Below are 57,671 nucleotides of genomic sequence, written 5' to 3'. Positions count from 1 at the left end.
GGAGAATCACATTGATTCTCTGATGATTGAAAGAACGCTGGACTTGTGGTTCGGCGCAGCGGCGTAGAGACTGCAGCATATGGATGTCTAAGGGCAAAAAATAAAATTTGATGTCAAGGAAAAACCCTTGACACCCGGTGCCTGATATGGTAAAGTAATACGGTGTTAAGGAATCAGCCTTGACATTTGACTGGATTTTCATCTCAAAAAGAGGGGAAGGAATGATAGATAAGATTACAGAAGCTAGTCTTTTATATGATTTTTACGGACAGCTTCTTACAAAGCGCAAACAGGATGTAATGCGCCTTTATCATGAAGAAAATTTCTCATTAGCAGAGATTGCAGAGGAGTTTGGCATATCGAGAGCTGCCGTTTACGACTCCTTGAAGACAGCGGAGAAATCCCTCAGAGAGTACGAGGATAAGCTGGGACTGGTTAGCAAATTTATGAGATCCAGCGAGGCAATCGTCCGTATTGACCAGATGATTTGTGACTTGACAGTGAAGTATCGGAAGCAGACGGATTTGGTTGAAAAATTAGAAGAGATTAAGTCTGTTATTAACAGTTTGGAGGATGCTTAAGAAATGGCATTTGAGAGTTTATCGGATAAATTACAGAATGCGTTTAAGAAGCTGAAGGGCAAGGGAGTCCTGACAGAAGCTGATATAAACGATGCAATGCGGGAAGTGAAGCTGGCGCTGCTGGAGGCAGATGTCAACTTCAAGGTTGTAAAAGGCTTCGTAAACGATGTAAAAGAAAAGTGTCTGGGCACCGAAGTGCTGGAAAGTCTTACGCCGGCGCAGCAGATTATTAAGATAGTCAATCAGGAACTTGTGGAACTGATGGGAGGAACCGGCAGCAAGCTGACCTATTCGCCATCGGGTTTTACTACCATCATGATGGTTGGTCTGCAAGGTACGGGTAAAACTACCACCTGCGGAAAACTGGCAAACTATCTGAAACAGCATGGTAAGAAACCGATGATGTGTGCATGTGACATTTACAGACCGGCCGCAATCGACCAGCTGGAGGTTGTAGGAAAATCAGTGAATACGCCGGTATTCACCATGCGTGACAGTAAGGAACCTGCAAAGATTGCGCTGGCAGCAAAGAAAGAGGCCGAAAAAAAAGGTTTCGATGTCCTCATTGTCGATACCGCAGGTCGTCTGCAGATTGACCAGGCGCTGATGGATGAGCTTGTGGACATCAAAGGCGAAGTGAAACCTCATGAGATTTTACTGGTAGTAGATGCGCTGACCGGTCAGGATGCAGTTAACGTAGCTGAAGGTTTTAACGAAAAGCTGGGTGTAGATGGAATTGTCATGACCAAGATGGATGGCGATTCTCGCGGTGGTGCAGCCCTTTCTGCAAAGAAAGTAACCGGCAAGCCGATTAAGTTCATGGGCGTGGGCGAAAAATTCGACGCGCTGGAGCCGTTCCATCCGGAACGATTGGCGAGCCGAATTCTGGGTATGGGTGATATGCTTTCACTGATTGAGAAAGCAGAGCAGGCTTTTGACCAGGAAAAGGCTGAGAAACTGGAAGAGCGACTGAAGAAAAATCAGTTTACCTTAGAGGATTTTCTGGATCAGATGGGGCAGGTTAAAAATATGGGCGGCATTGGCAAAATCTTGGAGATGATGCCGGGTGTAAGTGCAGCTCAGATGAAAGGCGTGGACCTTGAAGAAAGTGAGAAGGAATTCCGTCAGATGGAAGCCATCATACAGTCTATGACGATTGAGGAAAGGCAGAACCCAAATATTTTAAACGCCAGCAGGAGAAAGAGAATTGCAGCAGGCTGTGGACAGCCGGTTAGCAAGATTAACAACCTGATTAAGCGTTACGAAGAAATGAAGAAGATGGTAAAGCAGCTTTCAAATCCGAAAGCCATGAAGAAAAACAAGTTATTTAGAGGTTTATTTTAAACTCTGACATAAAAGCAAAAGAATTATCATAAAAGGAGGAACAGAAAATGGTAAAAATCAGATTAAAGAGAATGGGTGCACACAAGAAACCTTTCTATAGAGTGGTTGTTGCTGACTCTCGCAGAGCTAGAGACGGTAAATTTATCGAAGAAATCGGTTACTACAATCCTCTGACAGAGCCACCTACAATCAAAATCGATGATGAAAAAGCAAAGACTTGGTTATCCAACGGTGCGCAGCCTACAGATGTTGTAAAAGGCCTGTTTAAGAAGTCTGGCATCATTGAATAAGAAAGCGGTGAGACGACGTGACTAAATTAGTTGAATCAATTGCAAAATCGCTGGTTGAACATCCGGATTCTGTTGTAGTGACAGAAACAAAGGACGATCAGGGCAGTGTTTTGCAGCTTCAGGTTGCAGCTGATGATATGGGGAAAATTATTGGCAAACAGGGAAGAATTGCCAAGGCGCTCCGCACTGTTGTCAAGGCTGCCGCCACAAAGCAGAACAAGAAAGTAGTAGTAGAAATCGTTTCAGAAGACGAATAATATTGCTGACAAAATCGGGCACATGGATTTACCTGTCAGGTATTTTCATGTGCCTGAAATAGTATTAGGAGAAAAATGGAAAAAATTAAAATCGGACGTGTCGTTAATGCGGTAGCGCTTCGCGGAGAAGTTAAAGTCTATAATTACTCCGGTTACAAAGAGCGCTACGAGGAATTGACACGAATTATCGTCGATGATAAAGAATATGAAATTGAAAAAGTCAGGTATCAGCAGCATATGGTGATTTTGAAGCTTTCTGGTATAAACGACAGAAATGCAGCCGAGTCGCTGAAGACAAAGGACGTTTATATCACAGAAGATGACTTGTTAGAGCTGCCGGAGAATACCTTTTATATAAGAGATTTGATAGGCCTTGCAGTAGAGGATGTGGACAGCGGAAAGCAGCTGGGAAAGCTGAAGGACGTTCTGCAGCCTTCTAGTCAGGATGTCTACGTGGTGGAGCTTGCCGGCGGCGGTCAGATTATGATTCCAGCGGTCAGCGAGTTCATCAAGGAAGTGAATCTGAAAGAGGGCGTTATTTCTGTACATCTGATAGAGGGGATGATTCCGTAATGAAAATCAATGTATTGACGCTGTTTCCTGAAATGTTTTCTGCTGTAACGGGAAGCATACTTGGAAGAGCCTGCGAAAAGGGTATTTTAGAATTTCGGTTCATCAATATCCGTGATTTCAGTCAGGATAAGCATAAGAAAGCAGATGATTATACCTTCGGCGGAGGTCCAGGGCTTCTGATGCTGGCAGACCCCATCTTTGGCGCATTAGAACATATCGACGCAGATAAAGATAGAGACAAAAAGAAGCTGCTCTACATGTCGCCTCGCGGCAAGGTGCTGGATCAGACAAAAATTGAAGAACTTGCAGCTGAAAAAGAAATTACCATCCTTTGCGGTCATTACGAGGGAGTTGACCAGCGGGTGCTGGATTACTGGCAGATGGAGGAGGTTTCTATCGGTGATTATGTATTGACTGGTGGGGAACTGGCAGCTATGGTGCTGATGGATTCTGTCGCCAGACTGGTACCGGGTGTTTTACCACGGGAAGGATCCGCAACAGAAGAATCTATTTACAGCGGGCTTTTAGAGTATCCCCAGTATACCAAACCGAGAGACTATCGAGGCATGGAGGTGCCGGAAATTTTACTCAGCGGCAATCACAAATTAATCGATTTGTGGAGATTTGAAGAGGCGCTCCGGCTGACAAAGGAAGTTCGTCCCGATTTATTTGAAAAATTTGTGAGAAACCGTGAAGATTTGACAAAAGATGAACGAAAGGTATTGGAAAAAATACTGAAATGATGTAAAATATTTTTATGAAAAAGATTAGAAAAAGTCCAATTGTATTATTTATGCTGGCGCTGATTTTGCTGTATGTGATTATCTACATTGTACCATCAGTAACAGGGGCGCTGGTGTCTTCTTATATCGTTGAATACGGCGAGCTTAAGGTCGCCGATGAGGTGACCGGATATCTGGTTCGCAACGAACAGGTTTATACCGCAGGGACAACAGGTACCGCCAATCGGTATATTGATAACGGCACCTTGGTGCGCAAAGGCACTACAGTGATGGAAATAACCGGAGGGGCGGATGGTGAAATTGATGATAAGTTTTCGCAGATTGTGGACAGGCTGGGAGACGATGCAATTCTCACCAGTGATTATGCGGCTACAAAGGGCGGCGTTATCAGCTATTACGCCGATGGCTACGAAAGACGTATTCGCCCGAACAATATGAAAAACGGCGGATATAGCTACTACAGCAAGTTGAGTCAGGACAGCGTGCAGAACTTGCAAAGAGATACAGTTGTAAGAGGAGAGCCGGTTTTTAAAGTTGTTGATAGAACTAAGTGGTATATCGTGACTTTCGTACCTAAAGACCATGGGGCACGTTACAAAACCGGACAAGATGTCATAGTCGAATTTGAAGATGGAACTGTAGACGCAGAGGTGCACAGCGTAACAGCAGATGTAGATGGCGAACATACCAGAGTTATATTGGCATGCAGCAATTACTACGAAAAATACATGCAGATGCGTGCATGTCCGGTGACACTGGTTACTTATGAGGAGAGAGGGCTTCTTGTCGAAAACAGCAGCATCACCAAGGAAAATGGACAGCTGGGAGTTTTTGTTAAAAAGAAGACCAGCGGCTCTGACTTTGTGCCAATAAAAGTGTATGCGACTGACGGTGTTCGCTCACTGGTAGCTGACAGATTCTTTGACGACGCAGAAACAGGCAAACGGTACGATACTGTAGAAATCTACGATGAAGTGCTGAAAGAGCCAAAAAATTAAAAAACTTAAACAAAGGCAGGTGCTTAAAATATGTCGATCAAGTCAAATATCGAGTATATTCAGGAGCTGAAGACAGCTGCGGCCGAAAAATCCGGCAGAAGTGGAAGTGATGTGCTGCTGGTGGCAGTTACCAAGCTGCATGGAGCAGACGAAATCAATGAGGCTATCGATGCAGGTATTACAGATATCGGTGAGAATAAAGTTCAGGAAATCATGGACAAATATGAAAAAGTAAAACCTGTTCGCTGGCATTTGATTGGACATTTACAGACAAATAAAGTAAAATATATTATTGATAAGGTGTCCATGATTCATTCCGTGGATTCACTAAAGCTTGCCAGAGAAATTGACAAGCGGGCAGCGCAGCACAATTTGACTATGGATATTCTAGTACAGGTCAACTCTGCCGAAGAAGAATCCAAATTTGGCATCACTACCGAAGAAACGGATCAGTTGATTCTAGACATTGCTAATCAGTGCCCGAATATCAGAATTAGGGGCCTGATGTGTATTGCCCCTTATGAAGAGGATCCAAATGATGCAAGGGCATACTTTTCAGAAGTAAAGCAAATTTATGATAAGTACGCAGGTAGCCAGGAAGGGAGAATTGACTTCCAGTATTTGTCTATGGGCATGACCAATGACTTTGAAGTAGCCATAGAAGAGGGTTCGAATTTAATCAGAGTCGGGACTGCCATTTTCGGGTATCGTGACTATCGAAGTGAAGAAAAATAATAAAACAAATATAATTTAGGAGGAAAACAATATGGGTTTTGCAGATTCAATCAAGAAGGTAATCGGAATCGAAGAATTAGATGACGATGAAATGATTACAGAAGAAGAAGTTAATGCAGCGAAAGAAAAGCTTGCAAAGGAGCCAAGACGTTCCTTTGTAAGTGAGACAACAGTGCTGCCAGAGAAGAAGTCGAGCGTTTCTCAATCCAAACCAAGCGAAAAGCGCTTCTCTGTAACAGGTACCAGCGCATTTAAACTGGTTCTCATCGAACCAAAAGCTTTTGAAGAATGTCCGAAACTTGTGGACAGCCTGAAAGGCAGAAGACCTATTATTATCAATTTAGAGAAATTAGAGACAGAAGTTGCAAGAAAGATTTTCGATTTTATGAGTGGTGCAACTTATGCCCTTAACGGAAATGTGCAGAAAGTAGCAAACAATATTTTTATCTTTGCTCCAGAAAACGTAGGTATTTCCGCCGCTTCTGATGATAGAACCGCCTTTGAGTTTGGTGCGGAAGAAAAGAGTCCCTGGAGGTAAATAAATTTGGCTATTGTTTTAATAAGAGCAATTTACTGGTTTGCACAGATTTTAACTATGGCTCTTGTCGTAAGAGCACTGCTGAGTTGGTTTGCAACAAATCCTTATTCAGCCGTAGGAAGGATTTATCAGTTTTTAACTAAGCTGACGGAGCCTATTGTAAATCCTTGCAGACAGCTTCTTTATAAGCTGAATATCAACACAGGCATGCTGGATTTTTCTGTGCTTCTAGCGTTCTTTCTCATCGAGATTGTAGCAAATCTTCTAGTGAAACTGGTATTAATCGTTCTTTAAGAAAAATCGGGAGGTAGAGATATGATTACTCCACAGGAAATCGAAACAAAAGAATTTTCTAAATCAATGAGAGGATATAATGCAGAGGAAGTCGATGAATTTCTGGATATGATTATCCTTGACTTGCAGCAGCTGATGGACGAAAACGCACGGCAGCAGAAGACCATCAAGAGCTTAGAAGCAGATTTAAGTCAGTATAAACGTTCAGAGACATCTGTCCTGAATACTTTGGAGTCTGCTAAAAAACTGATGAACGATATCTCTGAGAGCGCAGAAAAGAGAGCAGAGATTATCATCAGAAATGCGCAGCTGGATGCTGAGACCATTCAGAGAGAAGCACGAGACTCTGTGTCCAAGCTGACTGAAGAGGGTGAGAAACTTAAATACAGACTAAGTACATTCAGAGAACGCTACAGAAAGCTTCTTGAAGATCAGCTTAGCCAGATTGAAGGCTCCAGCGAAGAACTTTTTGCGGAGCTTGAAAGAGAGTTTATGCCTGCTTCAATGGAGGAGACAATTGCCCCGAAAGCACCGGCAAGACCAGCGCAGTCACCAATGCAGAGTAATCCGGAACCAGCAATGACACCTTTGCAGAAAACACAGGTGCGTTCCAAGATGGATTCCAGAGATACCATGGTAATCGGCGGTGAGAAATCTTTAGAAGAGATGCTGATGGAAGACCTGCAGAGCAGGCGAAATGAAGAAACGACCCAGGTAAACAGTGACATGTTTAAAACCAGAGTCATCAAATAAGTAAGAATTAGGAGGCGGGGCACATGTGTTGCCCCGTAATTTGTCATGAGATATTATATATTAGCCTGCTTGCTTGTTATAGCAGATCAGCTTTGCAAGCTGCTGGTACGTACCCGAATGTATCTGGGAGAGTCTGTCAGTGTTGTTGGGGATTTTTTTAGATTGACGTATATTCAGAACCGAGGTGCTGCTTTTAGCATGTTCAGCGGTCAAAAAGTGATTTTAATCTTGATTCCGCTATTGGTAGTAATCGCAGCCATTGTGATTCTTCATAGAAAAAAAGGAGAACATTTCAGTTTATACCTTGCGTGGAGCATGATTCTGGCAGGAGGCATCGGCAATTTGATTGACCGCATAGCTTTGGGCTATGTGACGGATATGCTGGATTTCTCTATTTTCCCGCCGGTGTTCAATATCGCGGATATTGGTGTGACAGTGGGGTGCGGCGTATTGGTATTATATGTGCTGGCTGGAGACAAATTAAAGAGCAGGAAGTCGTGAGAAAGAAGATGGAAGAAAAAATCCAATACGAGTTTGATATAGAAGAAAAGCTGCAGGGCAGTCGAGTTGATTCTGCGTGTGCGCAGGTACTTTCGGGAATGTCGAGGAGTTTTATTCAGAAGCTTTTTGAGAAAGGCAATATCTCGGTAAACGGAGAAATCTGCATTTCAAAAAAATATAAAGTAAAGTTTGGCGATAGAATTAAAATTGCTATACCGGAGCCGACAAAACTGGACATTTGCGCTGAGGATATTCCTCTGGACATAGTTTATGAAGATGAAGATGTTCTAGTTGTCAATAAGCCAAAGGGCATGGTAGTTCATCCGGCTGTAGGCAATTATACGGGAACTTTGGTTAACGGAATTATGTTTCACTGTGGGGACAGGCTATCATCAATTAATGGGGTTGTAAGACCGGGTATCGTGCACAGGATAGATAAGGACACCAGCGGACTTTTGATGATTGCCAAAAATGATGCTGCTCACGAGTCCCTGTCAAAGCAGTTAGCAGACCATACTATCACCAGAGCCTATCAGGCACTGGTGTATCATAACATAAAAGAAGATGAGGGGACAGTGGAGGCTCCTATCGGCAGAGACCCGGCAAATCGTCTCAGACAGGCGGTGACCGATTTGGACCACGGAAAGAGGGCAATTACGCACTACAAGGTACTGGAACGTTTTGGAAATTTCACGCTAATTGAGGCCAGACTAGAAACGGGACGAACTCATCAGATAAGGGTTCATATGGCGCATATTAAGCATCCCTTGGCAGGGGATATGGTATACGGACCGAGGAAAAGTGCAGTCAAGCTTCCACCTGATTGCAGTGGACAGGTGCTTCATGCTAAGGTGTTAGGATTTGTGCATCCCAGGACGGGAGAGTATATGGAGTTTGAAAGTTCTCTTCCCAGGTACTTTGAAGAGTTACTCGCCAAATTGAGAAAGGAATAGAAAATGGCAAAAATTTCAATGAAGCCCGGAACTATGCTAAATCCAGTACCGGCGGTATTAGTAACTTGCGGTGACAGTCTTGCGACAAACATTATAACCATCGCATGGACAGGGATTATTAATTCGGATCCGCCAATGACTTATGTGTCAGTGCGGAAGTCCAGATATTCCCACCATTTGATTTCTGAATCTGGCGAATTTGTCATAAACTTAACGACAGAGGAACTTGCGAAGACGACAGACTTTTGCGGTGTCAAATCGGGGCGCGATGTGAACAAGGCTTTAGAGATGGAAATTTCTTTGACAGCGGCGGACCATGTGTCTTGTCCGATGATAGAGCAGTCGCCTGTGAATCTGGAATGTAAAGTGGTGGAGGTAAAGGAATATCCGACTCACGATATGTTCATTGCAGAGATTGTAGGTGTTCATGCAGAGGAAGCGCTTTTTGATGAAAAGGGAAAGCTGTGTCTGGAGCGGGCAGGACTTCTGTGCTATAGTCACGGTGAATACTTTGGTCTGAAAAAGGAGCCTTTGGGTAAGTTTGGCTATTCAATTATGAAAGCGAAGACCCGAAAGCGGATTAACAGAGAAAGAATGGAGACTAAAAAGAAGGCCGGATACAGGTATGGGAAAAAGAGGAAGAAAGGCTGAGTGCCTTGCGGCAGTCAGCCTTGTAAGCTTGCGCCCAGCCAGATGTGCCTTTCGTTCGTGTTTGAAATCAAACTGCGATATTTTGCGGTAAGAGTGGAACTTGTACGTCAGCTAATCTAAAGTTTTTGGTTACATTTGATGTATTTAACACAATCTTCACACACATATCCGCCTTTAAATGTTGTGTTGTGATAGATGTTTCCGCAGAGGGAACAGTATTTTTGTATCATGCTAACGCCTCCTTCTAAAGCACGAGGCAAAGTGCAGCTTACAAAGCTACTGTAGACGATTTTTTTCAAAAAAACAAGGGGGATGTCGGATTTTGACACTTTTTTGTAGGATTTTGATACTTTTTTGTAAAGGAGCGTAAATCATGTACGAAAATTTTGCATTTCCAGAGAGAGATAAGGCGGTGACAGGATATCATTTTTCCTGTGAGAATCCGTCTCATGTGCTTTGCCTGATTCACGGAATCGGAGAGCATGCAGGTCGTTATAAGAGAATGGCACGGATTTTAGCAGAAAAGGGGATAGCTATCGTGTCTATGGATTTACGAGGTCATGGTATTTCAAGTGGTGTGCGTGGTGATACTGCGCCGAGAAGAGAAGTACTTGCCGATGTGGATGCGTTGATTATGCGGGCGAAGACACTTTATCCAGGACTTCCTATCACGCTTTATGGACACAGTATGGGAGGAAATATCGGTCTTGACTATATGATGCGCGGAAGCAAAAATTACATTCCCGCGAAATATATTATTTCTGCGCCGTGGATTAAGCTGGTGATGTCTGTGCCCGGACCACTGCTTCCGTTGATTCGTACTGCCGCAAAGATAGCGCCGAAAGCGACTATCAGTCAGAATATCGATGAGAAGGATCTTGGGAATCCAGACTATGTAAAACCTTTTAAGAAGGATCCGTTGGTACATTCCAGAATTTCTCTGCGTTGTGCTGTGGACGGTTTTGATATTGGTACTGCCATTTATAAGGGGAGTCACCCAGATAATGGAGGAGCAGCGGATAAACCTTTTCTTTTGATGCACGGTGACGCAGATAAAATCTGCGACGTGGAGGGAAGCAGAAGGCTTGCTGCGAGACTTTCTCAGCGAGAAAACTTTACTTATGTGGAGTGGACGGGGTATTGTCACGAAATTCACAACGGAGGAAAAGAGGATACAGGAGAGGCAGTAATAGAAAAGATAGGACAGTTTATTGTAGAATAGGGGTAAAGACATGAATGAAGAAAACACAAAGGTATTGATGGATGAATTGCTTGCAGCTCATGACGGCGATCCGAAGAAAGTGCTGCAGGAGTATGATATTTTGATGATGCGTTATGATTCTGCGATTAGAGAGGTTAGGACAAAGCTGCAGATTCTAAACGATGAGCTTTCGCTGGCACAGCAGAGCCCGATTTCATCCATTACTGCAAGACGAAAAAAGACATTCAGTATTTTAGAAAAGCTGCAGAGACAGGGATTTCCGGTATCGCTGCAATCCATTGAAGAAAACTTAAATGATGTTGCAGGAATCAGAGTGATTTGCTCCTTTCTCGACGATATCTATAATGTGGCGGACATGCTGAAGGCGCAGGATGATTTAAAGGTCATTCAGATTAAGGACTATATCAAGAATCCAAAGCCAAACGGCTACCGAAGCTACCATATGATTGTGGAAGTGCCTGTTTTTTTCTCCAACGAAAAAAGACCTATGCGGGTTGAAATACAGATTCGGACAGTAGCGATGGACTTTTGGGCTACCTTGGAACACAGGATTAAGTACAAGCAGGATATTCCGAATCAAGATGAAATTATTGAGGAACTGAAACAGTGTGCGGATACGATTTCCCAAACTGATGAGAGAATGCTCAGTATTCGTGAGAAAGCCAGAGTATAAATTTTGTTTCCGAAAAGTAAAGGAGTATAGCATGATTGGAATTGGCATTGATACCGGCGGTACCTGTACCGATGCAGTAGTTTTGAATACCGACGGAAATCAGGTATTGTCTTTCAGCAAGACGCTGACGACGAAAGGAGATTTAAAAGAGGGCATTTTGAAAGCGCTGAGAGGTCTGGATGAAAATCTCGTTAAACAGGCGGAGTATCTGTCTCTATCTACGACTCTTGCAACAAATGCCTGTGTCGAAGGCAAGGGCGGTCGTGCTAAACTGGTGCTGATCGGTGTAAAACCACAGATGATTGCGAGGATGCAGGGAACCTATGGGCTTCCGCCGGTTTCAGAAATTTGCTTTTTAGAAGGAGATGCTGCCACTGTTGATAAAGGAACGCCTCTTCCGGACTGGGAGACTTTTCGAGAGACTGTCAAAGAAACCTTTCGTGAGTTTGACAGTGTCGCAATTGTGCAGATGAACGCCAAATACAATGACGGCCAGTTTGAAAAGGAGGCAGAAGCGATTATTGGTGAAGTGCTTTCTGTTCCTTGTGTGCGTGGATACAATCTTTATCAGGAACTGAACGTACAGAAGCGAGCAGCGACAGCACTGCTCAATGCCAGATTGATTCCTGTTATGGAGAATTTCTTTGACTCCATTGACCAATCTCTGGCGGAGCTGGGGCTGTCACTGCCGATTCAGGTCGTCAAAAGTGACGGCAATATTATGAGCAGAGACTATGCTATGGGAAGGCCGGTAGAAACTTTGCTCTGCGGTCCTGCTGCCAGCATTATCGGGGCTATGGAGCTTTCTGACAAAAAAGATGCCTTGATTGTGGACATGGGCGGGACTACCAGTGATGTTGCCCTTTTAAAAAATCGAGTGCCAGTGACAAGTGATGCAGGTATTTCTATCGGACCTTGGAAGACTATGGTTAAAGGGGTCACCATTGATACCTTTGCGTTGGGTGGCGATAGTGCGGTGGAATACGAAGACAACAGCCTTTATCTGGAAAAGCGACGTATTGTACCTCTTTCCATGGCAGCAGCTCAGTTTCCAAGGATTCGGGAAAAGCTGACGGAGCTTAATGCTGGTTTTGCTACCTACAGCTATCCTGCCAATCAGTTTTTTATGCTGGTAAATCGGCCTAAGAATATGGCAAGGTATACCGCTAACGAACAGAAGCTGATTGAAGCGCTGGCAGTACAGCCTTTGATGTTCAGTGAAGCAGCAGAAGCAGTAGGGGTGAGTCCGTATGTGTTTAGAAGCAAGCGTCTTGAGGATGAAGGCGTAATCATCAGGTGCGGTGTAACACCGACTGACGTTATGCATATTTGCGGCGATTATGATGCTTACGATGTGGAAGCGGCAAAACAGGGTGTGATATATCTCTGCAATGCAACGAAAAAAGATTTTGATACAGTTTGCAGGGAAATTTATGACTTGGCGAAAGCAAGACTTTACAGCAGCCTTACCGGTATTTTTATGAAATATGAGACAGACGGCAAGCTTTCTTATGAAGATGAGGCGGCTGTTGAAAAGTTGGCGGCCTATATCTTTAAACAGAGACAGAGTGGTGCAAAGTTCATGCGACCGGATTTTAAATCTCAGATAGACTTTATTGGAATTGGTGCACCGACTAGAATTTTCTTACCGGAGGTAGCAGCGCTCTTTGGTGCTTCGGCGGATGTGCCGGAATATGCTAAAGTTGCTAATGCTATCGGCGCAGCAGTTGGCAGTGTAGTCGCCGAATATACTGTGTACATTCAGCCGGCACTGGGCGTTTATCGAGTCACTGGCGGCAGTAAAACGATGACCTTTGAAGAATACGACGAAGCACTTTCAGCGGCGAAGAAAGTTGCTGAGGAGCGGGCAGGCGAAAAGGCGCTGGAGCAAGGTGCTGCAAAAGTGACGCGGGTTGAGACAGAAGTTTCAGAGGATTACTATCAGCTGACTGGAGAATCGCGAAAACTGTTTCTTGAAACCCTGGTGACGGCAAAAGCTGTGACCAAATAATTGTTGTTTGTTTGAAAAAAAGCCCCTTTTCCGAAGGAAAAGGGGCTTTCTATTGTGATATTTGAGGCAGCTTGCGCCCCCTTTTGCTTAAAAAGAGACGGATTTTTATTTTGGTTCAGGCAGCTTCGGGTTGACCCAGAGGGTGCGGTTGTTAGTAAAGATTACCATGCCCGGTTTGGCGCCGGAAGGCTTTTTTACATATTTAACTTGTACATAATCTACAGGAACATTTTCTGAGGTGCGTCCCTTACTGTGATAGGCTGCGATAGCAGCTGCTTCAAAGAGCGCTTCCTCAGAAAGTGCAGCGCCGCCTGTCTGAACGATAACATGAGAGCCGGGGATATCTTTGGTATGCAGCCATAAGTCCGTCTTAGAAGCAGTCTTTAGTGTTAAAATATCGTTTTCTTTGTTGTTGCGTCCCACCAAAACCTGAGATCCATCGCAAAGGGTATAGCGGTGGGGCTGAGGTTTGTATTTTTTCTCTTTAAAAGCGCTTTTACGTTTTTTGATATAGCCTGTTTCGGAAAGCTCTCCGCGGAGTGCTTCTATTTCTTCTATACTATCTGTATTGTTCAGGTAAGTCAGAACTGATTCCAGATACTGGATGTCTGCATCAGTTTCGCAAAGCTGCACCTGTTTTTCTTTAATGGCTGTCTTGGACTTTCCATAACGTTTAAAATACTGCTGTGCATTTTTTGACGGGCTATGCCGAGGGTCAAGGGGAATTTTCACTGTGCTTCCGTCATAGTAGTTCATGACCTCCACTGCAGCATCGCCCGGTTTTGCAAGGTGCATATTTGCGGTGAGAAGCTCTCCGTAAAGCCTCAGATTTTCAGAGTTTTCCGCCTTCAAAAGATCTTCGGAAAGACGCTGCTTTTTTAAGTAGAGTTTATCGAGAAGACTGGAGACAGATTTTACTAGATCGTGAGATTTTTGCCTTGCCCGGTTAGATGACTGCTTGTGATCAAAATAATAGCTGAGACATTGGCTCAGGGTCTCAAAATCAATGCGCTGCGTACTTTCTTCGTACTGAGAAAGTGAAGCGATGTGAAATTCCTGCGGCACTCCTTTTTCATCAGCGTAAATATGGGGTATAAAAGTGCCACTTGCAATAGAAGAACGCTGAGCGGAAAGCCAGCTGACGCGGTCGTCATTGATAGAAAGTTCGCTAGCTACAGCAGGGGAGATACCGCCAACTTTTGAGAGAATTTCTTTTGGATTTGCAGCCATTTCTAAAAGTGCTTCATCTGAGATTTCTTTGAAGGAAATTTTGTCTTGGGCCGGCGGGTAGACGTATTCCTTGCCGGGCAGAACCTGGCGTACCCGGTTAACATCGATGGAAATTCGTTTGATACTGTCGATGATTCTGCCAGTAGTCATGTCCACCAAGATGATGTTACTGTGTTTTCCCATGATTTCAAAGATGAGCTTCTTAGATACAGTGAAGCCCAGTTCATTTAAGGTTTCCAGGGAAATCTCTATGATACGTTCTGCGTCTTTTTGGGAAATCTCTACGATACGACCGCCCACAAGGTGTTTTCGGAGCAGCATGCAGAATGCCAGTGGTGCCGGCGGATTGATCGGATTTTCCTCAATAAAATGCAGGCAGCTGTGGGCGCTGTTTATGCTGGCGTAAAGTTTTTTGTTACCCTGCTTTGTGTGTATATGAAATACCAGTTCGTCACTTTCCGGCTGGTAAACTTTTTCGATTTTTCCAAGCAAAATGGTGTCCTGCAGCTCTTTTACCATGGCGCAGGTGATAATGCCGTCAAAAGCCATAATATGACTCCTTTCTTTTTGCGATACTTTCTCTATTGTACCCCGATGTAGAATCGTTTGTCAACGAAAGGAAAATATGATAAAATAAATTTATTATCATTGATGTAAGAAAGAGAGGAAACAGTTAGATGATAAAAAGTATGACAGGATTTGGCAGAGGTGAATATAATGACGGAAAACGGAGCATCATTGTAGAGATCAAGTCTGTCAATCACAGATATTGTGATATTTCGGTGAGAATGCCAAGAAGATATTCTTTTGTAGAAGATAAAGTGAAAAACTCTGTGAAGGAAAAGATCAAACGCGGCAAGGTGGACGTTTCCATTATGGTAGAGAATTTGACGGAAAATGATGTCAATATTAAGCTGAATACTATGCTTGCACAGCAGTATTTGGACAATCTGAAAGCCCTGCAGGCAAACTTTGAACTTCCAGGTGAGATCACATTGCAGTACGTGGCAGGGCTTCCCGATGTGCTAAAGGCTATTCCCGATGTGGATGATGAGGAAGAAATGACCAGATGTATTCTCACCCCCGTTAGGGAAGCGGCCTCCAATTTGGAAGCCATGCGCAGCGTAGAGGGAGAAAAGCTGGCGGCTGATCTGGTTATGCGCGGAGGCATCATCAAAGATCTGGTAGATAGAATTGAAGAACGGGCAGCAGAGGTTCCAAAGGCTTATACTGAGAAACTTCGCGAGAGAATCAAGGAACTGATTGGAAACAGCGTGACTGTGCCGGAGGACAGAATCCTTGTGGAAGCAGCCATCTTTGCGGACAAATGCAGCATTGCAGAGGAACTGACCAGACTCAACAGTCATATGGATCAGATGAAAGAAATCATTGAAAAGAGCAGCCAGCCTGATGGGAAAAAACTGGATTTTCTGGTGCAGGAGATGAACCGGGAGGCGAATACGATCGGCTCTAAAGCCAATGATATCGCAGTGACTAATTTAATGCTGCAGGTGAAAGCTGAAATTGAAAAGATTCGTGAGCAAGTGCAGAATATCGAATAATTTCCTTGAATGAGAAGGCGAAAAGTGATATAATATTTACTCATACAACGCTTCGAGGAGATAAAAATGGACAGAGCCGAACACGCAGGAAAACTATTTATTATATCCGGACCTTCTGGCGCCGGCAAGGGAACGATTTGTAAGAGACTGGTAGAAGATACCAAGGTAGAAGTATCCGTATCGATGACGACCAGAAACCCTCGTCCCGGAGAGGAAGAGGGTGTTAGTTACTACTTTACAACGAAGGAGGCGTTCTGCAAGGAGATAGAGGCTGGAGGATTTCTGGAACATGCAGAAGTCTACGGCAATTATTACGGCACGCCGAAAGCCAAAGTGATAGAAAAACTTCAGCAGGGCATCGATGTTGTACTGGAAATTGATATTCAGGGTGCGCTGAATGTAAAGACTGCATATCCTGACGGGATTTTTATCTTTATTTTGCCGCCTTCTATGGCAGAACTCAGAAAGAGAATTACTGGCAGAGGTTCAGAAACGGAAGATGCGATTAACTTGAGGCTTTCGCAGACACTGAAGGAAGTTTCCTACATAGATAAATATGATTACTGTGTGGTCAACGGCGAACTGGAAGAGGCAGTAAGCAGGGTTAAGGCTATCGTAGTTGCCGAACACTCCAGAGTGTCTCAGAATGTTTACAAGCTGATTGAAAAATATAAGGAGGAAGTATAATGCTATACCCATCAATTAACGCGATTAGAAAGAAGGCAGACAGCAGATACACCATCGTAAACATGGCTGCTAAGAGAGCTAGAGATATCATTGACGGAAAACCGATTTTGACAGAATGTGAGATTAATAAGCCCGTATCTATCGCAGCTCACGAAATTGCAGAAGATTTAATCACTTATAAGAGAGAAGCACATTTAGCGGAGTTTGAAGAAATCGAAGAATTATAAGATCCAGCTGAGACTGCAAAAACAGCCCTTTGCATTTGCAAAGGGCTGTTTTATCGTGCTATACCGATATTCTCTGGCTGAATGACAAAAAATATGTTTTTCTTTTTGATTTCTCTTAGTTCTATAAGTTGCAAAATCATAATTTTGTTTTAGGGCGATTTGCCATATTTTGTCATAACCTGTCGAAAATAGTCGGAAAAAGAGGAGAAATTGCCATAGGCTCCTATTTGTGTTTATTATATAATGAAAAGTATAATACTGAGAATAATACGACTAGGAGGAACGATAATGGAAGAACAATCCATTCTCATAATAAGCGGTGCGGAAGTGGCAAGGGTTTTCGTAGGTGACATCGTCCTTGTGGAGCAGGAGGGAAGAAAGCTTCATGTGGTAACTTCCTGCCGGGAGTACCGATATTATGAAAAGATGAGCAAACTGGAGGCGGCTCTTGACGGACGGTTTTGCCCTTGTCTGAAGGGGTGTTATGTGAATCTGGAACGCATTGTGTCGATGAGAGAGCCGGAAATCCATTTTGATAACGGGTATGTTTTTTGCTTGGGTAGGACAAATTTTATTAAACTGAGACAGAAATACAAACTTTTTCTGAAAAATAGCGTAAATTTGGCATAATAGTTTTTAAAAAAGCTTGCAATTTCAATCTAAATGACGTATAATAATGGTCGGCTTGTTTATCTTTAGCCAAAATGAATTAATTTAACACACCCGGTTGTTTTGTAGAAGCGGTGCCGCGAAAGCGGTTTTATGCACGATAGACCGAGTGGAAGGTAAAACCAGGAGGAAAAGAATCATGGCAGTAATTTCAATGAAACAATTACTTGAAGCTGGTGTACATTTTGGACACCAGACCAGAAGATGGAACCCTAAGATGGCTCCTTACATCTTCACAGAAAGAAACGGAATTTACATCATCGACTTACAGAAGACTGTAAAGAAGATTGAGGAAGCTTATGACTTCATGAAGGAAGTTGCGGCAACCGGCAAACCAATCCTGTTCGTAGGAACTAAGAAACAGGCACAGAACGCTATTATCGACGAAGCGAAGAGATGCGGACAGTACTACGTAAGCGAAAGATGGCTGGGCGGTATGCTGACCAACTACAAGACTATCAGTGGAAGAATCAAAAGACTCTTTGACATTGACAGAATGGAAGAAGACGGAACTTTTGAAAAGTTATCCAAGAAAGAAGTTATCAAGCTGAGAGCTGAACGTGATAAATTAGAGAAGTTCTTAGGCGGTATCAAAGACATGAAGGGTATGCCTGGAGCACTGTTCATCGTTGACCCTAAGAAAGAAAGAATCGCAGTAAAGGAAGCTAGAATTCTGGGTATTCCTGTAGTAGGTATCGTAGATACAAACTGTGACCCGGACGATGTTGACTATATTATCCCTGCTAACGATGATGCAATCAGAGCAGTAAAACTTATCGCTGGCAGAATGGCTGACGCTGTAATTGAAGCTAATCAGGGCGAAAGCTTTGACGAAGGCACAGAGGAAGCAGCAGTAGAAGTTGAGGCTGCTTTAGCAGCAGACGCTGAATAATTCACATCGCTATTGATATAAGATTTGGAGGTCAAAAAATGGCTGTAACTGCACAATTAGTAAAAGAATTAAGAGAAATGACTGGTGCCGGCATGATGGACTGCAAGAAGGCACTTGTTGAAACCGATGGCGACATCGATAAAGCTGTAGAAGTTCTGAGAGAAAAGGGTTTATCCAAGGCAGCTAAGAAAGCTGGAAGAATCGCTGCAGAAGGTCTTGTTAAAATCGCATTTTCCGATGACCACAAGAATGCTGCTGTTATCGAAGTAAACTCTGAAACAGACTTTGTTGCAAAGAACCCTGAATTCGTAGAATTCGTAGATAATCTGTCCAAGATGGCGCTGGCTGATGACGCAAAGTGCATGGATTGCTTCATGGAAATGACTTATGGCGATGAGGGTACTGTAAAAGACGCTCTGACCAACAAGATTTCCAAGATTGGTGAAAATATGAACATCAGAAGATTTGAAAAGCTGGCTACTGATGGCGTTGTTTACACTGGATATATTCACGGCGGCGGCAAAATCGGCGTTATTGTAGGTATCGAGACTGAAGCAGCAGCTTCTGAAATCGAGACCGTAGGTAAGGACGTAGCTATGCAGGTTGCTTCCATGAACCCTAAGTTTGTAGACGAAACGCAGGTTGATGCTGATTGGCTTGCTTCCGAAACAGAAATTGCGAAGCAGCAGCTTCTCAACGAAGGCAAGAAGGAAGAACTGCTTGACAGAATCATCCCTGGCAAAATTAAGGCTATCTTAAAGGAAGTATGCCTTGTAGACCAGAAGTTCGTTAAGAACAGCGACCTGACAGTTGCACAGTATGTGGAAGAAGAAGCTAAGAAGCTTGGCAAATCCATGAAGGTTGTAGAAATGGTTCGTTACGAAGTAGGCGAAGGTATCGAAAAGAAAGAAGAAGACTTCGCTGCAGAAGTAGCTGCACAGCAGGCTGCAGCAGCTGCTAAGAACTAATCAAAACAGCAACTGGCAAATAAGTAAGAATGAAAACCCTTGAAAGACTCACCGGCTGAGCGCTTTCAAGGGTTTTTTAGTGGTTTTGATTATAACGGTTACAAAAAAACAGCGGGTTTATTTGTCAGGGCGAATAAAGATAAAGTGAGGAAGGCCTGCTACCATGATTTAGTGAAAAGCAAAGAGCCACGGCGCTGCGCATATCGCTTTAGTAAAACCGGTAGATTTGACGGTGCTGGGGCTTCGGGAAAATGATTTAATCCAGCGGCTTGTCAGCTGCTGCAAAGAGTTTGAAAAAGACAGGATTACCACCGTTATTTTAGGCTGCACCGGTATGAACCGGGCGGCAGATGCTGTGCAGCTTGCTTAAAAAGAGGTCGGAAGTTGTGTGCAGGTCATTGAACCTTTGAAAACAGGAATCAAACTGCTTGAACTGATGATACAGATGAAATTTGTCAACGGTATTAAAAGTATAGAGATAAAAAGGAGCGATTATATCGCAGAGTAGGAAATGATACAGGGTAGGCTTTCATACAAAATCAAAAAATGATTTTAAACAAAAATGTTGTTTAAAATCATTTTTTGGTGTATACTATAAACAGAGGTGATATACATGAAATTATTGAGAGTAAAAGCGAATGGATTCAAGAATTGTAAAGATGATTTTACGATAGACTTTACGGCAAAATCTAAGAAGACTGCTGAAGACAAAGAGTACGAGCTTCAAAAGATAGCGGAAGATTTGTATGTGTTCAATACGATGGCATTTGTAGGAAAAAATGCCTCTGGAAAAACGAGTGCAATAGAGCTTTTGGATTGCTGCTATTCTATACTCGGCAATTTTAGACTTGAGGAAAAATACTATCATTACGACGGAATTCAGCTTGAAATCATTTTTTTTCATGAGAATTCTATCTATCGCTATTTAACGGAATTGAAAGGCGACAGCTCTCTTGGAAACAAAGCGAACTTTGTAAGTCAGCATTTGTATCAGAAACCGTATTATAAATCCAAGGTAAACGGTATTTTTGATTTGGAAGATTTCACAGAGTTAAAGGATTTGGGTGCATTGCCGGAGGATACCTCTATTCTGTTCTTTGCTTTGGAGAAGAAAAGAACGCAGGCTTTGTATTTTGATAGTTTCGGAAGCGGCACAGACACATATCAGCTTCTTTTTAAGGCAATGAAAACTTACGAGATAGAAGAATCGGTATTTCTTACCATTATAAGGATTTTCGACGAAAATATTAAAAAAATAGAACGTGTAGATGCGCATAATTACAGATTAGATTACGGCAGCAGTGAAGAAGTTGTATCGGATAACGAACTTTTGCATTTTCTTTCCAGCGGAACGACCAAAGGAATTTTTTTATACATTTTGATGGTAGCTTCTCTCAAAAATGGATTTGACCTTTTGATTGATGAAATAGAAAATCACTTTCATAAGACGCTGGTCGAAAATATGATTAGTTTATATAAAGATAAAAATGTAAACAGAAAAAATGCCTCTTTAATTTTTACCACCCACTATTGTGAAGTGCTGGATTTATTTAACAGGCAGGATAATATATGGATTTCCAAGGCGTCAGATAAGGTGGAATTGTATAACATGTATAGCGAGTACAATGTCAGATCCGAGCTTTTAAAGAGTAAACAGTTTTATTGTAATGCATTTAATACAGCAGTAGATTACGAGACACTGATGAAGATGAAGAAGGAGCTGATGGCATGAAAATTCTTATGATGTGCGAAGGCTCTAACGAACTGGAAATCATGAGGATTCTTTTGAAAAATAACTGTTTGAAGTATTCTGAAGATGACCTTTTGAATGTAACCCCTTATCATGCGAGACAGATTGAGAAAAACAGTGCAGTAAAAACGGCATTAAATCTCTATCAAGGCGAGGTGAAGGTTTTTCGTATCGGTGACGGATTTGGCGACAAGCTGAGAATCCCCAAAGATTATAAAGATAAAATCATCAGTGTAGAGAAATACTGCACGAAACCTGAGCTGGAAATGCTTCTTATCATTGCAGAAAAAATGACTGCAGAATTTGAAAAGGTGAAGTCATCGGTTAAGGCAAAGAATTGCAAAGAAATATATCCGCTGCGGCAGAAGAAAGTATGACAACAGCAGTGCATTTTACCAGGAATATTTTGGAAATCGTGCAGAATTACTGGTTGATTCCATAAAAGAGTATAAGAGAATAAAAGGAACGCACAAAAAAGACGAGGGATATTTGGCAGACCTTCTAAAATGACGGCAAATCTTATTGACATAGACTGGGAATTACCTATATAATAGAGGTACATTTATGTGGCGGAAATCGGAGGTATAGGTATGTCCAAAAATGACTTTGTGTGTGTTCGCATGTTTGGTGGATTCGTCATTAGCTATCAAGGCACGAAGTATAATATGACGCAGCATTTAAACAAGCAGCCGCTGAATCTTTTGCAGTATCTGCTGCTCAATCATGAAAAAATTGTTTCTAATGAGGACCTTTATGACGCACTTTGGAGTGAGAGTAAGAATCCAAAGAGTGCGCTGAAGTTCACTATCCACAGCCTGCGAGCATCCTTGAAGGAATTATTTGGAGATGATACTGACTGGATTGTTTCCAGCAAAGGCGGATACAGAATTACAAATCAGATTAGATTTGTTCTGGATACGGATTTACTCACTGAGATTTCTCAAAAACTGGAAGGAAAAGTGGAACTGACAGAGAAAGAGTACAAGTCAGCCATGAAAGTTATGGATCTTTATACCGGACACCTCTATATGACGTCTTCTCAGCATTTTTGGATTATGCAGCTTGCAGAATGGTACAGAGCAAGCTTTGCCAATATTGTAGGAAGAATCTGCAAATATCTGATTAATCAGGGCGAATATGAGCGAATGATTAAGATTGATTATCAGGCAATTTTGCGAGAACCTTTCTATGAGGGTTTGCATTACTTTTACATACAGGGACTGATTAAGACCCAGGAATATCACAAGGCGATTCAATATTACGACGAGATTAATGAAGCCTTTTACAAAGAACTGGGAACGGGCTTGTCACCAAAGTTTAAAGAACTTTATGAACTGATTGAGGAAGAGAACAAGTCAAAAATTCTTAAGATATCAGAAGTAAAAAAAGAACTCAATGACAATCGGGATAAGCAGGCAGACAGAGGTGGATTTTACTGCACCTACGATATGTTTAAGCACGTGTATGAGTTGACTTCCAAGGTTGCTAAGCGTGAAAACAAGAATTATTATCTCATTTTGTTTAATGTGACGGGTGCTGCAGAAATTGATAAGAAAAGCACCATTTTAAACAAACTGAAGGCTATGATTTTGGATTCTATTCGTTCGTCTGATATTTGTGCAAGAGTGGCGGATGATCAGTTCGTGCTTTTGGTGCAATGCGCGAAACCGGATGATACTTATATCATCGTGCAGCGTATTTCTCAGCTCTTTTATAAATCCTATTCTTCCCGCCAGTATCGTCTGAATTACAGCGTGGAAGACATTAATGATTAAGTAGATAAAAATATCCACATATACTAAAAAAGGACTTTCAAAAAAGTCCTTTTTTTAGTATACTTAAAGTGAGACTAAAGCTTGAATTATAGAGGAAATTTAGATATGGCAGGCAAAGAAAAACAAAAGATTTTAATCGTAGATGATTCAGAGATGAATCGTCTGATTTTAAGTGATATTTTAGAGGAAGAATTTGAAATTCTGGAGGCAGAAGATGGTGAGGAAGGCATTATGATTCTCCAGAAAAGAAATATGGAAATTTCTTTGGTACTTTTAGATATCGTTATGCCGGGCATGGACGGGTTCGGTGTGCTGGAGGTGATGAATCAGAATCGCTGGATTAAAGATATTCCTGTGGTGATGATTTCCGCAGAGAATTCCACCGATTATATCGCAAGGGCCTATGAACTTGGGGTAACGGATTTTATTTCGCGTCCCTTTGACTCTTCTGTGGTTTACCGGCGAGTGAATAACACCATCATGCTTTATGCCAAGCAGAAGAAGCTGGCGACTATGGTTGCAGACCAAATTTATGAGACTGAGAAGCGAAGCGGACTATTAGTTTCCATCTTAAGCCATATTGTTGAATTTAGAAACGGCGAAAGCGGCATGCACGTCATTCATGTACAGGCGTTGACAGAACTGCTGCTTAGAAGTCTGGCGAGGAAGACGGATCAATATAACCTGACCCCGGCGCAGATTTCGCTGATTTCCGTCACTTCGGCCCTGCACGATATCGGAAAGATTGGCATTCCCGATCAAGTTTTAAATAAACCGGGCAAGCTAACCGATGAAGAGTTTGCCATTATGAAGACTCACTCTCAGCTGGGCGCATCTATGCTTGAGGCCATTCCTTTTTACAAAGATGAGGAGCTGGTTAAGGTTGCGATTGACATTTGTCAGTCACACCATGAGCGATACGATGGAAGAGGCTATCCTAACGGTCTGGTTGGTGAGGAAATTCCTATTGCGGCGCAGGTTGTGGCTTTGGCGGACGTCTACGATGCGCTGACTAGTGAGCGCGTTTACAAAAAAGCCTTTTCTCACGAAAAAGCCATAGATATGATTTTGCATGGGGAGTGCGGCGCATTTAATCCGTTGATTATGGAGTGCCTTAGAGACAACGAAGAGGAAGTGCGCAAGGTCATGGATAATGAGACACTGGGCTCCAGCTTAGACAAGGAGTTTTATCATATTTCCGACAGCATTGCCGGCCGTGAGGAACTTTCTGCAGTGGACAAAGCTATGCGTCTTTTGGAATATGAACGGAAAAAGAATGAATTTTATGCGGAGATGTCCAAGGAAATTCAGTTTGAATATATAGCAGCGTCCCCTTTGCTTACAGTATCAGCGTGGGGTGCTAAAGTGCTGGGAATTTCTGAAAATATCCTAAATCCTATGGAGGATGAGAGCTTAGGTAATTGTTTCGGGAAAGAAAACATACAGAAGCTTATTGAATGTCTGGAGCAGACGTCACCGGAGAATCCAATTGTTCAGTTGGATTTTGAAATGACGCAGGCAGGCGAGGCAAGATGGAAACGGGTCGTTGCACAGACCATTTGGAGCAGTGAAGGCAGCGAAGGTGTAGGTTCCTTTGTAAAGTTCTATGGAAAGATTACTGACATTCATGAAGAATATGTCGAGCTATCCATTCTGAAGCAAATGTCGTCAAGAGATGGATTAACTGGTCTTTATAACAGAGCTGCTGCCACGGAAATGATGGTGGAGCGCATGCAGAAAAACCCGGATCATTCCTTTGCTTTCATTATGTTTGATATAGATGATTTTAAGTCAGCTAACGACCAGTATGGGCACATTTTTGGTGACTCGGTGCTGAAGTATGTGGCAGATAAGTTAACGCAGAGTATTAGAAGTTCTGATATTGCAGCACGTATTGGCGGAGATGAATTTATGTTGTTCCTGGAATACAGAACCAGTTTAGAGATGGTTGTTGAACGTATCTTTACGGCAATCAACAGCATGTTTAATGAATTTTCTGTTTCAATCAGTATGGGCATTGCAAAATCCGACGATGTGGGAACAGATTATACGCAGCTTTACCACTGTGCGGACTGCGCTTTATATACTGCAAAGAAAGGTGGAAAAGGACGTTACTATTTTTATGATGAAACCATGAAGGACACGTTGCTTGCGACTTCGCAGAACAAAGAGGAAGAAGAGAAAGTGAGGGAGTAAAAATGACAGTAAAAGAATGTTATGAAATGATGGGCGGCGACTACGAAGGCGTACTTTCTCGCCTGCGCAAAGATGAGAGAATTGAAAAGTTTGCGCTGAAATTTTTAGATGATGGCAGCTATCAGCTGCTGTGCGACTCTTTAGCAGCAGGCAATTATGACGAAGCCTTCCGGGCTTCACACACCATTAAAGGTGTTTGTCAGAATTTAGGTTTTGATAAACTTCATGTATCGGCAGACGCTTTGACAGAAAAGTTGAGGGCGAAAGACACCGATGGTCTGGAGGCATATATAGATTGCCTGAAAGAAGATTATGCCGTTACTATTCAGGCAATTCAAGGATTGCTGAAATAAGGAGAAAGAATGTGAAGAAAAATTTTAGCAGATATTTATTAATCAGCATTATAGTCGCAGTGGTTTTGAGTACTGCTGTTCTCGCCGGGGTTACTATGTTTATGAAGGATAAGAGCGAATCCTCCATCAGTAAAATCGGTGAAATCTATATGGCAGAGATGAACCGTCAGATTCAGCAGAAATTTGATACGGTAGTTGAGCTGCGAATTTCTCAGATAGAAGGACTGATTCAAAGGACACCACCGGAGAAATATGATTTCGGTGAGGCACTGATTGCAGAATTGCAGACAGGTGTTCGTGTGCGGGATTTTCAATATTTAGCCCTTTACACCCAAGAAGGAGATTTCTATCGAATTTTCGGAGAGGAAATACAGCCTTTCGACGAGGCGGAATTTCTGCAGCTTTTGCGAGGGGATGGTAAACAGATTTCACGTGCATATACGGCGGATGAACAGAGCATGCTGATGCTTTCTGTACCTGTCAAATATGATATGGGTGGCGGAAAGAAAAGTGATGTCATCGTTGCAGGCATTTCTATGGAGTATATCAGCCAGAATCTGTTTTTAAATGAGCAGGATACGACTGCATATTCCCATATCATTAACAGCGATGGGGATTTTGTTATTCGTGGCGGCGATGCTTTTAGAGACAACTTTTTTGACCGAATGATGGCAATCTTAGAAACCTATAATGGAAAAACCAAGGAAAGTTATGCAGCGGAATTAGAGGAAGCGATTGCGAAAAATATAAAATACTCCACTGTCATTTCTATTAATGGAGAGAGAAGACATCTCTATATGACGGAGCTGTCCGATTCGGAATGGTACTTAATCAGTATTATGCCGTTTGGGGATTTGGACAAGATTGTCTATGAGTTGGACGAAGTGCGTGCTGTTGCTATGCTGACAGCTGGTGGCACCATCCTGATTATGCTGCTTCTGATTTTCCTGCTTTATTACAGAATGATGAAGACACAAATGCGGGAACTGGAGGAGGCAAAGAGAGAAGCTGTGCATGCTAATGCAGCTAAGAGCGAGTTTCTTTCTAGCATGAGCCATGATATCAGAACACCGATGAACGCCATTGTCGGCATGACGGAGATTGCAATTAAGAATGAGGGAGACAGCAGCAGAGTAGATGATTGCCTGCAGAAAATTAAATTGTCCAGCAAACACCTGCTTGGACTGATTAACGATGTTCTCGACATGTCTAAGATAGAAAGTGGAAAGATGAACCTTTCTATGGACCAGCTTTCTCTGCGGGAAGCAATGAAAGATATCGTACAGATTATGCAGCCACAGTTTAAGTCGAAGAATCAGCATTTTGATATTTTTATTCAGAAGATTGTTTCTGAGAATGTTATGTGTGATAGCGTGCGTCTGAATCAGGTGCTTTTGAATTTGCTTTCAAATGCTCATAAGTTCACACCGGAAGACGGTACTATCAATGTATATTTAGTGCAGGAAAATTCTCCTTTAGGCGAAGAATATGTCAGAAATCAGTTCCGTATTAAGGATACCGGAATCGGCATGAGTCCGGAATTTATGGACAAGATATTTGACTCCTTTACCAGAGAAAAATCTATGGCGGTAGAGAAGACTGTAGGCAGCGGTCTGGGAATGGCAATTACTAAACATATCCTTGATGCCATGGGCGGCACCATAGAAATAGAAAGTGAACTGGGAAAAGGAAGCGAATTCCGCATTACTGTTGATTTAAAGAAGGCGACCATAGAAGAAGAGGAGATGACACTGTCGGTTGATAGAGTGCTGGTGGTTGACGACAACGAAAATCTTTGTTTTAGTGCGGTCGCAGCCTTGGAAGAACTGGGAGTTAAAGCAGAATATGCCCTTAGCGGTGAAGCAGCACTGGAAATGATTGAGGCAAAACATAAAGAAGGCAAGGACTATCAGGTGGTTCTCCTTGACTGGAAAATGCCAGGTATGGATGGTGTGCATACTATGCGCGAAATCAGCAGAAGAGTAGAACATAAAATTCCGGTATTTTTAATTTCTGCCTATGACTGGAGTGATATAGAACGTCAGGCGCTGGAAGCAGGCATTACCGGCTTTATTGCGAAACCGCTCTTTAAATCTACCCTTTATTATGGGCTGAAACGTTATCTTCAGGGAGAAGCGGCAGACGAAGAAAAGGAAGCAAGTTATGACTTTTCAGGGAAAAGAATTTTGCTGACAGAGGATAATGAACTGAACTATGAGATTGCCAATGATATTTTGACGGAAGTTGGATTTGAAGTAGAGTGGGCAGAAAATGGACAGATCTGTGTTGATAAAATGAGTCAGTCACCGCTTTACTACTATGATGCAATTCTGATGGATATTCGGATGCCGGTAATGAATGGATATGAGGCGACCACTGCTGTGCGTGCGCTTGAACGTGAGGATAATAATCTTCCGATTATTGCTATGTCAGCTGATGCGTTTGCAGAAGATATCCAGCATAGTTTGGACTGCGGTATGAATGCTCATACAGCAAAGCCAATCGACATCGATGAAGTGATGAAACTTCTTGTTAAATACATTCAATAGATAATAGAAAGCCCCCCTTTGAGAAAGCAGTGAACTGCCTTCTCAAAGGGGGCTCTTGTATAATTTTCAAAAAAAGCGGCGGGAGTTCTGGAATTTTACAAAACATTTGCTTTTTCAAAGTTGATATACTTTAAATAGATTTTAGACAAGAAGCGTAGTTTTGGAAAGGAAATGAGAGATGTTTACATTACGAGTATTGAGCAGGGAAGTCACAGAAAAAGTTCTGAAGCTTTCCGATGTTATCAGCACGGTAGAGGAAGTATACCGTCTAAAAGCTATGGGAGAGACTGCGGTATTTCCTCTGGTGTTTCATGAATTTGAACCGGGCGTAGCAGACATGGATATCAAGTCCGGCTGGCTGAAAGGCAGCGATATTTTCGGTCTAAAAGTGGTATCCTGGTTTGGCGAAAACACAAAGAAGGATCTTCCAGCGCTGATTGGAACCGTTCTGGTTATGGATGCAAAGACTGGCGTTCCGCAGGGAATTTTAGACGGCAGTCACATTACAGGAATCAGAACTGGCGCGGCAGGCGCAATCGGTGCAAAGCTCCTTGCAAGAAAAGATTCTAAAAGTTTGATGGTAGTAGGCGCGGGTCATGTGGCAACTTTTCAGGTGGCTGCGACTTTGACACAGCTTCCTGATATCGAGAAGGTCTATGTTTACGATGCTCTGAGCCAGGAAAATGCGGAGCGTTTTGCAGCGTCTATGCCGGAAGTTCTAACTGAAACTTTTGAAATGAAGGACTGTAGGGCAGTCTTTGAGGCGGTGACAGATTTACCGGCTGCCACAAGGGACAGCGATATCATCATTACGGTGACACCGTCCAAAGAGCCGATTATCCGCAAGGAGTGGGTAAAACCGGGCACTCATTTCAGCTGTATTGGCGCTGACATGAGTGGAAAGGAGGAAATCGACGCAGAAATCTTTGACGGCGCAAGGGTATTTACCGATGATACACCGCAGTGCATCAATGTAGGTGAAATCGAGATTCCAATCAAGAAGGGCATCCTAAAGGCAGAAGATATCGCAGGGGAAATCGGAGAAATTCTCACAGGAAAGACCTGCGGCAGAGAAAGTGATGAGCAGATTACCGTATTTGATGCAACTGGCACGGCACTGTTAGATTTGCTTACTGCAAAGTTGGCGCTTTCAAAGGCTTTGGAGCAGGGTCTTGGTGAAACCGTAAATCTGTAATAAAGAATTGGAGGAAAAACATGGATATTAAAACTTTTAAAGTAGAACGCTGGATGAATGAGTATGAAGAGCAGGCGGTATATAACCTGGCAGAAACCTGCGTAGATTCTATTACTATTAAAGAACTGTTAGAACTGGCAGGGGAGGATGTGGATAGCTATATGAGAAGCCTTGCAGACCTGCGCCTTTCCTACAGTCATATCTTTGGATCTCCGCAGCTTCTTGCCGGCATTGCGAGCCTTTATAAAGACGTAAAGCCGCAGCACGTAATTCCAACTCACGGTGCAATCGGTGCAAATAATCAGGTGATTACTACGTTGATTGGTCGTGATGACAACATGGTTTCCGTTATGCCGACTTACCAGCAGCATTACTCCATTCCGGAGTCCATCGGTGCAGATGTAAGAATTTTGCAGCTGACCCTAGAGGATGATTATCTTCCAAATCTTGATGTGCTTCGGTCCTTAGTTGATGAAAAAACCAAGATGATTACCATCAATAATCCGAATAACCCGACCGGTTCATGGATTCCGGTAGATATTATGCAGGAAATCATTGAAATTGCAAAGAGCGTGGACGCTTATGTTCTCTGCGATGAAGTATACAGAGGTATTGCTGAGGATGAAAGATATATGCACTCCATCGTAGATCTTTACGACAAGGGTATTTCTGTAGGCAGCATGTCCAAGGTATTTTCCATGGCAGGCGTTAGAATGGGCTGGATTGTTACTAAGGACGAAGCAGCACTGCATTTGTGCCACGAAAGACGCGACTACGATACCATCAGCTGCGGCGTGGTAGATGATGCGCTGTCTTCACTGGCCCTTGCTCATAAGGAGGCAATCTTTGCAAGAAACAGAGGCATATTAAATAAAAATAGAGCGATTTTAGACCAGTGGGTGAATGAAACCCCAGAAGTAAAATATCTCAGACCTGTTGCAGGAACCACAGCTTTAGTGTATTATAATAAGGACATACCATCACAGGAACTGTGCAAAAAGCTCCTTTTTGAAAAGGGTGTGCTTTTTACACCGGGCGAGTGTTTTGAAATGGAAGGAGCAGTCAGAATCGGCTACGCATACGATTCCAAAACCCTGCGTGAAGGACTGGATAAATTCACAGAGTTTCTTAGAGAACTGTAAAATGGCGGGCGGGCTGCTTTAATCATGTAAGCATAAAACTTCGTAAAACGATGGGTGATTCATTGTGCCCATCGTTTTGTTTTTAGCAGAAAGGAGAGAAAAGATGGCATTAAAAGTAAAAGATCTGCTGCATTTGCAAAGTTTGCAGGGACTTAGGCTTCTTTCCGGAGAGAGGGGGCTTGACCGGGTGGTCTGCTCTGTTGGCATTATGGACTATGAGTTTGCTGAGGGTGTGGACTATCAGAATGAGGCGCCTTTTGAGAGGGACAGCTTTGTCATTTCCTCTCTTTTGTTCGCACAGTCGGACAGCAGCAGAATTCTGGAGGCGGTTAAGGCGCTGTACGAAATGGGAACTTCTGCTTTTGCCTTTAAGAGTGTCATCTTTGATACATTGCCTCAGGAGGTACTGGATTTTTCCAGGGAAAAGAACTACCCGATCTTTGTTTTTGGGCTGGAGCGGTATTTTGAAAATATTGTCTACGAAATCATGGAAGCGGTGCAGCGAGATGACACGCAGATTTTAGACGAACAGATGATTAAACGAATGATAGAAGGCGACATGCCAGGGGATGAGGTAAGCCGTATTTGCAAGAACCTTTCACTGTTTTTTAAAGAGCATGCGCAGGCCGTTTACGTGCGACCTAGGGCAAAGGGAGAGAGGCTTAAGACTACGCGCATTTTCAGAAACTTTTATATGAACAAGGCCCTTAAGAAAAAAAGTCTGTTGTGCCGTTATGATGGCGGTGTTTTTGTGATTCTGACTGCCGCCTCTGAAAACCTTGAAGGTTTTGAAGTGATTCTAAAGGAAGTGTGCGACAATTTATCCTTTGAAGGGGCTGTATACTTTAGCAGAAGCGACATTCACCCGCCTCACGAGGCGTTGGACTTGTGTCTTCGAGAGAGTTTTCATACCTTTGCCGCCAGCATGGCAGAAGGTAGAGAATATGCAAACTATGAGAAAATCGGCGCATTTTCCTATCTGGTGCCTCTAGCAAATACGCAAGCCATGCGAACTTTTTCGGAAGGCTTCTTAAAACCGCTTTTGGGCAGAGAGGAATACCTTTCTACCTGTCAGGAATGGGTATTTCAAAAGGGCGATATCAACGCTACCGCCCTTTCTATGAACTGTCATCAAAACACCATTCGCTACAGACTCTCTAAGGTGAAAGAACTTTTGGCTGCGGAGGAAAAGACTGAAGCTGAATTTTATGGAGAATTGTCCGCAGCGCTTCGGATTCATCTGCTCCACGAAAGTGGTGTTCTGTAAATGCAGTTTGTATGTTATTTGATGGACTTGATTTTCAAATCACTGATACTGTCTGCGGCACGACCAATCTTGTTGGCGAGGCAGTTAAGGTCTTTAGAAAATTCACGCATAATAATGATTTCCTTTAAGGGAAGCGTCTGTTTGTCAAGTTCTGCGATGATTTCCCAGTAAAGTCTCTTAACTTGGTTTTCGTTCTTCTTTGCCTTGACTAGATTTTCCCAGAAAACATCACAGTTATCGTTCCAGCTTTCCATGGCTGATGTGATGGCGAGAATGGAACTTGCAATGCAGCGTGCCATTTCTACGTGCTTTTCAAAGGGGGTATAGCTGAAAAATACCAGAAAATCCTTTAAATCCTTGACTTTATCTGTCATGTCGTCGATAGAGCGGGACACGGCAAATAGATCGTGACGATCAAGGGGTGTGATGAAAGAGTTTTCTACATAGTCGATGAGGCTTCTTCTGACCTTATCGGCTTTTTTTTCGCATTGCTCGATAGAATCTGCCAGTTGGTCGTCTGGCTGATTCATAAAGTTTAAGAGCAGGGAAATACTTTTGGATGTATATTCACACTGTTTGAGCAACATGGAGTGAAAATCGGGTCTTTCGTTTTTCTTGAAAAAATTTGGTTTTCTTTTCATGATATTCGAGTTCCTTTCTACCAGTTAAATCAGGTGAAGCAGCAGGAAGACCAGACCGCCGGTTGCTGCCGAGGCGGGAATGGTAATCAGCCACGCGAGGAGAATTTTTTTTGTAACAGTCCAGTTGACGGATTTAGGCGTATTGCCGCTGCCGACTCCCATGACCGAGGAGGTGATGACCTGGGTGGCGCTGATGGGAAGTCCGGTCAGGTTAGCAAGGGTCATTACGCTGATGGTAGCAATCTGGGAGGCAAAGGAATTGTGAATATCGATTTTACAAATTTCCATGCCCACAGTTTTAATCATATTATATCCGCCGGTGATAGTACCGATGGCAAGAGCGGCACTGCAGCTTACGATGAGCCAGAATGGGATCTCAATTCCTGCGGAAAAATATCCGGCAAGGCCGATGGCGATAAGTCCCATGACCTTTTGGGCATCATTGCTGCCATAGCTGAACGCTAGGAAAAAACTGCTCAGTTTATGCAGAATACGAATCCTGGGCTGCCATACGATGGTAGCGCTTTTTAAAAGGGTGTTCTGCAATTTCAGGAACAAATAGCCGAAGATAAATCCCAGCAGAGGGGATATGAGCATAGCGAGAATGACTTTTACAAAGATAGAGTTCCAAAGTATGTATCCTGCGCCATAAGCGGCAATACCGCTGCCAATCATGGAGCCAATCATAGAGTGAGAGGCGCTTGAGGGAAGTTTGATGATCCAGGTCAGGATATTCCAGACCATGCTTCCTGCAAAGGAAGCAGCCACAAAGGTGTAGCACTGGTCAGAACTTCCGGCAAGAACTGGCGTGATATCAATGATGTTTTCTGATATGGTGTAGGCCACTGCTGTACCCAGTGCTAGAGCCCCTAAAAGGTTTGCAAGCCCGGCGATAAAAACGGCTTTCGCAGGCGGAATAAGCCGAGAGGAAATGGTGGTGGCAACGATGGTGCCGCCATCGTGCATACCGTTGATATAGGCGAAAATAAGTCCAATGGCAATCATAAAATAAAACATAAAATACGCTCCGTTTCAGTATTGTCAACTTCATTATATATGCAAGAAGGAAGAGAAAAGTTTAGAGAATCCTAGAATTTTCGGAAGTTTTTTTGTAGAAAGTTACAATTTATAAATCCACAAAAAAGTACCGAAATCTTTGTGTTTTATCAAATCCATATTTGTAGAAATATTGCTATAATTTACACAGTGCAATAATACTATATAAATTTTTAAAGGAGGAACTTATTTATGAAAGATAAGGCTAAGACCAAAGAGCGTTCGGTTCGCGTAAAGAGAAAACCGAACATTGTGGAAGCGCTCTCAGCAGTCATCGTGCTGCTTGTAATCTTTTTCTTCGGTTCCCTTGCAGATCTGTCTGCGCCAGCGCTGATTGGCATTTCCCTGTGCTGGGTGGTATTCATCGGCTGGCGCTGCGGCTATAGCTGGGAAGAGATGGAAAAATATACCGCAGAGAAAATTAAATCTGCTGCACCGGCAATGTCGGTTCTCATTGCAGTAGGGTTTCTGCTGGGCTCCTGGATGTACTCCGGAACCATTCCAATGTTTATTTATTACGGCGTACAGCTTGTCAGTGAAAAGTGGATTTTAGTTTCCGCATTTGCATTGTGTGCGATCTTCTCCACCTGTACAGGTACTTCATGGGGATCTGCTGCAACAGCAGGTATTACTATGATGGGAATCGCAACAGCAATGCCGAACGTAAACATTGCAGCGGTAGCAGGTGCGTGCTACACTGGCGCCATCTTCGGGGACAAGCTTTCTCCGCTGTCTGATACTACCATTTTAGCAGCGCTGTCCACGAAGAACGATATTTTCGATCATATTAAGCACATGTCTAAAACGGTTATTCCGGCTGCGGTCATCGGTGTGGCAGTATATCTGGTGATGGGTATCAGTGCTTCCACCACAGGGACAGGACTTCCGGAAAACACGCTGCAGCTTCTTTCTACGCTGGATTCCGTATTTAAGTGGAATATTCTGGTGCTGCTGCCTCTGGTAATCGTAGTATACGGCGCGGTTACTAAAAAGCCGTCTACGGTAGTGATGATGATTTCTGCGGTTGTAGCGCTGCTCATCGGTATGTTCTATCAGGGATTTGAACTGGCAGACGGTGTAACTGCCCTTTACAGCGGATTTAATCTGGAAATGGTGGAAGGCGCAAGACCTGGATTTATAGCTGCAGAGGCAGGGGAAGACGCTATGACGCTTCTGAATCGAGGCGGACTTTCCTCCATGCTGAAATCTTTCATTCTAATCTATATTTGCTTCTATTTTGCAGGTATTATGGAACAGATTGGCGCAATCGAAGTACTGCTTGGTAAACTGTTGCAATCTGTAAAGACCAGATTCACGCTAATTCTGGCAACTGCGGTTTCTGTAATTATTTTGGTTGCGATCGGCGGAAGCTCTTCGCTAGCACTGATTCTGACTGGTGAGATGTATAACGAAAAGTATAAGGAAATGGGTCTTTCTACACTGAACCTTTCCAGAACTATGGAAGATTTCGGTACTGGTATGGCAGGGTTTATCCCGTGGTCTGGCTCCGGCGTTTACTATCCGTCAGTGCTGGGCGTTCCAATCAGCGCATATCTTCCGTATTGCTTCATGAGCTATGCAGTATGGGTAATCGCACTGGTATACGCTATGACCGGTATTTGCATGAAACCTCTGGAAGCAGATGCTGAACTGAAAGAAAGTGAAGGAGCTGAAGCATAATGATTGCGGATATGCATGTACATACAAGATGGTCCAGTGATTCTACAACACCGGTGGCAGAGCAGGTAGAGCGCGCCATTGAACTGGGCATGGAGTCTATCTGCATTACTGACCATCAGGACTTTGATGCACCGAGATTTCCCCCGGACTATTTTACGTTTCTCATCGACGACAGAGGCGATGATGCGGCAATTTCTGCATATGTTGCAGATTTAGCCAGTGTAAAGGAGCGTTATGGGGACAGAATTGAAGTACTTACAGGTATTGAGCTTGGCATGCAGCCTCATCTTTGTGAAAGATTGACAGAACTTGCAAATTCCTTTCCGTTTGATTTCATCATCGGTTCAACCCATACGTTTCACAAGATGGACGCTGAGGATAAGAGGCATTATGAAGGCGTAGATATCCAGCTTGCAGTCTCTCAATATTTTGAGGAGGAGCTGGAAAATATCAAACGTTTTCAGGTATTTGATGTAGCAGGACACATGGATTTTGTACTGCGCTACGGTCCCGGTGCACTGGAACAGTTCACTTATGCTAAATATGCAGATATTCTAGATGCGATTTTGAAAGAACTCATCGAAACAGGGCGGGGCATTGAGTGCAACACCTCTAAGTTTGCTGCAAAGAACATGACCAATCCACACCGTGATATTATAAAGCGGTATGCAGAACTGGGCGGTGAAATTATCACCTTTGGTTCTGACTCTCATGTATCTTCCCGCTTAGGCGAGGGCTTTTGTGAAGTCGCAGAGATGGTGAAGGCTTGCGGCATTGATTACTATGCGGTGTTCCGCCAGCATAAACCTTCGTTCTATAAAATTTAAAAAGTAATAAAGAACCCGGATATGTAGGTCATATGCGGGTTCTTTTGCAGTTAAAAGGAAAATCGGTTATTTTGTTATCAGCTTACAGATGTCTTCGCCCAGTTTAATCGGGTCTTCTACAGTGAGACCGGAGATCAGGACTGCCTGGCTGTAGAGCAGGTTTGCATAAGTTGCGACGAGATCTTTGCCGTCATCTCCTTTTGCATAGGTTTCTTTCAGCGTTTCCATTACCGGATGGTTTGGATTGATTTCTAAAATGCGCTCTGCCTTTACATTCTGGTCTGTCGGCATTGCGTTGAGCACCTTTTCCATTTCCAGTGAAAGTCCGCCTTTAGTAGTCAGGCATACTGCGGAGTTTTTCAGGCGAGGGGACAGCTTTACTTCGGTGACCTTGCCTGCCAGGGTTTCTGTCAGGAATGCGAGAAGGTCTTTGCTTTCTTCTTCTGCTTTTTTCATTTCTTCCTGCTGGGCTTCTGATTCCTCAAAAGAAAGGTCTTCTGCGGAAACGGACTTAAACGGTTTTTCCTTGTAAGTTCCCATCATCTGCAGAACAAATTCATCGATTTCATCGGTCAGGTAAAGGATTTCATAGCCTTTATCCTTGATAAATTCAGTCTGCGGCAGCATGTCGATTTTTTCTACAGATTCACCTGATGCATAGTAGATTGCGTTCTGCGCTTCTCCCATTTTGGCAAGATATTCGTCTAGGGAAATCATTTTCTTTTCCATGGACGAGTAGAAAAGGACTAAGTCGGAAAGTACATCTTTGTGCATTCCAAAGTCGTCGTAAATGCCGTATTTTAACTGTCTGCCAAAGTGATTGAAGAACTGCTCGTAGCCTTCGCGGTCGTTTTTCATAAAGTCTGCCAGTTCTTTTTTGATTTTCTTTTCCAGGTTCTTTGCAATGTTGCGAAGCTGTCTGTCGTGCTGCAATGTTTCCCGGGAAATATTCAGTGTTAAATCCTGAGAATCTACGAGCCCCTTTACAAAGTTGAAATAATCTGGCAGCAGTTCTTTGCATTTATCCATAATCATCACGCTGCTGGAGTAAAGCTGCAGACCTTTTTCGTAGTCCTTAGTATAGTAGTCGTATGGTGTGTGTCCCGGAATAAACAGAAGGGCAGTGTAGCTGGAAACGCCTTCTACACTGGTTCTGATGACACGACAAGGATCCTGGTAATCGCCGAATTTACTCTTGTAATATTCGTTGTAATCTTCGGCTTTAACTTGGCTTTTGGCACGCTTCCAGATTGGTTCCATGGTGTTTAGCGTATCCAGCTCCATGTAGCTTTCCATTTCCGGCATTTCGCCTTCTTTGGTTTCAGCATCTTCCTTTGGACGGCGCTTTTCGACCATCATCTGAATCGGGTAGCGAATGTAGTCGGAGTATTTTTTGATTAAATTGCGAATGGTATACTCTTCCAGGAATGTGGTATAGTTTTCGCCTTCGGTATCCTCTTTGATATGAAGTACGATTTCGGTACCTGGGCTTGTTTTTTCCGCTGGTTTGATGGTGTAACCATCTGCACCCTGGGATTTCCAGACGTTAGCTTCCTCGCTGCCGTAGGCTTTAGATGTGACAGTAACTTCGTCAGCCACCATAAATGCGGAATAAAAGCCAACGCCGAATTGTCCGATGATGTCAATCGGGTTTGTATCTTCAGATTTCTTTTCTTCAGCATGTTCTTCCTTAAAGGCAAGGCTGCCGCTCTTTGCGATGGTACCAAGGTTTGCTTCCATTTCAGCAGCGCTCATACCGATGCCGTTATCGCTGATGGAAAGGGTACGATTTTCCTTATCGGCTGTGATGTCAATGTGAAAGTCGGAACGCTTAATGCCGGTATCACCGGACTGCAGACTCTGGTAATACAGCTTATCCAGTGCGTCACTGGCATTGCTGATAAGTTCTCTTAAAAAAATCTCTTTATGGGTATAGATTGAGTTAATCATTAAATCCAAGAGTTTCTTGGACTCTGCTTTGAATTGTTTCTTAGCCATTGTCTCTCCTCCATAGTCTTCTACTTTGTGTTGTTAGCACTCGATAATAATGAGTGCTAAAACTCATATAATATAATGTACCACTTCTGGCAAAAAAGTCAAGAGGGATTCGAAAAGAAGTCAAAAATGAAAATCTAGTGGCCGTTTTGCAGCTCTTTACTGAGAATCAATAAATTATTCCAAAACATGTTCAAGCCCCTGTGCCATGATGGTAGCGACATGATCGTCAGCTAGTGAATAGTAGATGGTTTTTCCTTCTCGGCGGAATTTTACCAGGGCAGTCTGCTTGAGAACGCGCAGCTGATGAGAAATTGCGCTCTGGGTCATTGACAGCGCATCTGCAATTTCCTGTACGCAGAGTTCCTGAGAGGATAGGATATACAAAATCCGGACTCTGGTAGGATCGCCAAAGACCTTAAATAGCTCTGCTAAGCTGTAAAGGGTTTCTTCCTCGATAGGGTGATCTGTTTTTTCAAAGTCCATGTTTTTTCCTCCGTATTTTTAAGAATGGGAGGAAAGCAGCCTGGAGCGTTTCCTCCCGATAACATTATTTTTTGTATAGTGCTCTGATTGCATTCAGTACGCACAGCATAGCCACGCCTGTGTCGGCAAATACAGCAAGCCACATGTTGGCAAAGCCGATAACACCTAGAACCATGACAGCTGCTTTGATTACAAGGGCAAAGATGATGTTTTGCTTTGCGATTGCGTTTGTTGCTCGTGCAATAGAAATGGCGCTTGGAATAGAGTTTACCTCTGTTTGCATAAATACTGCATCGGCGGCTTCAATTGCTGCATCGGCGCCGCTTCCCATAGCAGCACCTACATCAGCTCCGGCGAGAACAGGTGCATCGTTGATACCGTCTCCGACAAACATAACGCTGCCTTTTTCTTCTCTTACTTTTGTCAGCATGGTCAATTTATCCTGCGGAAGCAGTTTTGCATATACCTGATCGATGCCTACTTGAGCTGCAACAGCTTCAGCGCTGTTTTTTGCATCACCTGTCAGCATGACGGTGTGAAGGCCCATTGCCTTAAGACGGCTGATGGCGTCTTTTGCATCAGCTTTTATAGTATCTGCGATGATGAGGCGCCCTGCAAATTTTCCGTCGATGGCGACAAAGACTTCGGCGCCGCTTGCAGCCTCAGAAAGTGTCGGCATAGCAATTTGATATTTTTCCATCAGTTTTTGATTGCCGCAGAGGACAAGCCCTTCTTTCATTTGGGCGACGATACCGTGTCCTGCGATTTCATTCCGCTTTTCTGGAACCGAAAGGGTGAGTCCTTTACCAGTGGCAGCGCTGACGATGCTGGTTGCGATCGGATGCGTAGAGTGCTGCTCACAACTTGCACAGATTGCAAGCAGTTCGTCCTCGCCATAAGTTCCGGCGGAGATGATTTTCTGCAGGAGGAAATTTCCTTCTGTAATCGTGCCAGTTTTGTCCATGACAACGACCTTCAGCTTACCCAGGGCTTCTATGGAAAGTCCTCCTTTAAACAGGATGCCTTTCTTTGAGCCTGCACCGATGCCGGAGAAAAAGGCAAGGGGTACACTGAGTACTAGCGCACAAGGGCAGCTCATAACAAGGAAGGTAAGGGCAGTATAAACCCAGTAGTTCCAATTTCCTGTTGCCAGAGAAGGTACCACAGCAAGAAGAAGTGCAGCGATAACGACGCAAGGCGTATAGACTCTGGAGAATCTGGTAATAAAGCGGTCTAATTTCGGTTTACTTGCAGCAGCGTTTTCGACAGAATCTAAAATTTTGGAAACCATAGATTCGGAAAGGGATTTTTCTACTCTGATTTGCAGTTGACCGGAAGTATTGAGGCAGCCGCTGGTTACAGCGGTGCCTGGTTTTGCGCTAACAGGAACAGGTTCTCCTGTGATTGGAGAGGTATCAATACGGCTTTCTCCATCTATGATGATGCCGTCCAGAGGGATTCTGTCTCCAGGACGGATAAGCAGGATGTCTCCGACTGCAGCTTGTTCTGCGGGGATTATTGCTACGGATGTTCCTTTTACTAAATTAACCACTTCGGGACGCATATCGATAGCATCCATGATCTGTACGCGGCTTTTCTCGACAGCTTTATGTTCAAAGTATTCGCCGATGCGGTAAAAGAGCATAACGCCTACCGCTTCTAAGTATTCAGCGATGATAAAGGCACCGATGGTAGCAATGCTCATCAGGAAGTTTTCATCAAAGATCTGTCCTTTTGTAATGTTTCTCAGGGCTTCTAAGATGATTTTTCCTCCCAGAATCAGGTAGGATATGACGGACAGTGCAATCATAATGCGGGGATCCAGCCCCATATGGTGGGTAATGACACCGCCTGCAAAGAGGAGGGCGCCTGCCAGAATCGTGCCGAGTTCCAGTTTGTCTTCTGAAATTTTTTTCTTTTTGGAATTGCTGCGGGCTTCTTTTGTATCTGCAACGCTGGATGGCTGTTTTGCCTGCATTGTAGCAGGATCTACGACTTTTACCTGAGATTCAATAGAACTGCAGATTCTGCGGATTTCTGGCAGCAGTGCATCACAGTCATCAGCAGCAATGCGAAGCTGTTTTGTCGCGTAGGTAATGGTTGCGTCTTTTACAGTCGGCAGCTGATTGATTTTGTCTTCCATCTTGGAAGCACAGTGGGCGCAGCCAAGATTTTCCAGTAGATAGATTTTTTTGTCTGCCTTAGCAAGAACAGCAGCGTCAACGTGGTGATGCTCATGCTCGTGGTGCTCATCGTGTTCGTGGTGGTCGTGCTCGCAATGGCAGTCGCAGTGTTCATGATGATGGTGCGAGTGTTCCTCATCTCCATCACCGCCGCTGTCATCTTCCTCACAGCAGTGCTCATGCTCATGGTGATCGTGGCCGCAACCGCAATCGCAGATTTCTTCTTGGTGTTCATGGTGATGCTCATGGCTATGACCGCCGTCACAGTGTACACCGGCTTCGTGATGGTCGTGATGCGCATGACCGCAGCCACAGTGTTCATCGTGATGGTGAAGTAATGGCTGTAAAGAATTTCTTTTGTGAATTGCTTTCATTATAAAACCTCCTCTTTATCATTCAATTAACATGAATGAATGTTCATATGTTTATTTAATCATATATCGTGGCTGTTGTCAAGAGGAAAAGGCAAATTTTAAATAAGTACACCATAGAAGCAGTGTAAAACGTCAAAGAAAAACTGGAAAAAGGAAAACTTTAACCTAAATTGCGATTTTTATTAAATGATGTATAAAAGATTTTTGGCAGAAATCTTTACTTTTGCGTTTTATGCAAGATACTGAGTAAAGCTTCAAATAAACTTACGCAAAATGCAAAGTATCAACAAGGCAGCAGGGATAATATCTGTAAGAATAACCGGTAAGTATGTTTTTTCAGATGGTTTTATACATTTTTTCAGAATTTTATAATTTTCGGTTAAGAATCGCACATCCACTTTATACACTTTTTCAAGAAATACCTGTTTTAAGTTAAAATCATTGCACGGGTAAGACAATTTTCAGGTGGATAATTTTTTCTTCATGCCCTTGCCATGTTACTCAACTATCAGTTGGTTGCGGCTTTAGATATGTCTGTGGTAAAATATAAAAAAGGAGGAAGAGGATGGACACCAGGACTTTAGATTATGATAATTCGGCGCATTTATTGCGCAGCGGCGGAAGGAAAAGCATTTGACCCAGCTGCAGCTGGCAGAACTTTTAGGGGTAACAGATCGGGCAGTTTCTAAGTGGGAGAGAGCAAAGAGTTTTCCCGATGTATCCATATTGCATTCTTTATGTGATGCTCTTTCGATTTCGGTAAATGAGCTCTTTGCAGGGGAGCTGAGTACGCAAAGATGTTTTTGCGAACCAGAAGGCGGAGAGCGGATGCTTAAAGGGATTAGAAGTTATTTAAAAAAACAGAGAAAGAGAACAGTCGCAGCTTGGATGACTATAGGTGTTCTGATGATTATAATTCTTTTTTCAGTAATTTTTTACTGGCAGAGTAAACAGCCAGTAAATTTTGCTGAAGGAGATTTTGTAATCCGTGAGATACAGGGCGTGCTTTCCGATGGCACGGTGTATACGCTTGTTGCGGAAAGCGGAACTGAGGAAATAGCACAGAAGAGAATTAAGACGTTGCTGCAGGATATTGAAGGCATAGAGAGGATTGATGATGCGAGACAGCTTTATCAGGAATATTACATAGAAATAAAAGGAATTGGGATTTTTTATCAGAACGGATATTATGACGAAAAAAGTGCGTGTTATTATAGCTATGAACAGATTTGGTTTACTTATCTAGAAAATCTGGTGAGGAATTATGCAGAAGAAGAAAACTATATTTATAGAGGAAAGAAAGCGTTTGATTTTGGGGACAGATCTGTTACGCTGAACACAGAGGTGGTAGAAAAACCACAGGAACTGATTATAGATGAATTTTGTGATATGATCAAAGGGAATGAGGCAGGTAATAAATCGGCGCATGTGGAAAGTATTAAAATTTTGTCTATAGAAAATCTTTCTGATGATATACTGTTTTCTCATTCTGAGGTGGAAGCGATTCAAAAAGAAATTACATATCTCTCCTTGTATGATTATCGAGTATATGAAGTTGTTTCGGAATTTAAATATACTGAATCGCTCAAGGCTTTAGGACCGCAGATAAAAGAGGGTGTACGGCAGCAGCTTTTTCTCATTGGAGATAGAGGCGATGGCTATGAGATCTGTTATAAAACTTTTCCTTTCTTTCCTTGAATTTCGTGATAAAATAGAGTTGAAAGTAAATACTATTTTAGTCAGAGGTGTGACAAATGATTCAGGAATTAGGAGAACGGAAGTTGTACAACGAGTTTGAAAAGAAAGAGGCAGAGGCGGAAGATCGGGTCTTTGTCTTTGACGAGGATAGAATTTTAGTAAGGAAAGGTAGCAACGGCAGGCTGGCAGTGCCTAGTGCTGTTTTTTTTGAAGGGGCTGATCTGCAGTACCTTTTCAGAATTGAAAAAGATGGTTACTTCTTAATGAAAAGCGACGGGGAATCTGTAATTCAACAACTTTTGAATGATGGATATTTTTGGGAATCCACAAGGAATTTGCGGGATTTGGAACATAAGGAACTGGCCTTCGCGGCATCTACTGCACATCATTTATATCAATGGTACAGAACCAGCAGATTTTGCGGGAGGTGCGGAAAGCGTCTGAAACCCGATGATAAAGAGCGGATGATGCGCTGTGCTTGCTGTGGAAATACAGTGTATCCGAGAATTGCGCCGGCAGTTATCGTAGGGGTAATCAATGGCGATAAGATACTCCTCACAAAGTACAATGGCAGAGCGTACAAGAAATATGCATTGATTGCTGGCTTTACAGAGATCGGCGAAACAGCGGAAGAAACGGTGAGTCGTGAAGTCATGGAAGAAGCTGGGCTTAAGGTAAAAGATATTACCTATTATAAGAGTCAGCCATGGGGAACGGATTGCAATCTGCTTTTGGGATTTTTCTGCCATGTGGATGGAAACGATGAGATTACCATGGATTCTGAAGAACTTTCTGTTGCGGAATGGGTCAGCCGAGATGAGATGGATGTTAAAGACGATGGCATCAGTCTGACGAGAGAAATGATGCGCATTTTCAAGGAGGGAAAAGTAGAGTGATGTATGACATTATAATTATTGGAGCGGGACCTGCGGGGCTTACTGCCGCTATTTACGGACAACGTGCCGGAAAGAAAACTCTTCTGATTGATGCAAAAGGATTTGGAGGGCAGATATTAAACACGCCGGAGGTAGAAAATTACCCGGGGATCAAGAAAATTTCGGGGTTTGAACTGGCGACAAGTTTCTATGAACAGGCGACAGAGCAGGGCGCTGAGATTATCTATGAAGAAGTGGTTTCTGTTGAAACTTGTGAGAATATAAAGCTCGTTGTGACAAATAACGGCAGCTACGAGGCGAAAACGGTTATTCTCGCTGCTGGGGCGAAAAATCGCCCGCTGGGTCTTCCAGAAGAAGAAAGATTTGTGGGAAGCGGCGTTTCCTACTGTGCAACTTGTGATGGCGCTTTTTTCAGAGGAAAAAAAGTGGCGGTCATCGGCGGCGGAAATACAGCCCTGGAAGATGCGGAGCTTCTTTCTGATCTGGCAGAAGAAGTCTATCTGATTCACAGAAGAGGCACTTTTCGCGGAGAGCAGACTGTCGTAAAAAGACTGCTCACTAAGGATAATGTAGAGTTTTATCTGGATAGCGTTCCTGAAGCAATTTTGGGAGAAGCGCTGGTGAATGGTCTTAAGATCCGTAATGTGAAAACAGAGGAAGTTACAACGCTGCAGGTGTCAGGCGTATTCGTCGCTATCGGACAGATGCCTGCAAATCAGGCGTTTTCAAAGGTAGTAGACCTGGATGAGAAAGGCTATATCATCGCTGGTGAAGACTGTCTTACAAAGACACCCGGCGTTTTTGCCTGCGGAGACTGCAGAACCAAGTCTGTTCGCCAGCTGGCTACAGCTACTGCCGATGGAGCCGTAGCAGCACTTGCAGCTGCAGCGCATGTGAATGGGTTGTAAAGGAAAATTTGTCTGCGGTAGAGTGATATGAATAGTAAGAGGAGAAAGCATGACAGAGAAGAAAAAATTTGTAGCATCATTTAGTACAGGCAAAGATAGCAGTTTAGCACTTTATAAAGCGATAGAAGCCGATATGGAGCCGCTGGGACTTTTAATTACTTATAATACAAACGCAGAGAAAGCTTGGTTTCACGGAGTGGGACGGGATGTGCTCGATAGACTTTCTGCGGCGCTGGAAATTCCAATCGATTTAATTATGACGGACGGAACAGATTACGAGGAAAGGTTCGAGGAGAAACTGCGTGAGTGGAAAGGCAGGGGCGCTGAGTACTGTGTCTTTGGCGATATCGATTTAGAAGCACATCTTAAGTGGGACAAGGATCGATGTGAGGCAGCAGGTCTTACAGGATATTTTCCTCTCTGGCAGATGGATCGCAAAGAAGCGGTGAAGGAACTTTTGAAAGCGGGATTTACTGCAAGAATCACTACAGTAAATACAAAATATATGGGTGCAGAGTATCTGGGGAAAGCATTATCTTTGGAACTGCTTACACGTCTTGCAGCAGAAGGTGTTGATGTCTGTGGAGAGAATGGAGAATATCATACGCTGGTTACAGATGGTCCACTGTTTAAACAGACTTTTGATTATGAGTTTGGAAAAACGGTTTTTGACCATGGATATGCAAAGCTTATGGTGGAATAGATCGTGTGCGAAAGTTTAAGAAAAACTTCTGAGGAATTTTAAAATTCCTATTGACAAACCTCCAAGAAAATGGTAATCTATTCAAGCTGTTCATTGAATGGAAAGATAGGCAGTGCAGGAAAGATACCTGCCGGCAGAATGTTAAGTTGCGACATATTAAAAGCATAAAATACTAAAAAAGTTCTTGACATTCTCAGCTAGGTTTGATAATATATTTCTTGCAGTGATTTGAAGAAACTATGTGGCGGTGTAGCTTAGTTGGCTAGAGCGTCCGGTTCATACCCGGAAGGTCGGTGGTTCGACTCCACTCGCCGCTACCACTTTGGGCGTTTAGCTCAGCTGGGAGAGCATCTGCCTTACAAGCAGAGGGTCATAGGTTCGAGCCCTATAACGCCCACCATTTTTCAAATCACTGACGCTTGTATGCGAGCTGTGTAAGTGATAGTTCCTCAGCTAGCAAGCAAGTGGCTTACGGAGGTCGTTTACTGTATTTGTAGTGGCAGTACGGTAAATGAACCGGTAATGCGGCCTGGTAGTTCAGTTGGTTAGAATGCCAGCCTGTCACGCTGGAGGTCGACGGTTCGAGCCCGTTCCAGGTCGCCAATTTTTTTAAAGTATATTTTGCTGTGGATGATGCAAAAGCTGAGCATAAATTGACGGTGAATTGCATAATTTCAGCAGAGTAGTATATACTATATGGTGGGTATCGTCAAGTGGTTAAGACACAGGGTTGTGGCTCCTGTATACGTGGGTTCGAATCCCACTATCCACCCCATATCATTTTTATGATTATGGCGACATAGCCAAGTGGTAAGGCAGAGGTCTGCAAAACCTTTATTCCCCAGTTCAAATCTGGGTGTCGCCTCCAAATGTTGGGGTATCGCCAAGCGGTAAGGCAATGGATTCTGATTCCATCATGCGCAGGTTCGAATCCTGCTACCCTAGCCAATTTATTGAAAATGCTTGAGTCCAGCGACTTGAGCATTTTTTTTATTAGGAATAATAGGCAGTTCATTTTGCTAGGGTGAATTTGCTCAGTATAAATATAATAAATTTATAGGGGATTGATATATATATTTAGTAAATTTTCTTATAAGAATAGCTATATAGGTATTTTGAAGATATAAGTAATGGTTCCATTGATGACAGACTTCTGCGGATTGACTATCGTTATCCACAGGGACGTGAACGTTTTACCGGTGGCGAAGATATCACTGTTTACGGGGTAGTGGGTGGTTATAGAGAAAATGATCCATATGTGCAGTCGTTATGAGTTAAATAACTTCAAAATATAGACATATAAATATATTCTATGATATAATACAAGAAAAACTCAATACCGATATTTATATTAGGAGGTAGAAGATGTATTGCAGTAAATGTGGAACTAAGGCAGATGATGATGCTTTGTTTTGTGCATCATGCGGAGCAAAACTTGTACATATTGAGCCTGCTAAGGAAGAGAAAGTGATAGGAGCGGAGACAGCAAATAATCTGGAAGAGGCAGAACTTGCTCAAGGAGAGATCCCCATGGATGCAGTTGCTGCAAACAAAGCGAAGAGATTTAAATGGCTGATTGCAGCAGGAGTTGTAGTTGTGATTCTAGTTGTTTTCTTAATTTTGAAAATGACTTCTGCTCAAGGATATTTAGGCAAAATGCCATATGGTATTAACTTCGGAGAAAGCTATGAGCAAATTTTGGAAAAAGATGCTGACGCAGGGAAACCTAACTGGAATGATACGCAGGACATCAGTACACATGAATCGCTGGACGGAACATTTTTGGGTCTGGAGAAAGATGACCTGGAAATTAATTTGTCTTATGCATTAGGAACGGATAATTCTCTTCGGACAATCACTGAGGTAATACAGAGAACGAATGATTCTGATATTCCTGAAGGAGAATTATTTGACACTTTGCAGGAACGTATGACCAAGAAGCTAGGTGAACCAGAAACTACAACGTTGGGCGTGCAGTGGAAGGATTCTGATGGTATCACATTTGAATTACTTTACTTTGGTGATGATATCATATTTTTGACTATTTCACCGGAATAAATTGAACAATCTGAGAGGATAGCAGCAGCGGTCGGGCTTGTGTATTTGCAGCCTGACCGTTTTTTATTGGTTTCACAAACCACCCATTTTGATGTATAATGAACGCAGACGATTATACCAGCGTTGCTGCAAGGAATCGTCATGGTATAATGAACGCAGTTATGAAAACAGAGGGGGATTTCATGAAAAATATCGCAAAGACTATTGCAATCATAGATGATGATGTGCCAATCGGAGACATGCTCTGTGAGGTGCTCGAAAAGGAAGGTTACAGCGTGTGCAGAGCTTATTCGGGCACAGAGGCTCTCTATTTGCTTGCGCAGAAAAGACCGGATTTAATCCTGCTGGATTTAATGTTACCGGGTCTTTGCGGCGAGGAAGTCCTGAAACATACTTCCGGGATACCGGTCATCGTAATCAGCGCGAAAGTAGATGTAGAGGATAAAGTCAATCTGCTGATGAGCGGCGCTGTAGATTATGTGAGCAAGCCATTTGCAGTGAAGGAACTTTTGGCGCGCATCGCGGTGCACCTCAGGACTGCGGTAACGCCTTCGGAGCTTCTTTCTTTTGGGGATTTAAGACTGGACGAACAGCGCCGGCTGGTGACCGTAGCCAATCAGGAGGTAAAACTTACGAAGACAGAGTTTGCGATTTTGAAGCTGCTGATGCAGCAGGCAGGCGGCGCGATTTCAAAGTCAGCCATTTTGGAGCGCATCAGTTTCGATACGCCGGACTGCACAGAGGCTTCGCTGAAAATCCATGTCAGCAATCTTCGCAAGAAACTGCGTGAGACTTCCGGCAGAGATTATATTGAAGCCGTATGGGGAATTGGATTTAAGTTGACAGAATAAACCTTGTAAAAGCTTTACGAAATCTTTACATTTTTCTTTACCGCTTTCTTTACCGTCTGCTTGTAAAATGATAGGCGTGAAGAAAAGGAGGTACATCATATATGGAATACGTTTTAACGACGGAGGGTCTGTCCAAAAGCTACAAGCAGTTTAAGGCGCTGGACGGACTTTCTATGCATGTGCCGAAGGGCTCTATTTATGGGTTTGTAGGAAGAAACGGCGCGGGAAAAACGACACTGATTCGGTTAATTTGTGGTTTGCAGGAGCCATCTGCGGGAAGCTTTGTCCTCTATGGGAGAAAAAACTGCGAGAAATCAATTGCAGCAAGCCGCAGCAGAATGGGTGCTGTGGTAGAAACGCCATCTATTTATGGCGAGCTTACGGCTGTCGATAATCTAAAAATGCAGTGCAGGGTGCTGGGGCTGCCGTCTTTTGACGGTATTGCGGAAATTTTGGCGTTGGTAGGACTTGGGCATACCGAAAGAAAGAAGGCGAAACATTTTTCTCTTGGTATGCGCCAGAGACTGGGGATTGCCATTGCCCTTGTAGGAAATCCTGATTTTCTGCTGCTAGACGAGCCGATTAACGGATTGGATCCGCAGGGGATTATTGAAATGCGGGAATTAATTTTGAAGCTGAATCGGGAGCATCAGATTACGGTACTGATTTCCAGCCATATTTTAGATGAACTTTCCAAGCTGGCGACCCATTATGGGTTCATTGACGGCGGCAGAATGATGAAAGAAATCAGTGCGAAGGAGCTTGAGGAGGTTTGCCGCAAATGTGTGCGCACGGAGGTTTCAGATACGAAACGTCTTGCAGTAGTCCTGGACCGCATGGGAATCGAGTATCACATTTTCTCAGAAAAACAGGCTGATATCTATGCGAAGGTCAACGTTTCAGAACTTGCGATGGAATTGGCAAAGGAAAATTGTCAAATCATTTCAATGGAAGAACGGGACGAAAGTCTGGAAAGCTACTTTGTCAGTCTGGTGGGAGGTGCAAGTCATGAATAATTTAATTTTGGCAAATTTGATGAGATTAAAAAAATCAAAAATCTTCTGGGGCATTGCGGCTTTTATGGCAATGTTGGGATTTTTTTTCGCTTTTATGAAGAAACAGGTCCGGGACAGTGGAATGGACGCTACCTTGGAAAGCGGGGCTTTTCAGTACGTGGCGCTTGTTGGAATAGTGATTGCCGTATTTTGTGCAATTTTTACAGGAACGGAATACGCTGACGGAACGCTTCGAAATAAGATTATTGCAGGACACCAGCGGTGGGAGATCTATCTGTCGACGTTTGTGGTATGCAGTCTTACCTCGATGTTTTTCTGCCTGATTCATATGGTCTGCTACCTTGGATTGGGCGCGGTGCTTTTGGGCGGCTTTGGCGAGGCAGTTTGGGCGATGGTGATTTTTGCCGGCTGCGCTCTGATGTTAAGCGTCTGCTTTTCCGCAATTTTTACGCTGGTTGTGCTTTTGTGCCACAACAAAGCAGCCTCTGCGGTAGCCTGCATTCTTTTGGCGCTGCTGCTGCTTTTTGCCGGTTCTTATATAAAGGGGTTGCTTGATGAACCGGAGGTTTACGGAGGCTATTACATGGATGAAACGGGAACGCTGCAAAATGCTGAGCCGGAACCGAACCCGAGATATATTTCCGGGACTACGCGGGATGTCTATACATTTTTATTGGATGCGACGCCGGGCGGACAGCAGATACAGGTATCCACGATGGAAAATGATAAACCATGGCTGCTGGCTGGCTACTCGTCGGTTATATCGGTTGCGGTCACGGCTTTGGGTATTGCGCTGTTCAGAAAAAAAGAACTGAAATAGAGGCTAAGATAAAGGACGTGTTTTATGGTATTTTTCTTATGGGGAATAATCGGTGTTTTAGGCTGCACTGTGGTAGTGCTTGGCTATAAGCTTTATGGAGTTAGAAGAGCGGCAGAGGAGATTCAGCGGGAATTCGCGCTGCGTCTTGAAATGGATACAAACACGTTGATTCATCTGTCACATCAAGATCCCGCAATGCGAAAGTTGGCGGCGGCAATCAACGACCAACTGCGCAGGCTGCGCAAACAACGTATGCATTTTTTGCAAGGGGATACGGAGCTAAAGGAGGCAGTCACGAATATTTCTCATGATCTTAGAACACCGCTTACGGCAATCTGCGGTTACCTGGAACTTTTAGAGGATATAGAAAAAGACGAGGTGGCGGAACGCTATCTGACACAGATTACCAGCAGGGTGGAAGTGATGAAGCAACTGACGGAAGAACTCTTTCGCTATTCGGTAGTTGCTTCGGTGAAAGAACTGTCGGAGGAAACGCTGGACTTGCGTAGGGTGCTGGAGGAAAGCCTACTTTCCTATTACGGCGCTATGCAGCAAAGAGGTATTATGCCGAAAATCAATATATGCACAGAGCCGGTTGAACGATATCTGGATAAAGCGGCGGTGAATCGAATTTTCGGTAATGTCATCAGCAATGCACTGAAATATAGTGATGGAGATTTTGAGGTAACCATGAGTGCAGGTGGTGTAATCATTTTTGCTAATACAGCAAGGGATTTAACATCACTGGATGTGGAGCGACTTTTTGATCGGTTCTATACAGTGGAGACAGGCAGAAACAGCAGCGGTCTGGGACTTTCTATTGCAAAGCTTTTAACGGAAAAAATGGATTGTACTATAGAGGCCGAATATGTGTGTGATAAGCTGCTTATTATTCTAAAATTTCCTTGCATGGGAGAAGACGGTAGGCTATAATATTTGGTATGAAAAATATTGTACGCTATTTTCTTTAACAATATATGGAGGAAAAAATATGGAAAAAATTGTACGTCCTGAGTCGATGGAAAGAATCACAACTGCCGCATTGGCAGAGGCTTTCATTTCCGAACAGGTGGAAGAAGTGAGAAAACAGGTTGGGGATAAGAAGGTACTGCTGGCGCTTTCCGGCGGGGTAGACTCCTCTGTCGTAGCGGCGCTTTTGATTAAGGCAATCGGAAGCCAATTGGTCTGCGTGCACGTAAATCACGGTCTTCTGCGCAAAGGCGAGCCAGAGCAGGTAGTAGAGGTGTTCAGAAACCAGATGAACGCGAATTTGATTTACGTAGATGCTGTGGATCGTTTTCTGGACAAGCTTGCCGGTGTGGATGAACCTGAGAGAAAGCGTAAGATTATCGGCGCGGAGTTTATCAGAGTATTCGAAGAGGAGGCTCGCAAGCAGTCCGGCATTGAATTCCTGGCACAGGGTACAATTTATCCGGATATTTTAGAAAGTGATGGCGTTAAGGCGCACCACAATGTTGGCGGTCTTCCGGAAGACCTGCAGTTTGAACTGGTTGAACCGGTGAAGCTTCTCTTTAAGGACGAGGTCAGAGTGGTAGGAAAAGCGCTGGGACTGCCTGACAACATGGTGTTCCGTCAGCCGTTTCCTGGTCCTGGACTTGGCGTTCGCTGTCTTGGCGCGATTACAAGAGATCGTCTTGAAGCGGTTCGCGAGTCTGACGCAATCGTTCGTGAAGAGTTTGCGAAAAATGGGCTTGAGGGCAAGGTATGGCAGTATTTTACCGCGGTGCCTGATTTTAAATCTGTAGGCGTAAAGGATGGCGCAAGAAGCTACGAATATCCAGTCATTATTCGTGCGGTCAACACTGTGGACGCGATGACTGCAACGATTGAAGACATCGACTGGCCGGTGCTTCACAAGATTACTGATAGAATTTTGGCTGAGGTTGAAGGGGTAAACCGAGTGTGCTATGATTTGACACCGAAGCCATGCGGCACCATTGAGTGGGAATAAATCATAAAAAATCCTACATTCCTTGAAATGAAAGGAAACGACAGGCTGGTGCTCCTTGGAGCGCCGGCCTGATTTATGCTTGTCGACGGGAGTGTTTGCTGTTATATGAAAGAAACAAATCGGTATTTGAAGGAGAGAATCACTGTGAAAGACATCAAAAAAATCTGCAAAATTGCATTGGTATAGGCAGAGCCTGTTTTGTTTGATAAAAAAGCATCTCTGGAAAAGACACTTCGATATATCGACGAAGCGGCATCCCAAAATCCAGACCTGATCGTTTTTCCTGAGCTTTTCATTCCTAGCTACCCGATTGGAATGAACTTTGGTTTTAGCATGGGCAAGCGAACTGAGGAAGGCCGAAAGGATTGGAAACGGTATTATGATGCTTCTGTTGTTGCCGGGGCTGAGGAATTCAGAGAACTTGCCGACAGAGCGAAGAAGACAGGCGCCTATATTAGTCTTGGCTTTTCTGAGCGGGATGCGGTCAACGGGACGCTTTATAACAGCAATGTCATTTTCGAGCCGGATGGGACCTATAAGGTGCATCGCAAGTTGAAACCGACCGGATCAGAACGGACTGTCTGGGGCGACGCAAACAAGGATTATTTTCCGGTGACAGAAACGTCGTGGGGTTCGATTGGCAGCCTGATTTGCTGGGAGAGCTATATGCCTCTTGCCAGGGTAGCACTTTATCAAAAAGGAATCACCATCTATATTTCGCCTAATACGAACGACAACCCGGAGTGGCAGGCTACGATTCAACATATCGCGATTGAGGGCAAATGTTACTTTATCAATGCGGATATGATTGTTAGACGTTCCTCCTATCCTTCTGACCTCAATGAGAAAAAGGCGGTTCTTCAGCTGCCGGAAATGGTCTGCAGTGGGGGCAGCTGTATCATTGATCCCTATGGGTATTATGTGACGGAGCCTGTTTGGGATGAGGAAACGATTATCTACGCGGAGCTTGATATGGATTTGCCTGCTGCGTGCAAGATGGAGCATGACGCGGTGGGACACTACGCAAGGCCGGATGTATTGAAGCTGCTTGTCAATGAGCAATAACTTCTGGTTTATCAGAAGCTTTCTATTAATAAATGTCTTGGAAAAAGGCGGGGAATGCGGTTGTATTTTCTGCCTTTTGTAATTCTATTTTGACACTAAGAAAATGAGCGACCCAAAATAACAGGTGAAATATTAATAAACCTGCGAATTTTTTTCCGTGAGTGCACAGAAAATACAGTCCCATATAAAATAGACGTTTTCGTGGTTCTATTGCCATTTTGGGAAAAAAGAAGTATGTCTAGTTATATAAATTATACTTATGAGATAGAAGAAAATGAAAGCACCTGAAGGAAAATATGTATGAACAGCCAGTGCCGGTGAAAAGGAACAGATTGTAATACCGAAACAGGCTTGTGATATTTTTGGAATTGAGCCGGGAGATACGCTCCTCCTGCTTTGCGATATTGAGTGTGGGATTGCGATACCTCCGAAAGGAGCATTTGCCGAATTGTTCGGTATAGCATATGGAGAAAAGGGCGGTGATTGAAGAAAATAGCCTTTTGTATCCCTGCACATGGTAAACTCAATCCCATGCTGCCAGTTGCAACAGAACTGGTGAAACATGGAGATGCGGTCAGGTTTTATTCGTTCAACGAATTTGAGTGCTGTAAATTTGCATTTTGAACCGTGTGATATCTAAAAGAAAACGACAGAGTATTTGAAGCTGAAAAGACAGCTGAAAGTGCTATTTTTCTTGCATTTTGGCAGGCGATGCCGTATAATGCATGGCGGAGGCGATAACTACTAAACCAGACGGGAGGAACCAATGACTGAACTATTAGCTCCGGCGGGAAACATGGAAGCGTTAAAGGCTGCGATTGCAAACGGCTGCGACGCAGTCTATTTGGGGATGCGGAAATTCGGCGCCCGCGCTTATTCGTCCAACTTTGATACGGAATTATTAAAAGAAGCGGTTGCTTATGCGCATCTCAGAAATGTAAAAATATATGTAACCATGAATACGATTGTATTTGAAGATGAGATTGACGACATGAAGAAGCAGCTTCAGCTGCTGAATGAGATTGGCGTAGATGGTGTCATCGTGCAGGATTTAGCGGTTTTTGACTATGCTGTCAACCATTTTGAGGATATGGAAGTACACTGCTCGACCCAGATGGGCATTGATGACCTTGAAGGCACTTTACTTTTCAAAGAATTGGGTGCTAAAAGAGTTGTTCTGTCGCGAGAAGTCGAAATTGAAAAGGTGAAAGAAATCAAACGGACTGCGAAGATACCTCTGGAAATCTTTGTCCACGGCGCTCTGTGTGTATCTTACTCAGGAAATTGTCTTATGTCCGGTCTCATCGGATATCGGAGTGGAAATCGGGGCAGATGTGTTGGATCCTGCCGCAAACCTTATGAACTAATTGACAGGACCACAGGCGAGTCTTTTGGAAAAAACTACCTGTTATCGACCAAGGACTTAAATACCATCGACTATATAGAGGAACTTAAGGAAATCGACTCTCTGAAAATCGAGGGGCGTATGAAAGAGCCTGCCTATGTGGCAAACGTCGTTTCAAAATACAGAGCCGCACTGGATGGCAAGGTGACAGTAAGTGACAAGGAAGATTTGAAAAAAACTTTCAATAGAACCTTTACAAAAGGGTATCTGTTTCACGAGGACCCGAAAGACTTGTCCAATATTCAAAGACCGAACAACTTCGGTTACGAGATTGGCAGAATTACAGGATTTTACAAAGGCATGTATGAAATCACCCTGGATAAGGTATTAAATCAGAACGATATCATCAGAATCGATGCTGGAGGCGAAGACGTTAATCTGTCCGTTGTAAAACTGTACGACAGAGAGGGAATGCTGATTAACAAAGCTGAAGATGTTTGCTATATCAAAATAAAAGAAAAGCTATCCATAGGAGACGTAATCTATAAGACGAAAGACTACCTGTTTTATAATGAGCTGGGAAACGGTTTACAAGACGAATTCAGACGATTTCCGCTACATATGAAAGTTTACGCTTATCCCGGTGCAAATCTGGTCATTGACGCAGAAGGGCTGGGATGCAGCTACTTGTATGAAAGCGGAGAAATTTTGGAAGAGGCGATGAATAATCCGACCACTAGAGAGCAAGTTGTGAAACAGCTTTCTAAACTGAAAGACACAGTCTTTTCCCTTGGTGATGTGGAATTTGAAGAGTACAACGCTTTTATTCCGGTGAAAATGCTCAACAGCGCCAGACGCACAATCGTCCAGGCCTTATACGACGCAAAGATTACAGGCAAAGCACGACGTACGAAAATTCCCGAGGCGAAAAAGAAAATCTCTTTCGCACAGAAGAATCCGTATCTTACTGTTTCCGTTACGACAAAAGCGCAGTATGACGCCTGCGTAAAGTGCGGCATAAAGGAAATCTATTTTGACAATGTTATTCGAAGAAATCAAATTACTTATGAAGAAAAAGAAGGGGAACTTTTGATCGGCGGATACGGCGGAATCTATTATTACAGAGACCGCAATCCATTTGTCACCGACTATTCTCTAAATGTAGTCAATGCAGATAGCTGCTACGAGCTTTTTCGACTGGGCGCAAAGCGAGTAACTTTGTCCTATGAGTTGAACAAAAAGCAGATTGGTGATCTAATTGACGCATACTATGCAAAAAATGATGGCTATCCAGCTTTGGAAATGGTGGTATACGGACGTGCACCGTTGATGTTCACAAAGTATTGTCCTATGAAAAAAATGAATCAGTGTGGTAACTGCAGAGCAAAGACCTACGAGATGAAAGATGAATACGGTACCTTTCCGATTCTTTCCCATGGTGACTGCACAACCACGATTTTGAACGGCAAGATACTGAATCTTCTAGATGAAATACCGTCCATTAGAGGTATTGAGGCTTTTAGACTGAACTTCACCATTGAATCAGAAGACGAGGTAGTCAAAGTAGTTAAAGCAGCGCAGCAAAAGCTGAACAGCGCAAATGCTACAGCTAACAAACCTCTTTTCAATCAGGAAACAGATACCAGGGGACACTTTAATAAAGAAATTATCTAGCAATAGTAGAAACGAGGATAAAAGAATGATTCGAGTAGAAAAACTATCTTACGGTTTTCCTGCAAAAGATTTATATCACGATATTTCGTTTTCTTTAGAAACAGGGCAGCACTGCGCTTTAATCGGAAGCAACGGAAGCGGCAAATCAACGTTAGTCGATATGCTGATACAACCTGACGAATATCTTTACGACGGAAAAATATACAGATCAGAAGATTACAGAATTGGATATGCTAGCCAGTTCAATGCAAAAGATAAATTACAGGATTGTACTGTTTTTGAATATCTCAGTGAAAGATTTTTAAAAATCCAGAAAGACATCGCTCAGATTTGCGAAGAAATGGCGACAGCGGAGGATATGGAGGCGGCACTGGAAAAATATCAGCAGCTTCTTGACATAAATGAAGCCATGGACGGGGACAATTATGAAAGCAATATCCGCAAACAGCTACACATAGCACATATGAGTGGCCTCGCAGAAACAAAGCTGTCTAAGATTAGCGGAGGCGAATACAAGGTTCTGCAGATTATCAGAGAAATGCTTCTTGCACCGGATCTGCTAATTTTGGATGAACCCGATGCATTCTTGGATTTTGCCAATCTGAGCAGTCTCTGTCAGTTAATCAACGAGTATAAAGGAACTTTGCTGGTGGTGACTCACAGCAGATATCTGCTCAATCACTGTTTTAACAAAATCCTGCATTTGGAGAATGCAGATTTGCAGGAATTTGACGGCAATTACACGGAATACCGCTGCTCTATTTTTAGAGAAAAGTTGAAACTGAGGATGCAAAACGCAGCGGAGCAGGAGGAAATTGAACGTACAGAACAGATGGTTCAAATCCTTCGCAAAAGAGCAACGGATATGGTGAATCCGGTCATCGGAAGGTCTGTCAATGCAAAACAGTCACAACTTGATCGTCTGCGCGCAAGGCAGATTAAGGCTCCCTTTATTGAAATTCGCGAGCCGGAAATCGTGCTGCCGGAGGTTTCGGCTGCTGAGTCTGGAACTGAAACAAAGAAAACTGTACTTCACGTTGCAGATTATGAGGCAGCGTTTGATGAAGACTTGCTGCAGAATGTGAATTTTCAACTGTTTGCAGGGGAAAAGGTGACGATTGTTGGCGCAAACGGCACAGGTAAGACTACTTTAATCCGTGACATTTTGGAAAATGATAATCCTTCCATTTATATAGACGAGAACACAAAGTATGCGTATCTGTCACAGCTACAAGGAGTATTACACGATGAAAACAAGACTGTATATCAGGTTCTGCAGAATTATGGCTTTGAGACAAAGGAAAGGGCGCGTGGATACCTTGCAAAGTTTTGCCTGGAAGAAGCGCTGCTGGATCAAAGAGTAGGGCAGCTTTCTGGAGGTGAACAGAATTTGCTTCAGATTGCCCTCATCACAAATTCAAACGCAGAGCTTTTAATTCTCGACGAACCGACCAGTCATCTGGATATTTACGCGCAGATGGCCTTGGAAAAAGCGATTTCCGAATACAGAGGAGCGGTGCTCATGGTCAGTCATGACTTTTATTTAGCAGCAGGATGTGCGGATTATGTGCTTTTAGTAGAAGATAATACTGTCAGACGCATACGAACGAAGAATTTTCGTAAAATGGTGTATGATAAGTATTTTGACCGAAATTACCTGGAAACAGATAAACGGAAGCAGGAGCTGGAAGCAACCATCGCTGCAGCCTTTAAGCGTGACGACTTTGCCGCAGTGGAGAAACTGTGCGGAGAATTGGAAGAAGTGAGCGCTGAAGGATTCAGAAAAAAAGAACAATAGAAAAAAGGGAAAAAGGTACTTGACGGGAGGGGAAAAGGGTGATATA

Annotated in this window: 55 protein-coding genes, 6 tRNA genes and 1 pseudogene (1 of these 62 running past the window's edge); 56 read left to right on the top strand and 6 right to left on the bottom strand. The window is 43.4% G+C overall.

Annotated features, from left to right (window positions below; translation table 11 throughout):
• From NFR88_RS00310 to NFR88_RS00225, 18 genes are all read left to right on the top strand, one after another.
• A protein-coding gene (locus NFR88_RS00310) for a hypothetical protein (RefSeq protein WP_207709514.1) crosses the window boundary here: on the top strand, positions 1-67 show its 3' end. The gene continues 686 nt to the left of window position 1, outside the view; the window shows 67 of its 753 coding nt (coding positions 687-753); its start codon lies beyond the left edge, outside the window; the stop codon is at positions 65-67.
• A 154-nt stretch (positions 68-221) separates the two neighbouring features.
• A complete protein-coding gene (ylxM, locus tag NFR88_RS00305) occupies positions 222-581 on the top strand; it encodes a YlxM family DNA-binding protein (protein ID WP_201759528.1) in 360 nt (119 codons plus the stop codon).
• Positions 582-584: 3 nt separating this feature from the next.
• Positions 585-1,925 carry a signal recognition particle protein gene (gene ffh / locus NFR88_RS00300; protein ID WP_251612558.1) on the top strand — a complete coding sequence of 447 codons (1,341 nt, stop codon included), beginning with the start codon at positions 585-587 and terminating at the stop codon, positions 1,923-1,925.
• 47 nt (positions 1,926-1,972) lie between these two features.
• Positions 1,973-2,215 carry a 30S ribosomal protein S16 gene (gene rpsP / locus NFR88_RS00295; protein ID WP_160201254.1) on the top strand — a complete coding sequence of 81 codons (243 nt, stop codon included), beginning with the start codon at positions 1,973-1,975 and terminating at the stop codon, positions 2,213-2,215.
• Positions 2,216-2,232: 17 nt separating this feature from the next.
• Positions 2,233-2,472, top strand: coding sequence for a KH domain-containing protein (locus NFR88_RS00290; RefSeq protein ID WP_160201253.1), 240 nt, complete (start codon positions 2,233-2,235; stop codon positions 2,470-2,472).
• A 75-nt stretch (positions 2,473-2,547) separates the two neighbouring features.
• A complete protein-coding gene (gene rimM / locus NFR88_RS00285) occupies positions 2,548-3,045 on the top strand; it encodes a ribosome maturation factor RimM (RefSeq protein ID WP_251612554.1) in 498 nt (165 codons plus the stop codon).
• Positions 3,045-3,788 (top strand): tRNA (guanosine(37)-N1)-methyltransferase TrmD, encoded by a 744-nt coding sequence (gene trmD, locus NFR88_RS00280; RefSeq protein WP_160201251.1) that lies wholly within the window; start codon positions 3,045-3,047, stop codon positions 3,786-3,788. The genes rimM and trmD overlap by 1 nt, the downstream gene beginning before the upstream one ends.
• Positions 3,789-3,802: 14 nt before the next feature.
• Positions 3,803-4,786, top strand: coding sequence for a biotin/lipoyl attachment domain-containing protein (locus NFR88_RS00275; RefSeq protein ID WP_251612551.1), 984 nt, complete (start codon positions 3,803-3,805; stop codon positions 4,784-4,786).
• 30 nt (positions 4,787-4,816) lie between these two features.
• Positions 4,817-5,521, top strand: a complete 705-nt coding sequence (locus NFR88_RS00270; protein WP_160201249.1) for a YggS family pyridoxal phosphate-dependent enzyme — start codon at positions 4,817-4,819, stop codon at positions 5,519-5,521.
• Positions 5,522-5,552: 31 nt separating this feature from the next.
• A complete protein-coding gene (locus NFR88_RS00265) occupies positions 5,553-6,059 on the top strand; it encodes a cell division protein SepF (RefSeq protein ID WP_160201248.1) in 507 nt (168 codons plus the stop codon).
• A 6-nt stretch (positions 6,060-6,065) separates the two neighbouring features.
• A complete protein-coding gene (locus NFR88_RS00260) occupies positions 6,066-6,353 on the top strand; it encodes a YggT family protein (protein WP_251612548.1) in 288 nt (95 codons plus the stop codon).
• Between the two features lie 21 nt (positions 6,354-6,374).
• On the top strand, positions 6,375-7,106 hold the full coding sequence (locus NFR88_RS00255; RefSeq protein ID WP_161908213.1) for a DivIVA domain-containing protein: 732 nt from the start codon (positions 6,375-6,377) through the stop codon (positions 7,104-7,106).
• 45 nt (positions 7,107-7,151) lie between these two features.
• A complete protein-coding gene (gene lspA / locus NFR88_RS00250; RefSeq protein WP_160201245.1) occupies positions 7,152-7,607 on the top strand; it encodes a signal peptidase II in 456 nt (151 codons plus the stop codon).
• A gap of 8 nt (positions 7,608-7,615) precedes the next feature.
• Positions 7,616-8,560, top strand: coding sequence for an RluA family pseudouridine synthase (locus NFR88_RS00245; RefSeq protein ID WP_251613174.1), 945 nt, complete (start codon positions 7,616-7,618; stop codon positions 8,558-8,560).
• Between the two features lie 3 nt (positions 8,561-8,563).
• Positions 8,564-9,211, top strand: coding sequence for a flavin reductase family protein (locus NFR88_RS00240; protein WP_160201244.1), 648 nt, complete (start codon positions 8,564-8,566; stop codon positions 9,209-9,211).
• 373 nt (positions 9,212-9,584) lie between these two features.
• Positions 9,585-10,433: an alpha/beta fold hydrolase gene (locus NFR88_RS00235; protein WP_160201243.1), complete on the top strand. Its 849-nt coding sequence runs from the start codon at positions 9,585-9,587 to the stop codon at positions 10,431-10,433.
• A 10-nt stretch (positions 10,434-10,443) separates the two neighbouring features.
• Positions 10,444-11,106, top strand: a complete 663-nt coding sequence (locus tag NFR88_RS00230) for a GTP pyrophosphokinase family protein (RefSeq protein ID WP_160201242.1) — start codon at positions 10,444-10,446, stop codon at positions 11,104-11,106.
• A 31-nt stretch (positions 11,107-11,137) separates the two neighbouring features.
• On the top strand, positions 11,138-13,117 hold the full coding sequence (locus NFR88_RS00225; protein WP_251612545.1) for a hydantoinase/oxoprolinase family protein: 1,980 nt from the start codon (positions 11,138-11,140) through the stop codon (positions 13,115-13,117).
• Between the two features lie 105 nt (positions 13,118-13,222).
• Here the strand turns inward: NFR88_RS00225 and NFR88_RS00220 are convergent, their stop codons facing one another.
• The gene (locus NFR88_RS00220; protein ID WP_251612544.1) at positions 13,223-14,896 is read right to left on the bottom strand and encodes an Rqc2 family fibronectin-binding protein; all 1,674 of its coding nucleotides are present in this window, start codon (positions 14,894-14,896) and stop codon (positions 13,223-13,225) included.
• Positions 14,897-15,024: 128 nt separating this feature from the next.
• Between NFR88_RS00220 and NFR88_RS00215 the strand changes: the two genes are divergently transcribed.
• The 16 genes from NFR88_RS00215 (at position 15,025) to NFR88_RS00140 (ending at position 31,579) form a co-directional block, all read left to right on the top strand.
• Positions 15,025-15,909 carry a YicC/YloC family endoribonuclease gene (locus NFR88_RS00215; protein WP_251612541.1) on the top strand — a complete coding sequence of 295 codons (885 nt, stop codon included), beginning with the start codon at positions 15,025-15,027 and terminating at the stop codon, positions 15,907-15,909.
• 66 nt (positions 15,910-15,975) lie between these two features.
• Positions 15,976-16,596, top strand: coding sequence for a guanylate kinase (gene gmk / locus NFR88_RS00210; protein ID WP_160201238.1), 621 nt, complete (start codon positions 15,976-15,978; stop codon positions 16,594-16,596).
• Positions 16,596-16,823 (top strand): DNA-directed RNA polymerase subunit omega, encoded by a 228-nt coding sequence (gene rpoZ, locus NFR88_RS00205; protein ID WP_160201237.1) that lies wholly within the window; start codon positions 16,596-16,598, stop codon positions 16,821-16,823. Before gmk ends, rpoZ begins: the two co-directional genes overlap by 1 nt.
• 288 nt (positions 16,824-17,111) lie before the next feature.
• On the top strand, positions 17,112-17,453 hold the full coding sequence (locus NFR88_RS00200) for a LytTR family DNA-binding domain-containing protein (protein ID WP_160201236.1): 342 nt from the start codon (positions 17,112-17,114) through the stop codon (positions 17,451-17,453).
• Positions 17,454-17,631: 178 nt separating this feature from the next.
• Positions 17,632-18,384, top strand: coding sequence for a 30S ribosomal protein S2 (rpsB, locus tag NFR88_RS00195; RefSeq protein ID WP_160201235.1), 753 nt, complete (start codon positions 17,632-17,634; stop codon positions 18,382-18,384).
• A gap of 38 nt (positions 18,385-18,422) precedes the next feature.
• Positions 18,423-19,352 carry a translation elongation factor Ts gene (gene tsf, locus NFR88_RS00190; RefSeq protein ID WP_251612538.1) on the top strand — a complete coding sequence of 310 codons (930 nt, stop codon included), beginning with the start codon at positions 18,423-18,425 and terminating at the stop codon, positions 19,350-19,352.
• A gap of 226 nt (positions 19,353-19,578) precedes the next feature.
• The gene (locus NFR88_RS00185; RefSeq protein ID WP_251612534.1) at positions 19,579-19,722 is read left to right on the top strand and encodes a hypothetical protein; all 144 of its coding nucleotides are present in this window, start codon (positions 19,579-19,581) and stop codon (positions 19,720-19,722) included.
• A gap of 243 nt (positions 19,723-19,965) precedes the next feature.
• Positions 19,966-21,084: an AAA family ATPase gene (locus tag NFR88_RS00180; protein ID WP_251612531.1), complete on the top strand. Its 1,119-nt coding sequence runs from the start codon at positions 19,966-19,968 to the stop codon at positions 21,082-21,084.
• Positions 21,081-21,479: a hypothetical protein gene (locus NFR88_RS00175; protein ID WP_243151014.1), complete on the top strand. Its 399-nt coding sequence runs from the start codon at positions 21,081-21,083 to the stop codon at positions 21,477-21,479. The genes NFR88_RS00180 and NFR88_RS00175 overlap by 4 nt, the downstream gene beginning before the upstream one ends.
• A gap of 213 nt (positions 21,480-21,692) precedes the next feature.
• Positions 21,693-22,877 (top strand): BTAD domain-containing putative transcriptional regulator, encoded by a 1,185-nt coding sequence (locus tag NFR88_RS00170; protein ID WP_160201195.1) that lies wholly within the window; start codon positions 21,693-21,695, stop codon positions 22,875-22,877.
• A 105-nt stretch (positions 22,878-22,982) separates the two neighbouring features.
• Complete coding sequence (locus tag NFR88_RS00165; protein ID WP_251612528.1) at positions 22,983-25,073, top strand: diguanylate cyclase; 2,091 nt, start codon at positions 22,983-22,985, stop codon at positions 25,071-25,073.
• 2 nt (positions 25,074-25,075) lie between these two features.
• A complete protein-coding gene (locus NFR88_RS00160) occupies positions 25,076-25,426 on the top strand; it encodes an Hpt domain-containing protein (RefSeq protein ID WP_160201193.1) in 351 nt (116 codons plus the stop codon).
• Positions 25,427-25,437: 11 nt separating this feature from the next.
• On the top strand, positions 25,438-27,975 hold the full coding sequence (locus NFR88_RS00155; RefSeq protein WP_251612524.1) for a hybrid sensor histidine kinase/response regulator: 2,538 nt from the start codon (positions 25,438-25,440) through the stop codon (positions 27,973-27,975).
• 178 nt (positions 27,976-28,153) lie between these two features.
• The gene (locus NFR88_RS00150; RefSeq protein ID WP_160201192.1) at positions 28,154-29,170 is read left to right on the top strand and encodes an ornithine cyclodeaminase family protein; all 1,017 of its coding nucleotides are present in this window, start codon (positions 28,154-28,156) and stop codon (positions 29,168-29,170) included.
• Between the two features lie 20 nt (positions 29,171-29,190).
• Complete coding sequence (locus NFR88_RS00145) at positions 29,191-30,312, top strand: aminotransferase (protein WP_160201191.1); 1,122 nt, start codon at positions 29,191-29,193, stop codon at positions 30,310-30,312.
• A 103-nt stretch (positions 30,313-30,415) separates the two neighbouring features.
• Complete coding sequence (locus NFR88_RS00140; RefSeq protein ID WP_160201190.1) at positions 30,416-31,579, top strand: PucR family transcriptional regulator; 1,164 nt, start codon at positions 30,416-30,418, stop codon at positions 31,577-31,579.
• A 14-nt stretch (positions 31,580-31,593) separates the two neighbouring features.
• On the opposite strand, the gene NFR88_RS00135 is transcribed toward NFR88_RS00140, so the two are convergent.
• Both NFR88_RS00135 and NFR88_RS00130 read right to left on the bottom strand, forming a co-directional pair.
• Positions 31,594-32,220, bottom strand: coding sequence for a DUF47 domain-containing protein (locus tag NFR88_RS00135; RefSeq protein ID WP_160201189.1), 627 nt, complete (start codon positions 32,218-32,220; stop codon positions 31,594-31,596).
• 24 nt (positions 32,221-32,244) lie between these two features.
• Entirely contained in the window at positions 32,245-33,237 is a 993-nt protein-coding gene (locus tag NFR88_RS00130; protein WP_251612520.1) for an inorganic phosphate transporter, read from the bottom strand.
• Between the two features lie 231 nt (positions 33,238-33,468).
• On the opposite strand from NFR88_RS00130, the gene nhaC reads away from it, so the two are divergent.
• Positions 33,469-34,956, top strand: coding sequence for a Na+/H+ antiporter NhaC (gene nhaC / locus NFR88_RS00125; RefSeq protein WP_251612518.1), 1,488 nt, complete (start codon positions 33,469-33,471; stop codon positions 34,954-34,956).
• The gene (locus NFR88_RS00120) at positions 34,956-35,783 is read left to right on the top strand and encodes a histidinol-phosphatase HisJ family protein (protein WP_251612514.1); all 828 of its coding nucleotides are present in this window, start codon (positions 34,956-34,958) and stop codon (positions 35,781-35,783) included. The genes nhaC and NFR88_RS00120 overlap by 1 nt, the downstream gene beginning before the upstream one ends.
• Before the next feature lie 66 nt (positions 35,784-35,849).
• Here NFR88_RS00120 and htpG read toward each other — a convergent pair whose 3' ends face one another.
• The 3 genes from htpG to NFR88_RS00105 form a co-directional block, all read right to left on the bottom strand.
• Positions 35,850-37,781, bottom strand: coding sequence for a molecular chaperone HtpG (gene htpG, locus NFR88_RS00115; RefSeq protein WP_251612512.1), 1,932 nt, complete (start codon positions 37,779-37,781; stop codon positions 35,850-35,852).
• A gap of 174 nt (positions 37,782-37,955) precedes the next feature.
• The gene (locus tag NFR88_RS00110; protein WP_161908203.1) at positions 37,956-38,264 is read right to left on the bottom strand and encodes an ArsR/SmtB family transcription factor; all 309 of its coding nucleotides are present in this window, start codon (positions 38,262-38,264) and stop codon (positions 37,956-37,958) included.
• Positions 38,265-38,328: 64 nt separating this feature from the next.
• The gene (locus NFR88_RS00105) at positions 38,329-40,821 is read right to left on the bottom strand and encodes a heavy metal translocating P-type ATPase (protein ID WP_161908202.1); all 2,493 of its coding nucleotides are present in this window, start codon (positions 40,819-40,821) and stop codon (positions 38,329-38,331) included.
• 606 nt (positions 40,822-41,427) lie between these two features.
• On the opposite strand from NFR88_RS00105, the gene NFR88_RS00100 reads away from it, so the two are divergent.
• The 20 genes and pseudogenes from NFR88_RS00100 to NFR88_RS00005 all read left to right on the top strand — a co-directional run bounded on the left by NFR88_RS00100 (position 41,428) and on the right by NFR88_RS00005 (position 57,625).
• Positions 41,428-42,519, top strand: a complete 1,092-nt coding sequence (locus NFR88_RS00100; protein WP_285813808.1) for a helix-turn-helix domain-containing protein — start codon at positions 41,428-41,430, stop codon at positions 42,517-42,519.
• Between the two features lie 56 nt (positions 42,520-42,575).
• Positions 42,576-43,415, top strand: a complete 840-nt coding sequence (nudC, locus tag NFR88_RS00095; RefSeq protein WP_251612508.1) for an NAD(+) diphosphatase — start codon at positions 42,576-42,578, stop codon at positions 43,413-43,415.
• The gene (trxB, locus tag NFR88_RS00090) at positions 43,415-44,323 is read left to right on the top strand and encodes a thioredoxin-disulfide reductase (protein WP_251612504.1); all 909 of its coding nucleotides are present in this window, start codon (positions 43,415-43,417) and stop codon (positions 44,321-44,323) included. The genes nudC and trxB overlap by 1 nt, the downstream gene beginning before the upstream one ends.
• 49 nt (positions 44,324-44,372) lie before the next feature.
• Positions 44,373-45,026: a Dph6-related ATP pyrophosphatase gene (locus NFR88_RS00085; RefSeq protein ID WP_161908198.1), complete on the top strand. Its 654-nt coding sequence runs from the start codon at positions 44,373-44,375 to the stop codon at positions 45,024-45,026.
• Between the two features lie 243 nt (positions 45,027-45,269).
• A tRNA-Met gene (locus NFR88_RS00080) sits at positions 45,270-45,346 on the top strand.
• Between the two features lie 4 nt (positions 45,347-45,350).
• Positions 45,351-45,426 (top strand) — tRNA-Val (locus tag NFR88_RS00075).
• Between the two features lie 126 nt (positions 45,427-45,552).
• A tRNA-Asp gene (locus tag NFR88_RS00070) sits at positions 45,553-45,629 on the top strand.
• A 96-nt stretch (positions 45,630-45,725) separates the two neighbouring features.
• Positions 45,726-45,801: transfer RNA gene (locus tag NFR88_RS00065), tRNA-His, on the top strand.
• A gap of 18 nt (positions 45,802-45,819) precedes the next feature.
• A tRNA-Cys gene (locus NFR88_RS00060) sits at positions 45,820-45,894 on the top strand.
• A gap of 5 nt (positions 45,895-45,899) precedes the next feature.
• Positions 45,900-45,974: transfer RNA gene (locus NFR88_RS00055), tRNA-Gln, on the top strand.
• 417 nt (positions 45,975-46,391) lie between these two features.
• Positions 46,392-47,084 (top strand): zinc ribbon domain-containing protein, encoded by a 693-nt coding sequence (locus tag NFR88_RS00050; protein ID WP_251612502.1) that lies wholly within the window; start codon positions 46,392-46,394, stop codon positions 47,082-47,084.
• A 182-nt stretch (positions 47,085-47,266) separates the two neighbouring features.
• Positions 47,267-47,935 (top strand): response regulator transcription factor, encoded by a 669-nt coding sequence (locus NFR88_RS00045; RefSeq protein ID WP_160201301.1) that lies wholly within the window; start codon positions 47,267-47,269, stop codon positions 47,933-47,935.
• 101 nt (positions 47,936-48,036) lie between these two features.
• Positions 48,037-48,951, top strand: coding sequence for an ABC transporter ATP-binding protein (locus NFR88_RS00040; RefSeq protein WP_160201177.1), 915 nt, complete (start codon positions 48,037-48,039; stop codon positions 48,949-48,951).
• Positions 48,944-49,771: an ABC transporter permease gene (locus NFR88_RS00035; RefSeq protein WP_160201176.1), complete on the top strand. Its 828-nt coding sequence runs from the start codon at positions 48,944-48,946 to the stop codon at positions 49,769-49,771. The genes NFR88_RS00040 and NFR88_RS00035 overlap by 8 nt, the downstream gene beginning before the upstream one ends.
• Positions 49,772-49,795: 24 nt before the next feature.
• On the top strand, positions 49,796-50,704 hold the full coding sequence (locus NFR88_RS00030) for a sensor histidine kinase (RefSeq protein ID WP_160201175.1): 909 nt from the start codon (positions 49,796-49,798) through the stop codon (positions 50,702-50,704).
• A 58-nt stretch (positions 50,705-50,762) separates the two neighbouring features.
• On the top strand, positions 50,763-51,743 hold the full coding sequence (gene guaA / locus NFR88_RS00025) for a glutamine-hydrolyzing GMP synthase (RefSeq protein ID WP_160201174.1): 981 nt from the start codon (positions 50,763-50,765) through the stop codon (positions 51,741-51,743).
• Between the two features lie 198 nt (positions 51,744-51,941).
• Positions 51,942-52,808: a carbon-nitrogen hydrolase family protein gene (locus tag NFR88_RS00020; protein WP_251612500.1), complete on the top strand. Its 867-nt coding sequence runs from the start codon at positions 51,942-51,944 to the stop codon at positions 52,806-52,808.
• Between the two features lie 274 nt (positions 52,809-53,082).
• Positions 53,083-53,295 (top strand): annotated as a pseudogene (locus NFR88_RS15190) (AbrB/MazE/SpoVT family DNA-binding domain-containing protein).
• A gap of 279 nt (positions 53,296-53,574) precedes the next feature.
• Positions 53,575-55,827: a U32 family peptidase gene (locus NFR88_RS00010; RefSeq protein WP_251612498.1), complete on the top strand. Its 2,253-nt coding sequence runs from the start codon at positions 53,575-53,577 to the stop codon at positions 55,825-55,827.
• A 25-nt stretch (positions 55,828-55,852) separates the two neighbouring features.
• Positions 55,853-57,625 (top strand): ABC-F family ATP-binding cassette domain-containing protein, encoded by a 1,773-nt coding sequence (locus NFR88_RS00005; protein WP_251612496.1) that lies wholly within the window; start codon positions 55,853-55,855, stop codon positions 57,623-57,625.
• The last annotated feature ends 46 nt before the right edge of the window (positions 57,626-57,671 follow it).

It is taken from the genome of Senimuribacter intestinalis, assembly GCF_943192965.1.
Classification (GTDB): domain Bacteria; phylum Bacillota; class Clostridia; order Peptostreptococcales; family Anaerovoracaceae; genus Senimuribacter; species Senimuribacter intestinalis.
Note: the sequence above shows the minus strand (reverse complement) of the source record. Positions and strands in the feature narration are given on the sequence as shown.

Excerpts from the sequence above, each read along its gene's own strand:
- ylxM (WP_201759528.1), top strand. The coding sequence starts at position 222 with ATGATAGATAAGATTACAGAAGCTAGTCTTTTATATGATTTTTACGGA.
- ffh (WP_251612558.1), top strand. The coding sequence starts at position 585 with ATGGCATTTGAGAGTTTATCGGATAAATTACAGAATGCGTTTAAGAAG.
- rpsP (WP_160201254.1), top strand. The coding sequence starts at position 1,973 with ATGGTAAAAATCAGATTAAAGAGAATGGGTGCACACAAGAAACCTTTC.
- rimM (WP_251612554.1), top strand. The coding sequence starts at position 2,548 with ATGGAAAAAATTAAAATCGGACGTGTCGTTAATGCGGTAGCGCTTCGC.
- trmD (WP_160201251.1), top strand. The coding sequence starts at position 3,045 with ATGAAAATCAATGTATTGACGCTGTTTCCTGAAATGTTTTCTGCTGTA.
- NFR88_RS00275 (WP_251612551.1), top strand. The coding sequence starts at position 3,803 with ATGAAAAAGATTAGAAAAAGTCCAATTGTATTATTTATGCTGGCGCTG.
- NFR88_RS00270 (WP_160201249.1), top strand. The coding sequence starts at position 4,817 with ATGTCGATCAAGTCAAATATCGAGTATATTCAGGAGCTGAAGACAGCT.
- NFR88_RS00265 (WP_160201248.1), top strand. The coding sequence starts at position 5,553 with ATGGGTTTTGCAGATTCAATCAAGAAGGTAATCGGAATCGAAGAATTA.
- NFR88_RS00255 (WP_161908213.1), top strand. The coding sequence starts at position 6,375 with ATGATTACTCCACAGGAAATCGAAACAAAAGAATTTTCTAAATCAATG.
- lspA (WP_160201245.1), top strand. The coding sequence starts at position 7,152 with ATGAGATATTATATATTAGCCTGCTTGCTTGTTATAGCAGATCAGCTT.
- NFR88_RS00245 (WP_251613174.1), top strand. The coding sequence starts at position 7,616 with ATGGAAGAAAAAATCCAATACGAGTTTGATATAGAAGAAAAGCTGCAG.
- NFR88_RS00240 (WP_160201244.1), top strand. The coding sequence starts at position 8,564 with ATGGCAAAAATTTCAATGAAGCCCGGAACTATGCTAAATCCAGTACCG.
- NFR88_RS00235 (WP_160201243.1), top strand. The coding sequence starts at position 9,585 with ATGTACGAAAATTTTGCATTTCCAGAGAGAGATAAGGCGGTGACAGGA.
- NFR88_RS00230 (WP_160201242.1), top strand. The coding sequence starts at position 10,444 with ATGAATGAAGAAAACACAAAGGTATTGATGGATGAATTGCTTGCAGCT.
- NFR88_RS00225 (WP_251612545.1), top strand. The coding sequence starts at position 11,138 with ATGATTGGAATTGGCATTGATACCGGCGGTACCTGTACCGATGCAGTA.
- NFR88_RS00220 (WP_251612544.1), bottom strand. The coding sequence starts at position 14,896 with ATGGCTTTTGACGGCATTATCACCTGCGCCATGGTAAAAGAGCTGCAG.
- NFR88_RS00215 (WP_251612541.1), top strand. The coding sequence starts at position 15,025 with ATGATAAAAAGTATGACAGGATTTGGCAGAGGTGAATATAATGACGGA.
- gmk (WP_160201238.1), top strand. The coding sequence starts at position 15,976 with ATGGACAGAGCCGAACACGCAGGAAAACTATTTATTATATCCGGACCT.
- rpoZ (WP_160201237.1), top strand. The coding sequence starts at position 16,596 with ATGCTATACCCATCAATTAACGCGATTAGAAAGAAGGCAGACAGCAGA.
- NFR88_RS00200 (WP_160201236.1), top strand. The coding sequence starts at position 17,112 with ATGGAAGAACAATCCATTCTCATAATAAGCGGTGCGGAAGTGGCAAGG.
- rpsB (WP_160201235.1), top strand. The coding sequence starts at position 17,632 with ATGGCAGTAATTTCAATGAAACAATTACTTGAAGCTGGTGTACATTTT.
- tsf (WP_251612538.1), top strand. The coding sequence starts at position 18,423 with ATGGCTGTAACTGCACAATTAGTAAAAGAATTAAGAGAAATGACTGGT.
- NFR88_RS00180 (WP_251612531.1), top strand. The coding sequence starts at position 19,966 with ATGAAATTATTGAGAGTAAAAGCGAATGGATTCAAGAATTGTAAAGAT.
- NFR88_RS00175 (WP_243151014.1), top strand. The coding sequence starts at position 21,081 with ATGAAAATTCTTATGATGTGCGAAGGCTCTAACGAACTGGAAATCATG.
- NFR88_RS00170 (WP_160201195.1), top strand. The coding sequence starts at position 21,693 with ATGTCCAAAAATGACTTTGTGTGTGTTCGCATGTTTGGTGGATTCGTC.
- NFR88_RS00165 (WP_251612528.1), top strand. The coding sequence starts at position 22,983 with ATGGCAGGCAAAGAAAAACAAAAGATTTTAATCGTAGATGATTCAGAG.
- NFR88_RS00160 (WP_160201193.1), top strand. The coding sequence starts at position 25,076 with ATGACAGTAAAAGAATGTTATGAAATGATGGGCGGCGACTACGAAGGC.
- NFR88_RS00150 (WP_160201192.1), top strand. The coding sequence starts at position 28,154 with ATGTTTACATTACGAGTATTGAGCAGGGAAGTCACAGAAAAAGTTCTG.
- NFR88_RS00145 (WP_160201191.1), top strand. The coding sequence starts at position 29,191 with ATGGATATTAAAACTTTTAAAGTAGAACGCTGGATGAATGAGTATGAA.
- NFR88_RS00140 (WP_160201190.1), top strand. The coding sequence starts at position 30,416 with ATGGCATTAAAAGTAAAAGATCTGCTGCATTTGCAAAGTTTGCAGGGA.
- NFR88_RS00135 (WP_160201189.1), bottom strand. The coding sequence starts at position 32,220 with ATGAAAAGAAAACCAAATTTTTTCAAGAAAAACGAAAGACCCGATTTT.
- NFR88_RS00130 (WP_251612520.1), bottom strand. The coding sequence starts at position 33,237 with ATGTTTTATTTTATGATTGCCATTGGACTTATTTTCGCCTATATCAAC.
- nhaC (WP_251612518.1), top strand. The coding sequence starts at position 33,469 with ATGAAAGATAAGGCTAAGACCAAAGAGCGTTCGGTTCGCGTAAAGAGA.
- NFR88_RS00120 (WP_251612514.1), top strand. The coding sequence starts at position 34,956 with ATGATTGCGGATATGCATGTACATACAAGATGGTCCAGTGATTCTACA.
- htpG (WP_251612512.1), bottom strand. The coding sequence starts at position 37,781 with ATGGCTAAGAAACAATTCAAAGCAGAGTCCAAGAAACTCTTGGATTTA.
- NFR88_RS00110 (WP_161908203.1), bottom strand. The coding sequence starts at position 38,264 with ATGGACTTTGAAAAAACAGATCACCCTATCGAGGAAGAAACCCTTTAC.
- NFR88_RS00105 (WP_161908202.1), bottom strand. The coding sequence starts at position 40,821 with ATGAAAGCAATTCACAAAAGAAATTCTTTACAGCCATTACTTCACCAT.
- nudC (WP_251612508.1), top strand. The coding sequence starts at position 42,576 with ATGATTCAGGAATTAGGAGAACGGAAGTTGTACAACGAGTTTGAAAAG.
- trxB (WP_251612504.1), top strand. The coding sequence starts at position 43,415 with ATGTATGACATTATAATTATTGGAGCGGGACCTGCGGGGCTTACTGCC.
- NFR88_RS00085 (WP_161908198.1), top strand. The coding sequence starts at position 44,373 with ATGACAGAGAAGAAAAAATTTGTAGCATCATTTAGTACAGGCAAAGAT.
- NFR88_RS00050 (WP_251612502.1), top strand. The coding sequence starts at position 46,392 with ATGTATTGCAGTAAATGTGGAACTAAGGCAGATGATGATGCTTTGTTT.
- NFR88_RS00045 (WP_160201301.1), top strand. The coding sequence starts at position 47,267 with ATGAAAAATATCGCAAAGACTATTGCAATCATAGATGATGATGTGCCA.
- NFR88_RS00040 (WP_160201177.1), top strand. The coding sequence starts at position 48,037 with ATGGAATACGTTTTAACGACGGAGGGTCTGTCCAAAAGCTACAAGCAG.
- NFR88_RS00035 (WP_160201176.1), top strand. The coding sequence starts at position 48,944 with ATGAATAATTTAATTTTGGCAAATTTGATGAGATTAAAAAAATCAAAA.
- NFR88_RS00030 (WP_160201175.1), top strand. The coding sequence starts at position 49,796 with ATGGTATTTTTCTTATGGGGAATAATCGGTGTTTTAGGCTGCACTGTG.
- guaA (WP_160201174.1), top strand. The coding sequence starts at position 50,763 with ATGGAAAAAATTGTACGTCCTGAGTCGATGGAAAGAATCACAACTGCC.
- NFR88_RS00010 (WP_251612498.1), top strand. The coding sequence starts at position 53,575 with ATGACTGAACTATTAGCTCCGGCGGGAAACATGGAAGCGTTAAAGGCT.
- NFR88_RS00005 (WP_251612496.1), top strand. The coding sequence starts at position 55,853 with ATGATTCGAGTAGAAAAACTATCTTACGGTTTTCCTGCAAAAGATTTA.